Origin of the sequence: Aliiroseovarius zhejiangensis, assembly GCF_014656375.1 — a bacterium.
Taxonomy (GTDB): Bacteria; Pseudomonadota; Alphaproteobacteria; order Rhodobacterales; family Rhodobacteraceae; genus Aliiroseovarius; species Aliiroseovarius zhejiangensis.
On record NZ_BNCH01000004.1, the window covers coordinates 114521 to 172191 of the forward strand.

Consider the following 57671-nt stretch of genomic DNA (forward strand, 5'->3'; position numbering starts at 1 on the left):
GACCGAATAGCCGCCCGAGGTCAGGCGACCCACCTTGGTATCCCCGTCATACAGCGCCTCGCGGCCCCACGGGTCGGCGTCGTCCGGCCCGTCGATCAGAAGCGTGACGCATTTCGACCGGATACCGGTTTCCAACATTGCCTCTTTGCCGTGGAAGTCCTTTTCAAGGTCGATGAAGCGCGGCAGGTCGGCCTCTTGCGGGGTGGCATCGCGGCCAAGTTCCGTGCCGAAGGCGCGATAGGATTTTTCCTGCCTAAGCCAGTTTTGCGCCCGCGCGCCCACCAGTTTCATGCCGTGCTTTTCGCCCGCCAGCATCAACAGATCCCACAGGTAGTTCTGCATCTCGATCGGGTGATGAAGCTCCCACCCCAATTCACCTGTATAGGCCACGCGGATCGCGTTCACCGGGCACATGCCCAGCTCGATCTGGCGCGCAGACAGCCACGGGAACCGTTTGTTCGACAGCGCGGTGGCGGGATCGGCATCCTTGATCACCTCGTTCAACACATCGCGCGACTTGGGACCGGCGATGGCGAACACGCCCCATTGGGTGGTGACGTCCTGAATTTCGATGTATCCGAATTCCTCCATCATATCCTCGGCGGCCTTGCGCAGGAAATCGGCGTCATATTCCGTCCAGGCACCCGCCGACACGAGGTAATATTCGTGCTCTTTCATCCGCACGATGGTGTATTCGGTGCGCGTGGTGCCCGCATCCGTCAGCGCATAGGTCAGGTTGATGCGACCAACCTTTGGCAGCTTGTTGCAGGTGAACCAGTCCAGAAACGCAGTCGCGCCCGGCCCTTTGATCACGTGTTTGGTGAAGGCGGTGGCGTCGATCAGGCCGACCCCTTCGCGGATCGCCTTTGCTTCGTCCACCGCGTATTGCCACCAGCCGCCCCGGCGGAAGCTGCGGGCGTCGTGGTCGAAGCTCTCGGGCGCATCCAGCGGGCCATAGTAGTTCGGGCGTTCCCACCCGTTCACCCAGCCGAACTGCGCGCCTTTTTCCTTCTGCCGGTCATAGGCGGGCGAGGTGCGCAGGGGCCGACAGGCCGGGCGCTCTTCGTCGGGGTGGTGCAGGATATAGACATGCTCATAGCATTCTTCGTTCTTGCGCGCGGCAAACTCGGTCGTCATCCAGCTTTGCGAATAACGTTTCGGGTCCAGCGACGCCATGTCGATCTCGGCCTCGCCATCGACCATCATCTGGGCAAGGTAGTAGCCGGTGCCGCCTGCCGCCGTGATGCCGAAACTGAACCCTTCCGCCAGCCACATGTTGCGCAGGCCGGGGGCCGGGCCGACCAGCGGGTTGCCATCGGGCGTGTAGCAGATCGGGCCGTTGAAATCGTCCTTCAGGCCGCTGTCGGCGCAGGACGGCACGCGTTCCGCCATCGCCATGTATTGATCCGCGATCCGGTCCAGATCAAGCGGGAACAGGTCCGCGCGGAAACTGTCTGGCACACCGTATTCAAACCGTGCCGGTGCGCCGTGTTCATAAATGCCAAGGATCCAGCCGCCACGTTCTTCGCGGGCATAGGATTCATTGTCGGCGTCGCGCACAACCGGGTGCTCCGGGTTGCCGGCTGCGCGCCATTTGACCAGCTCGGGGTCCTGATCCATTACGATAAACGTGTGCTCGACCGGGATGGCGGGCATCTTGATGCCCAGCATCCTGGCGGTGCGCTGTGCGTGGTTGCCCGATGCGGTCACGACATGTTCGGCGGTGATCACCACCTGTTCGTCCGACGCCACAAGGTTGCCGCCCTTTTCCACCATCTTGGTGCAGGTCACGTCCCAATGGGTGCCGTTCCAGTGAAACGCGTCCGCCTGCATCTTGCGCACGATCTCGACCCCACGTTGGCGCGCGCCCTTGGCCATCGCCTGCGTAACGTCGGCCGGGTTAATATATCCGTCGGTATTGTGATACAGCGCGCCCTTCAGGTCCGAGGTTTCGATCAGCGGCCAGCGGGCCTTGATCTCGTCCGGGGTCAGCCATTCATAGGGTATGCCCACCGTTTCGGCGGTCGAGGCATAGAGCATGAACTCGTCCATACGCTCCTGCGTCTGCGCCATGCGCAGGTTGCCCACCACGGCGAAACCGGCGTTCAGACCGGTTTCTTCCTCCAGAGTCTTGTAGAACTTGACGGAATAATCGTGGATATGGGTCGTCGCGTAGGACATGTTGAACAGGGGCAGAAGCCCCGCCGCATGCCAGGTCGAGCCCGACGTCAGCTCGTCGCGTTCCAGCAACATCACATCGTCCCAACCCGCCTTGGCAAGGTGATAGGCGATCGAGGTGCCAACAGCACCACCGCCGACGACAAGGGCTTTGACTTGGGTTTTCATGGGGCGACTCCCTTCGGGCATATGCGTTGCATCATACATGGCGCACGGTCAGCAAACGTGCCAAGCCAGCCCGACCTTTGCCTGCGGAAAAACGACATCGGGGCCGTATTCAGCGCCCCAGCGCCTCGCCCAGCCGGGTAACGGGCAATACGGGGCCGATCAGCGCCGCCAGTTCGGCGCGGCGCGGGTTGGTCGGGTCGAACAGCGTCATGCACATGTAATCCTCGACCATCGCGGCCTGTGCTTCGAACCCATAGGACAGATAGGCGCCAGTCTCGCGCCCCGGCCAGTAATAGGGATCCCCCTTGCGCAGGCTTTCTGCGCCTGACCGGCCCGGCGTGTATCCGGTGCGATCACGGTTCTGCCACTGCCAGACATGCACCAGCTCGTGCATCATCAGAAGAGCGTGCGGCATGGGCAGGCTGTTGGGCCAGCCTTCGAACATATCGTCGCGATACAGGTCGCGTTTCAGAAAGACCTGATTCCATAGAACCAGCCCTGCCGGGAACTCGATCCTGCGCACAGGCTGGGGCACGCGGTCGCAGATGCCCTTGGGCAGCTTGCGCGCGTCCTGTCTGGGGGCGTCGGCTGGTATCGGATCAGGTTTCGGCAATGGCAACACGCCAATCCCGGCCCGCACCCGCACCTTGTCGGTGTCCAGACTGTCGCCGAACACCAGTTGCGACATCTCGACCTCGGTGTCCGACAAGGGACGCGCGCAGGCGGTCAGCGCCACCAACAGCCCCACCCCCAGGATCAGACGTGCGATCATGTTATACCCGTGAACCTAAAGCATCCCCGGCACGACCTGATCGGGCGGGCGGTGGCCATCGGCGAACGTCTTGATGTTGATCAACACCTTCTCGCCCATCTCAATCCGCCCCTCGACCGTGGCCGACCCCATATGCGGCAGCGCCACCACGTTGGGCAGGTCGCGCAGGCGTGGATTGATCTCGTTCCCATGCTCGTAAACATCCAGCCCGGCCCCCGCGATCTCGCCCGCGCGCAGCATCCGGGTCAGGGCGTTTTCGTCAATCACCTCGCCGCGCGATGTGTTCACGATCACCGCCTCGGGCTTCATCAGCTTCAGACGGCGCGCATTCATCAGGTGGAAGGTCGATGGCGTGTGCGGGCAGTTGATCGACAGCACGTCCATCCGCGCCACCATCTGGTCAAGGCTCTCCCAATAGGTGGCTTCCAACTGCTCCTCGATCTTCGGGTGCACACGCTTGCGGTTGTGGTAATGCACCTGCATTCCGAACGCCCGCGCACGGGCCGCGACCGCCTGACCGATCCGGCCCATGCCCAGAATGCCCACGCGCCGCCCCTGAATGCGGTGGCCCAGCATCGCGGTGGGCGACCAGCCCGGCCATTCGCCCGTCGCCATCAAACGAATCCCTTCCGGGAACCGCCGGGTGACGGCCAGGATCAGCGCAATCGCCATGTCTGCGGTGTCATCGGCCGAAACCCCGGCGGTGTTCGAGACCAGGATACCACGCTGCCGCGCCGATCCCACGTCGATATGATCAACCCCGGCACCGTAATTGGCGATCAGACGCAGCCTGTCACCCGCGCCCGCCAGCATGTTCGCGTCGATCTGGTCGTTGATCGTCGGGACCAGCACATCGCAGCGCGTCATCGCGTCGGCCAGTTCGGATCGGGTCATCGGCGTGTCATCATCCCGAAGCTCGACATCGAAAAGTTCTTTCATCCGGGTCTCGACGACCTCGGGCAACCGTCGCGTGACAACAACACTCAGACGTTCAGCGGCCATGCCTGCCCTCCCTTTGGCTTTTCTTTTGCGCGTCTCAATGACAAAGTGACAAGGAACGAGGCAAGGTACAAGCACCGCCGGAATGCAAACGAAAGAAAATTGCGCGGGCGTCGGTGTGACACAGGAAATGAGGGCGGAAATGCGGTGTTCCAGCAGGCTGGCAGTGGTGGCGATCGCCATTATTGCAGTGCTTTTTACGCACCTTCCCACGGCACAGGCCGAACAGGCTGCGCAAAAGCGCGGCTCTGTCACCAATCTGCCGATTCCCCGCTTCGTTTCGCTGAAAACCTCGGAAGGGAACGTGCGGCGTGGTCCGTCCCTGCGCCATCGCATCGACTGGGTGTTCAAACACCCCGGTATGCCGTTGGAAATCATCGGGGAATTTGGGCATTGGCGACAGGTGCGTGACCGTGACGGCGTCGGCGGATGGGTGCATTATTCGCTTCTGTCGGGGGTGCGCACGGCGATTGTCGATTTCGACCTCAGCCCGCTTTACAACCGCGCCGATACAGAAAGCCAGATCGACGCCTATCTTGAGGCCGGCGTCATCGCGCGGCTTGACAGTTGCGGGCTTGACTGGTGCCGGGTCAAGGCTGACGGCATCCGCGGCTGGACGCTGAAATCGAACCTCTGGGGTGTCCGCCCCAACGAAGTGATCGACTGACCGGCCCGACCACCCTTGCGCCCAACATGACCGCTGGGTAAGCCGGGAACATGACGGACGAGCGCATCAGACTGAACCTTTCCGCTGGCATAGCGTCGGCCCTGGTGGCGGTGACCCTGGTGGCGCTGAAGCTGTGGGCACTGGGACAGACGCAGTCACTGTCGGTGGCCGCGTCGCTGGCCGACAGCGCAATGGATCTGATGGTATCCCTGGGGGCACTGGCGGCGATCTGGTACGCCGCACGGCCCGCCGATGATGACCACGCCTTCGGACATTCCGCGGCCGAGGATCTGGCCGCCCTGGGGCAGAGCCTGTTCATCATGGCTTCGGCCGGGGTGATCACATGGGCGGCCATCGCCCGGATGCTGTCGGGTGAACCTGCCCCGATCATGGCCCATCAGCGCGGCATTGCTGTCATGGTCATATCGATTGTCCTGACCGCCGCGTTGGTCCTGTGGCAAAGGCGGGTGGCGGCGCGCACCGGGTCAGCGGTCGTCAAGGCCGACAGCCTGCATTACCTGGGGGACCTGATCCCGAACATCGGCGCGATCCTGTCGCTTTGGGCAGCCGCGCTGTTCGGGATGGAGGTGATTGACAGCGTCGTCGCCATCGGGGCTGCGATCATGTTGGTTGTCGGGGCGCTGCGCATTTTCAAGACCGCGTGGGACGGGTTGATGGACCATGCCGCAGACCCGGACCTTGTGGCCGGGGTCGAGGAGATCGCCCGCACCCACCCCGGCGTACACGGTTTTCACGACCTCAAAACCCGGCGATCGGGTTCGATTACCTTCGTGAACATGCATATCGAGCTGGACGGCACGCAAAGCCTGAATGACGCCCACGCGATCGGCGCCAGCCTGCGCCGGGCGATCCTGCATGCCTATCCCGACACGGATGTTATGATCCACAAGGACCCGGTCGGGGTGACACCGCACCCCGACGATCCGTCACGCCGGGACGCTTAACCTCAGGCGGTGGCCAGACCCCGCCCGTTCAGCAATGCATCGACACCGGGCAGCCGCCCGCGGAACGCGGTGTAAAGGTCTTCGGCGTCGACCGATCCGCCTTTCGACAGGATGTGGTCCTCAAGCTTTCTGGCCATTGCGGGGTCAAACGCATCACCGGTTTCCTTGAACGCCTCGAACGCATCGGCATCCATCACCTCGGACCACATGTAGCTGTAGTAGCCGGATGAGTAGCCGTCGCCCGCAAAGACATGCGCGAAATGGGGTGTGGCATGTCGCATCCTGATCGCAGGTGGCATCCCGATCCGCTCCAGCGTCGCCTCTTGCGCCGCCATCGCATCGTCTGGCGCGGCACCATCGTGGAAATCAAGATCCACCAGCGCCGAGGACAGAAACTCGACCGTCTGAAAGCCCATGTCATGGGTCGAAGCTGCCAACAGGCGCTGCAACAACGCCTTCGGCATCGGTTCGCCGGTCTTGGCGTGCGTGGCAAACTTGCCCAACACCTCGGGCACTTCCAACCAGTGTTCGTAAAGCTGGCTGGGCAGTTCCACGAAATCGCGCGCCACCGATGTGCCCGAGATCGACGGATAGGTCACGTTCGACAGCATCTGGTGCAGCGCATGCCCAAATTCGTGAAACAACGTGCGGGCGTCATCCCAGGACAAAAGCGCGGACTGGCCCGGTTCGGGTTTGGCGAAGTTGCAGACATTCACAACCACTGGCCGAATGTCACCCGCCAGCTTTTGTTGGCTGCGGATCGCCGAGCACCATGCACCCGACCGTTTCGATCCACGCGCGAAGTAATCGCCGATGAACACCGCCAGGTGCTTTCCGTTCCGCGTGACCTCCCACGCGCGGGCGTCGGGGTGATAAAGCGGCACGTCAAGCGCGGCAAAGTTCAACCCGAACAGGCGGTGGGCGGTGTCAAACGCGGCGTCGATCATCCGGTCGAGTTGCAGGTAGGGCTTGATCTCGGCCTCGTCCAGATCATGTTCGGCCTCGCGCCGCCGTTCCGCGTAATAGTGCCAATCCCATGGCTCAAGATCGCCGTTGTGACCGTCAGCATGCAGCATTTCTGTCATTTTGGCGGCATCTGCTTCGGCGGCTTTACGGGCCGGTTCCCAGATCTGCATCAGCAGGTCGCGCACCCGGTCAGGATGGCCGGCCATCTCGGTTTCCAGCTTGAACTGCGCGAAACTGTCATAACCCAGTAGCCGCGCGCGTTCTTCGCGCAAAGCCAGTGTTTCGGTGGCAATCGCACGGTTGTCGGTGTCGCCGCCATTCGCCCCACGCGCGGTATAGGCCAGATAAGCCGCCCTGCGCAGGTCGCGCCGTGGCGAATGCTGCAAGAATGGCGTGATGACAGACCGCGATAGTGTGATCGCAGGGCCATCGCATCCTTTGTCGGCTCCGGCCGCACGGGCGGCGTTGATGACGAAATCGGGCAGGCCTTGCAGATCATCCTCGTCCAGCGGCAGGAACCAGGACCGTTCATCGGCCAGCAGGTTCTGGGTGAACCTGGTCCCGAGGCTTGCCAGCTTCTCTTGCACGTCTTTCAGCCGGTCGCGATCGGCCCCTTGCAATCTGGCCCCCGAACGTACGAAACGGCGGCGCGTCAGCATCAGCACGCGGGCTTGTTCATCCGTCAGATCCAGCGTGTCGCGGGCTTGCCACAATGCCTCGACGCGCGCGAACAGGGTCTCGTTCATCATGACTTCGGAAGAAAACGCGGCCAATCGAGGGGAAAACTTGCGTTGCAACGCTTCCCGCGCCGGCGTGCTGTCAGCACCTGCGACGTTGTAGAACACGCCCAGCACCCGATCCAGCGCGGCATCGGACAGTTCCAACGCCTCGATCGTGTTGGCGAAGGTTGGGGCGGCTTTGGCGTCGGTGATCGCGGCGATCGCGGCGCGTGTCTGATCCAGCGCGGCATCGAACGCAGGTTCGAAATCCGCATCCTGGATGTCATCGAAGGGTGGCAGGTTGAACGGGGTGTCCCAGCGGGCCAGAAGCGGATTGGTCATCGGCAAGTCTCCTTTGCAGGGAAGCTATGCTTCACGATGCAGGATTACCACCCGTCCCGGCAGCCTTTCGCCTGTTCAGTCCTGATCAAGATCGCGACGGAAGGTGTCGCAGTCCAGATCGCCGATCTGCGCGGTGCCGGTGCGGATGAACCCCACCTTTTCCAACACCCGTTTTGACGCGATATTGTCGCGCAGCACCCGCGCCTCAAGCGCCCAGATACCCCGGTCGCAGGCCTCTTGGCAGATCAGGGCAACGGCGCGCGTGGCGATGCCCTGCCCGCAATGGGCCTGCCCGATTCGATAGCCCAGTTGCGCGACCCCATTTTCCAAAGCCGTCACATTCACCCGGCCGACAATCCGACCACCGATTTTCAGCAGGAACATCATCTCGCCTGCCTCCACCTGCTCGCGGATCAGGTCGGTCAGGGTGTCGAGCTTCCAATAGATATCCGGCCTTGGCCCGACCTGTGTTTCAAACCAGTCGCGGTTCTTGCGCTCGAACGCAAACAGGCCCGGCGCGTCACCAACGCCAAGCGGGGCGAGTTCCAGATCAGCCACAGCAGGGGCACCCGTCGCGTTTGGCGGTGCGAATGACCCGCGTTTCGGCATACATCGCGTCATAGATCAGCATTCGCCCGCGCAAGCCCTCGCCCGCGCCGGTGATCTCTTTGATCGCTTCGGTCGCCATGATCGCGCCGATGATGCCGGGCAAGGGCCCGACCACGCCCGCCTCGGCGCAGTTGGGGGCAAGCCCCGGTGCCGGGGCCTCGGGAAAAATGCATTGATAACAAGGCGCACCATGGGCCGGGTCGAAAGTGGAAACCTGCCCTTCCCACTGGCTGAGCGCCCCACCAATCATCGGGATGCCAAGTTTTGCCGCCACCCGGTTGACCAGATAACGGGTTTCGAAATTGTCCGTGCCTTCCAGAACGAGGTCGTAATCGCGCATCAGGTCCTCTGCGACCTCATCCGTCAGACGGCGTTGGTATGGCCGCACGTTGATCGCGGGGTTCTGTGCCTTCATTGCGGCTTCGGCGGAAAAGACCTTGGGCACGCCGATATCGGCATCCCGGTGGATGACCTGCCGTTGCAGATTGGAATTGTCGACCACATCGTCGTCGATCACGCCGATGGTGCCCACACCTGCCGCCGCCAGATACAAGAGCACGGGCGAGCCAAGCCCACCTGCCCCCACCACAAGGACACGCGCGTTTTTCAGCGCCACCTGCCCCGGGCCTCCGATTTCGCGCAGCACGATGTGACGGGCGTATCGGTTCAGTTCGGTATCCGTGAACGGGCCGTCTTGCGTCTTTGCCACTGGCACGCTTGGCGCGCGGGCTTTCAGCCACGCCAGCCCGCGCCCGTAAAGCGCGCCCAGCGCGATCACCGCAAACAGCACAGCCCACGAGGTGAAGTTGCCGCCCAGCGCCTGACGTATGCCCCCGCCTTCCGGCAGCACAAGATGGCTGAGCAGAACCACAAGCGCCAGAAGCGCGGTCAACTGCCAGCGGCGCGCAACGGACAAGCCGCCAAAACTGCCGCCCACCCAGATCACTGCCACCCAGATAAGAACCCAGATCACCTTTGCCCCCGATCATCCACGCCCGGTCGAACCGAACCCGCCCGCGCCGCGCGTCGTGTCGGACAGGTTGTCGGCCAGGGCATAGTTCGCCTGCACCACCGGGGCAATCACCGCCTGCGCAATGCGATCTCCGTGACCAATGACAAATGGCGCATCCCCAAGATTGATCAGGATCACCCCCAACGGGCCGCGATAATCACTGTCTATCGTACCGGGCGCGTTGGCCAGTGTTACACCATACTTCGCCGCCAGACCCGAGCGGGGGCGGATCTGCATCTCGAACCCGTCCGGGATCTCGACCCGCAGTCCGGTGGGCACGATGCGCCGTTCCATCGGGGCAAGGGCCCATCCGGTGGCGCGGTCCTGCTCTGGCAGGTTGGCACGCAGGTCGGCCCCGGCCGATCCCGAAGTCTCATAGCAGGGCAAGGCAATGGCCGGGTCGGCATCGGCTTCCCGCAGCACATGGATGGTCGGCATCACGCGTTCCCCCCAAGTGCATCGGCGATCCGCGCGGCCAGTTGGCGGGCCACGTCGTCCTTGCCCATGCGCGGCCACGTCTCAGCCTCATCCTCAGAAATCAACGTCACTGCGTTTTCGCTGCCGCCCATGATGCCGGTTTCCGGGCTGACATCATTGGCGACGATCCAGTCACAGCCCTTGCGGTCCCGTTTGGAGGTGGCGTGGTCGACCACGTCATGGGTTTCGGCGGCGAAGCCGACAACAAGGGCGGGGCGGCCTTTCTTCATCTGGCTCACGGTGGCCAGGATGTCTGGGTTTTCGGCGAACTCCAACACCGGCAAGCTGCCCTTCTGATCTTTCTTGATTTTCTTGTCCGATGCGGACGCCACCCGCCAATCCGCCACCGCGGCGGCAAACACCGCAGCATCCGCGGGCAATGCGGCCTGAACGGCGTCCAGCATTTGCTGCGCCGTCTGCACCCTGAACACCGTCACCCCGCCGGGGGGCGGCACGTCAGCAGGACCGGTGACAAACGTCACATTCGCCCCAAGGGCCGACAAGGCGCGCGCCAGAGCTGTGCCCTGTGCGCCTGACGAACGGTTGGCGATATAGCGCACCGGGTCAATCGGTTCATGGGTGGGGCCGGATGTGACAAGCACATGCTTGCCCCTCAACGGGCCGTCCATCAGGGCGGCTTCAACGGCGGCCACGATGTCCAGCGGTTCTGACATCCGGCCGGCGCCAAACTCTCCACACGCCATGGCCCCGTCGGTCGGCCCGACAAAAAGCACACCATCCTCTTTCAGCGTGGCGACGTTGCGCTGGTTTGCCGGATGCTCCCACATCCGCACATTCATCGCGGGGGCCACCAGAACGCGCTTGTCCGTCGCCATCAAAAGGGTCGAGGCCAGATCATTGGCCAACCCGCCCGCCATCTTGCCCAGAAGATCGGCAGTCGCCGGGGCCACGACCACCAGATCGGCGGCGCGGCTGAGTTCGATATGGCCCATCTCGGCCTCGTCCGTCAGATCAAAGAGGTCGGTATAGACCTTCTGCGCCGCCAGACCGGACGCCGACAGGGGCGTCACGAATTCCTGCCCCGCACGGGTCAGAACGGGCGTCACCTCGGCCCCGCGTTCGCGCAGACGTCGGATCAGATCCAGCGCCTTGAAGGCCGCGATGCCGCCGCCGATGATCAGAAGGATGTGTTTGCCAGCCAGCATGGACGCCCCCGGTTTTGGTTCTTCAAACAGTTACGGGACCAGGGCGGATGGATCAATGGGCAGGACGATACACGGTCACTTGAAAGTGTCGCACGGGTCGGGGCGATCTACGACGGGGGCGTCATACACAAGGTCAAACCCGCCTTCTGGAACCTGCCCGTCCTCGGCCTGGCCGATGCTTTTGACCACAAGTGTGGGGCGCGCCTGCCGCAGCATGGCGGGCACCCCCCAATCCTTGCGGGCATGTCCATTGCCGGTGATGATGACCACCGGCTTTCCTGTGGAGTCGAGCGCATCCAGCGCCGCCTTGGCCAGCGTGGCATCGCGCAGGCGCTGCACCTCGATCATGCCGCCCAATGCGACGCGCGGCATCGCCTCGCAATGGGCGAAGAACTGAAGCTCGATCCGTTGGTCGTGCTGATCCCCAGGCAGAGGTTGGTCCAACCCAAACAGTGCCGGATCCCCGTCAAAATGTGCCGCCACGCCGTCAGTGTAACTCGCCCGCGCCACCTCACGCGACACGGCAGCCCCATAGATCGCGGCATCCGAGGCGGTGAAGATCGGCAGATACATCTCGAAATCGGGCCAGCCGGCCTTTTCCCACGCGGAGCCAAAACCCGCCATGTCCCGGGTCATGTCGGCCACCTGATCAGGTGTCAGCATCTCAAGCACAAGGGCTTTGGGCTGCAAGGCCGCGACAATCTGTGCCTGGACCGCATGATGGGCGGGATTGTCGTGGGTTTCCCCGATCACCACCACATCCGCCGTCGCAAGCCCTGCCAGATCATCGGCACTGGGGTCGCGCTCAAGGGCATACGCGATGGACGGGATCACAAGCGTGACAAGGGCAGCGACAAGTCTCATGCCCCAAGGCTATGTCCGGCGACCCGGTGCCTCAAGTGCTTTCGGCTTGGCGGACCCTGTGTCGCAGTGCTAGGCAAACGCCATGGTGCTTTCGCTTCCTCCTCTGACGCTCGTTCTGGGCGGTGCGGCTTCCGGCAAATCGGACTATGCCGAACGGCTGGTCGCAGCGACCGGGCGTCCGATGCTTTATGTTGCCACCGCGCAGGCCCATGATGGCGAGATGTCCGCCAAGATCGCGCGCCATCAGGCGCGACGCGGTGCGGGCTGGCGCACGGTCGAAGCCCCGCTTGATGCCACCCCCGCCCTGACCACCGCTGACAGCGCCGAGGTCGTCCTGTTCGACTGCGCGACCATGTGGCTGTCCAACCATCTGCTTTCTGGCGCATATCTGCCAGATGCCGAGGCCGGGCTGATCGCCGCGCTGTCCAACTGCACCGCGCCGGTCGTCATCGTGTCAAACGAGGTTGGTGCAGGCATCGTGCCGGACAATGCGCTTGCCCGTCAGTTTCGCCAGGCGCAGGGCGAGTTGAACCAACGCCTTGCACAGCGAGCCGATCTGGTTGTGACGGTGATGGCAGGTCTGCCGATGACCCTGAAAGGCCAACTGCCGGACGACGCCTCATGAACACGCCGGTCAGTTGGTGGTGGGTGCGGCATGGACCGACCCACGCAAAAAGCATGGTGGGCTGGCGCGACCTGCCCGCAGACTTGTCGGACACCGCTGCGCTGTCGCGCCTGTCCGATGCGCTTCCGGAACCTGCGGCCCTCGTCTCGTCGGACCTGTCGCGCGCTGTGGCAACGGCAGATGCTTTGGCAAACCGGCGCCTGCGCCTGCCCCACCAGCGTGACCTGCGCGAGTTCAACTTTGGCGATTGGGACGGGCTGCACTGGAACGAGGTTGCCACCCGCGACCCGGACCTGTCGCGTGCTTTCTGGGAAGATCCCGGCCCACATCAAGCCCCGAACGGAGAAAGCTGGCACCAGCTTGCAACGCGGGTTTCTGCGACAGTTGACCGTGTGACATCCGACGGTCATCGCCATGTGATTGCCGTGGCGCATTTCGGGGTGATCCTGACCCAGATCGCTCGGGCGGGAAACATGACGCCCTATGCGGCGCTGGGACACAGGATCGACAATCTGTCAGTGACGCGGCTGGATTGGGATGGTCGGCTCTGGTCCGTCCATTCAATCAACCACCGGCCCTGACAACCGACGGCGACGCTCGGTTTGCCGGCTTTGGTTAACCATTCAGTAACCACGACCGGCTAGGCTTTCAGGGACACAAAACGGGATCGGTGATGGTTGCGCGGATAAACACGGTCGCATTCGAAGGCATTCGCGCCCGGCTGGTCGAGGTGCAATGCGCCCTGTCACCCGGATTGCCGGGTTTCTCGATCGTCGGCCTGCCCGACAAGGCGGTTTCCGAGGCACGTGAGCGCGTGCGTGCGGCGCTGTCCTCCATGTCCGTTGCCTTGCCGCCGCGCAAGATCGTCATCAACCTGTCCCCCGCCGACATCCCCAAGGAAGGTTCGCATTTCGACCTGCCGATTGCCATGGCCCTGATGGCTGAAGCCGGGATTCTTGCACATGAAGACATTGCGGACGTGGTTGCGTTGGGTGAACTGGCGCTGGACGGCACATTGCTGCCCGTGACCGGCGCACTGCCCGCGGCACTCGCCGCTGCCGAAAAGGACATGTCGATGTTTTGCCCCCGGGATTGCGGGGCCGAAGCGGCATGGATCGGGGCCACCAAGGTGCACGCCGCCCCTTCGCTTGCTGCGGTCTTGCAGCATTTCACCGGGCAGGCCCCGCTGAACGTGGCCGAACCCGGCAAGGTCACATCCGAAACGACCACCAAAGACCTGCGCGATGTCAAAGGACAGGAACGCGCCAAACGCGCCCTGGAAATTGCGGCAGCCGGGCGCCATCACCTGTTGCTGGTCGGGCCGCCCGGATCCGGCAAATCCATGTTGGCGGCTCGGTTGCCCGGCATTTTGCCACCCATGTCCCCTGCCGAGGCGCTTGAAACCTCGATGATCCATTCCGTCTCTGGCTTGTTGGATGGGGGTGGTATTTCGCAGTCACGCCCCTTCCGCGCCCCGCATCACACGGCCTCGATGGCGGCAATCGTGGGTGGAGGGCGCGGTGCAAAACCGGGCGAGATCAGCTTGGCCCATAACGGTGTTCTGTTCATGGATGAATTTCCCGAGTTCAGCCGACAGGTGCTTGAAACCCTGCGTCAACCGCTGGAAACAGGCGATGTGACTGTGGCGCGGGCGAACGCGCATGTACGCTATCCCAGCCGGTTTCTGCTGATCGCTGCGGCCAACCCGTGCAAATGCGGGCACCTGACCGATCCCGGCAGGGCTTGCAACCGTGCGCCCCTATGTGGCGAGGATTACATGCAACGTATCTCTGGCCCGCTATTGGATCGGTTTGACATGCGGGTCGAGGTGCCGCCGGTCACCTTCCAGGATCTGGATCTGCCCGCCAATGGCGAGCTCTCTGACACCGTGGCCCAGCGTGTGACCCAGGCCCGCGCCATTCAGGCCGACCGTTACGCCGGGCTCAGCGATGTCACCACGAATGCGGATATTGAAGGAAAGACCCTGACCGAACATGCCAGCCCGGATCAGGACGGGCGCGAGACACTGCTGAAAGCGTCCGAACGGTTCGGATTGTCCGCGCGCGGGTATCACCGCGTATTACGGGTCGCGCGCACCATTGCAGATCTGGCCGAAGAACCGCAGGTCACCCGCAAGCATGTGGCCGAGGCGCTGAGCTTTCGTCTTGTGTCCCACCGCGAAACTGTTGGGTGATAAACTCGGCCACGCGCCGCAACGCCTGGCGGGCTTCGGGCACCCATCCATCAAGAATCACCCAAACATGCGGCGCATCGGGCCATTCATCAAGGATGACTTGACCGCCCGCCGCGCGCAGACGCTCGGCCATACGCAGGCTTTCGTCGCGCAGGATCTCGGTCGTAGAGAACTGGAGGAATGCAGGCGGAGGTGACCGGAAGCGATGCAGAATGGGCGAGGCGCCTTCGTCCTCGGCCGCTTGTCCTCTCAAATAATGTTCAACGATGACGTCGCGTCGCTCGGAAGGTAAGACCGGGTCTTTGGACTGATTGTCCCGGAATGATGGCGAGGTGAAGCGCAAGTCAATCACCGGTGAAAACGCAAAGACAGCGCGTGGCGCAGGCAGTTGTCCTTCAATCCGGGCCAGAACGGAAAAAACCAGCCCGCCACCGGCACTGTCGCCCCCGATGATGATGTTTCGCGGGTCATAGCTTGCGTCCAGCAAAGCCGCGTAGGCTGCCACGCAATCATCCAGACCTGCCGGAAACGGATATTCGGGCGCCTTGCGATAATCCGGCGCGCACACCCGTGTACCGGTCAGCCATGACAGACGCGCCAGCATCTTGCGATGGGTGCGGGGCGATCCCGCGACAAACCCGCCGCCATGCAGATACAGGATCACCCGGTCGGAAGGGGCTGGCCGCGTGGCGGGACGGGTCTCGACCCAAAGGACATCGAGGGTATTCGCAAGCGTCGCGTCCCGATACCACGCCAATGGGGGCGCACGAAGGATCCAGTCGCTTGCATGTTCGAACTCGCGCCGGGCGCGCGGTATGTCGTGAATATGGCGCAGCCGGGATTTGACAATCAAGCGCCCGCAAAACCGGGCCGTTGCAAGTTGCCAGCTCACATGCGACGCGCCTCGATCGCCTGCCAGATCTTTTCGGCGACGTTCACGCCGTCGAACCTCTCCAACTCCTGAATACCAGTGGGCGAGGTCACGTTGATCTCGGTCAGATAATCGCCAATCACGTCGATGCCGACAAAAATCTGGCCCTTTTCACGCAGAAGCGGCCCGATGGCGTTGCAGATTTCGCGGTCACGTGCCGTCAGGCCGACCTGTTCGGGGCGGCCACCCACATGCATGTTGGATCGGGTCTCGCCCGCAGCGGGCACCCGGTTGATCGCGCCGACCGGCTCGCCGTCGACCAGAATGATGCGTTTGTCGCCATTTGACACGTCAGGCAGGAATTTCTGCGCAATCAGCGGCTCGCGGTTGATGCCCGCGAACAGTTCGTGCAACGAGGCAAGGTTGCGGTCGTTCACGTCCAGCCGGAACACACCGGCCCCTCCGTTTCCATAAAGCGGTTTCAGAATGATGTCGCCATGCGCATCCTTGAAGGATTTCAGCGTGGCGAAATCGCGCGCGATCATTGTGGGGGGCGTCAGGTCCGGAAATTCCAGCACCAAGAGCTTTTCGGGATAATTTCGCACCCAGAACGGATCGTTCACAACCATCGTGGCCGGATGGATCATGTCCAGGATATGCGTCGTGGTGATATACCCCATGTCGAAAGGCGGATCCTGCCGCAGCCAGACAACATCAAAATCCCTGAGATCGACAATGGTGCGATCACCCAGCGAAAAATGATTGCCCGCCTCGCGCCGCACGGTCAGGGGCCAGCCCTGCGCAGAGACCGTGCCTTCCCGATAGCTCAGATGATCCGGTGTGTAGTAGAACAGCGAATGCCCGCGCGCCTGTGCCTCTTCCGCGATCCGAAAGGTGCTGTCCGCATCAATGTTGATGTGGTCGATGGGATCCATCTGGATGGCGACTTTCAGCGACATGGCACACTCCTGCTTTGGTTTCCTCTACATGGGACAGCCGGGCAGAATGCGCAATGGGCTTCAATAAGCCAAAGCGTTCTCGATGATATCGGTGGCGCCCTGCGCGTTCACCAGAGCCACGTCAAAGCGACAAGGCGTCATCTGCCCCTTCGGCTCGCGTTCAAGGTATTCGCAGGCGGTGGCATGGATGCGCTCCAACTGCGCCCGGTTGATCCGCTGGGCTGCGCGCATGAAATCACGAGATTTCTTGACTTCGACAAACACCACCGTGTCGCCATCGCGCGCGATCAGATCAACTTCGCCATAGGTGCCACGCCAGCGGCGCGCTTCGACAAGTTGGCCCCGGCGGTCATAGTCGCGCGCCACCGTATCTTCGGCAGCCTGTCCTGAAAGATAAGAAACCAGCCCGCTCATCTTTTCGTCCCAAGCTCAAGTGCGGCCTGATAAACCTTACGTCGCGGCAGGCCCAGCGCCTGCGACACCGCATTGACCGCGTCTTTCATCGACATATCCTGCATGGCTTTGATCAACATATCCTCCATCGCACCTGCGTCCTGAACATCGCCTGGACGATCCAGCACAAAAACCACTTCGCCCTTGATCGGTGTGTCCGCCAACTGCTGCGCAAGGTCCGAAACAGTTCCGCGTTTAACCTCTTCGAATTTCTTGGTCAGTTCGCGACAGATCGCGGCCTGACGGTGATCCGCCCCAGAGGAACACAATTCAGCTAACAATTTCTGAACACGTTTGGCGCTTTCAAAAAACACAAGCGTTGCCGGCAGCGGAAGCAATTCGGAAAGCCATGTTGCCCGCGCACCTTTGGCGGCGGGCGGGAAGCCGGCAAACAGGAACCTGTCGGTGGGCAGGCCCGACAGGCTGAGCGCGGCCAGGGTCGCAGACGCACCGGGCAGCGCGGTCACATATTGGCCGTTTTCGGCCAGATCCCGCGCCAGCGCAAAACCCGGATCGGCGATCAGGGGGCTGCCGGCTTCGCTGGCATAGGCAACCGATTTGCCCGCTGCGATCAGCTTGCCGATGCCCGCCCGCGCGGCCTCTCCCGAATGATCGTGATACGGGATCATCTTCCGTCCGTTCAGGGCGATGCCGTGAATATCCATCAGCTTGCGCGTGGTTCGCGTGTCTTCTGCGGCAATCACATCCGCCGAAGCCAGAACGTCCAGCGCCCTGAGCGTGATGTCGCGTGCATTTCCGATCGGCGTCGCCACAAGATAGAGGCCCGGATCAAGCTGGGTGTTTTGGGGTTTCACACTGGACCTGCCGATTGTTGCGTCTATGATATGTCCGTCTGCATCGGCCGTTCGGTGCCGTGTCTGGAAAAGGATTGTCGTATGTTCTCTGTTTTCGTCCGCACCCGCAAGGCGATCGGTCTGCTGTTTGCCATTTTGGGACTCACCGCGCTTGCCGCCTGTGGCGTTCAGGGCCCCCAAGTCGGACAGAACATCAACCCCGGAAAACCTGTCCCTGTGGCGCTCCTGGTGCCCGGTGGGTCGGGGTCGGCGAATGACGCGAACCTTGCCGTTTCGCTTGAGAATGCGGCCCGTATGGCGATGGCGGAGCTGTCGGGGGTCGAGATCGACCTGCGCGTCTACAACACCGGCGGCAGCCCGAATCAAGCGGCCGCCATGGCCACCAAGGCGGTGAATGATGGCGCCAAGATCATCCTTGGCCCGGTCTTCGCACAAAGCGCAAACGCGGCAGGCGTTGCGGTGGCGCGGCGCAATGTCAACGTGCTGAGCTTCTCGAACAACACCGGTATTGCGGGCGGCAATGTCTTCGTGTTGGGCAACACGTTCGAAAACGTCGCAAACCGACTGGTGCGTTACGCCGCGCGCAACGGCAAGGGGCGCATCATGATCCTGCACGGCAACGATCAGGCCGAGGTTCAGGGAAGCCAGGCCATTCAGGCGGCGATCTCGAACTCCGGTGCGACACTGGCCGGAACCGCATCGTTCGAGCTGTCGCAGAACGGCATCATCAACGCGATCCCAACGATCAGTTCCAAGGTCAAAAGCTTGGGCGCGCAGTCGGTGTTCTTCACGTCGGGCACCTCGGGCGCGCTGCCGTTCCTGGCCGGTCTTCTGCCTGAAAACGGCGTCAGCCCTGCCACCACCCAGTTCATCGGCCTGCAACGCTGGGACATCCCGTCAAACGCGCTGGCCCTGCCCGGCGTTCAGGGCGGGTGGTTCGCCCTGCCCGATCCCGGATTGTCCAGCCGTTTCGCCAGCCGCTATCAGGCGCGCTACGGGGCATCGCCCCACCCGATTGCGGGGCTTGCCTATGATGGCATTGCCGCGATTGGCGCGCTTGCGAAATCCGGTCGCGCAAACGCCCTGACCTCGACCGCGCTGACCCAGTCGCAAGGGTTCGTGGGCGTCAACGGCATCTTCCGTCTGCGCCCCAACGGCACCAACGAACGCGGTCTGGCCGTCGCGCAAATTCAGAACAATCAGGTCGTCGTGATCGACCCTGCGCCCAGAAGTTTCGGCGGTGCCGGGTTCTGAGCCGGATCGGGACGCCTTCGCCCCGGTCCCCGATCTGATCTGCCCTCCGCAAGACATCATTGATGGCGATGCGTTGTGGGCAGACCTGCAACCAGAGTTCGACGACGCCCCGGACGCGGCGGCCGTGCGCGCCGCCACCGTGACCCGGTTGCGAAGTGCCATGAAAACCGGGCGCGAAGCCATCGCAAATGCCTTGGCCGAACACCCGCGCACGGCCTATCCCGCGATTGCGTCCTATGCCTATCTGACGGATGGTATTGTCACGCTGATCTATCGGGTGGCGGTCGAGCGGTTGCACCCTTTGGCAAATCCCACCGCATCCGAACGGATCGCGCTGCTTGCCGTGGGGGGCTATGGCCGGGGCGAAATGGCGCCCCAATCCGATGTCGACCTGCTGTTCCTGACGCCGTACAAGATCACGCCCTGGGCAGAAAGTGTCATTGAAAGCATGCTTTACATGCTGTGGGACCTGCGGCTGAAGGTGGGCCACGCCTCGCGCACGATCGACGATTGCCTGCGTCTGGGCGAAGAGGATTTCACCATCCGCACCGCCCTTCTGGAACAGCGTCACGTCTGCGGCGATGCCGACCTGGCCCGGCAACTGGATGACGAGTTGTGGAACAAGCTGTTCAAGCACACGCTGGCGGAGTTCATCGAAGCCAAGCTGGCCGAACGCGACACGCGGCACGAAAAGCAGGGTGATCAGCGGTTCATGGTCGAACCCAATGTCAAGGAGGGCAAGGGCGGATTGCGTGACCTTCAAACGCTGTTCTGGGTCGCCAAATATCAGCATCGTGTCAGAGAACCCCGGGACCTTGTGTCAAAAGGGGTGTTCACCGAGGACGAGTTCGACACCTTTCGTGACGCCGAGGAATTCCTGTGGGCGGTTCGCTGTCAGTTGCACCTCGTCACCAATCGTCCGGCGGATCAGTTGACCTTCGACCTTCAGGTCGAAGTGGCCGACCGGCTGGGGTTCAAGGATACCGAAGCGCGGCGCGGGGTCGAGCATTTCATGCAGGCCTATTTTCGCCATGCCACCCAGGTCGGGGATCTGACCCGCATCGTACTGAGCGCGCTTGAGGCCGAACAGTTGAAAGAAGCCCCGACCCTGCTGCGCCTGTTCAAGCGCCGCAAGCGGCTGAAACCGGGATACCGCGAGAAACACGGCCGCCTGGACGTGGTCAGCGAAACCGATTTCCTGTCCGACAAGCTGAACCTGCTGCGCCTGTTCGAAGAGGGCTTGCGCACGGGCATGCTGATCCACCCCGACGTGATGCGCCTGGTTTCTGCCAATCTGGACCTGATCGACGACGATATGCGCAACAACAAGGAAGCCAACCGGATCTTCCTTGATCTTCTGCTCAAACACGGCAACCCGGAGCGTGCGTTGCGCCGGATGAACGAAGTGGGCGTGCTGGCCGCTTTCATCCCCGAATTTGAACCGATCAAGGCGATGATGCAGTTCAATATGTATCATTCCTATACGGTGGACGAGCACACGATTCAGGTGATTTCGAATTTCGCCCAGATCGAGCGGCGCGAACTGGGCGACGAGCTGCCGATATCGACCGAGATCCTGAAGCGGGGGATCAATCGTAAGGTTCTGATGGTGGCCATGCTCTTGCACGACATCGGCAAGGGCCAGCCGCAGGACCATTCCATCCTCGGGGCGCAGATCGCCCGCAGGGTTGCCCCCCGGCTGGGCTTGAATGCCAAGGACAGCGCGACCGTGGAATGGCTGGTCCGCTATCATCTTCTGATGTCAGACATGGCGCAAAAACGCGACATCGCCGATCCGCGCACCGTCCGTGATTTCGCCAAGGCGGTAAAAACGATGCGGCGGCTGGAGCTTCTGACGGTGCTGACGGTTTGCGACATTCGCGGTGTCGGACCGAACACCTGGAACAACTGGAAGGCCACGCTGATCCGCACGCTTTACAACCAGACGCAGCGCGCGCTGGAAGACGGGATGGAAGATCTGAACCGCGCCACCCGAGGCGCCGAAGCCAAACGCGCGTTGCGTCAGGAACTGTCTGATTGGTCCGCCAAAGACCTGCGTGCAGAAACATCCCGCCACTATGACAGCTATTGGCAAGGGCTGCATGTCACCGCGCACAAGGTCTTTGCCAACCTGTTGCGCGACATTAAGGATGACGAGGTGCGGATCGACATCTATGAAGATGAAGAACGTGACGTGACACGCGTTTATTTCGCGCTGGCCGATCACCCCGGCATCTTTTCGCGGATCGCAGGTGCGCTGACGGCGGTGCGGGCCAATATCGTGGATGCGCGGACCTATACATCGAAAGACGGGTATGCGACGGCGTGTTTCTGGGTGCAGGACGCCGATGGCCACCCCTTTGACGTGGACCGCAAGGAACGCATCGAAAAGATGCTCCATCGGCTCTTGAAAGGCGAGGTGATTGCGACCGAAGCCAATGCCAACAGCGAGAAGCTGAAAAAGCGCGAGCGGGTGTTCAAGGTGCCCACCCATATTACCTTCGACAATGAAGGGTCCGAGATCTATACGATCATCGAGGTCGACACGCGCGACCGCCCCGGCCTGCTGCATGACCTGACCCGGACACTGGCCAATGCAAATATCTATATCGCCTCGGCGGTGATTGCGACCTATGGCGAACAGGTGGTGGACTCGTTCTATGTCAAGGATATGTTCGGACTGAAGATCATGGCCGAACACAAGAAACTGCAACTCGAAGCCAAACTGCGGCAGGCAATCGAGCAAACGGCCGAAAGGGCAACGGCATAATGGCATCCAGACTGGCGCGTGGCTTCATGACTGTGGGGGGCTGGACCATGGCCAGCCGCATTCTCGGCTTCGTGCGGGATATCATGATCGGGGCCTTCCTGGGATCGTCTGCTGTGGCCGAGGCTTTTCTGATCGCCTTTTCGCTTCCCAACATGTTCCGCCGCTTCTTTGCCGAAGGCACGTTGAACGTGGCGTTCGTGCCCATGTTTGCCAAGAAGCACGAAGGCGGCGAAGGCGCGATGGAGTTCGCACGTGACGCGATGTCGGGGCTGGCGTTCATTCTGGTGATCTTCACCATCATCGCGCAAATATTCATGCCCGCGCTTGTCTATGCCATGGCATCGGGTTTTGCCGAAGACGACCGCTTCGATCTGGCCGTGACCTATGGGCGCATTGCGTTTCCCTATATCCTGTTCATCTCGATTGCCGCGCTTTTGTCGGGCGTGCTGAACGCCACCGGGCGCTTCATGGCGGCGGCGGCGGCGCCCGTGCTTCTGAACGTGATCTTCATTACGGCCATGTTCGTGGCCGACAGCCTTGGCATGAACATCGGTGACGCGCTGGCATGGACGGTTCCGGTCGCCGGGATGGCGCAGGTGGCGCTGGTCTGGGTCGCGGCCAGCCGCGCGGGCTATCGCCTGCTGCCGCGCAGGCCGCATATGACACCCGAACTGAAGCGCCTGTTCATCATCGCAGCCCCTGCCGCCCTGGCCGGAGGGGTGACGCAGATCAACCTTCTGGTGGGCCGTCAGGTCGCCAGCTTCTTCGATGGGGCGGTGGCATGGCTTTACTATGCCGACCGTCTGTATCAACTGCCGCTGGGCGTTGTCGGCATCGCCATCGGCATCGTGCTCTTGCCTGAATTGTCGCGCAACCTGCGGTCAGGTGACAATCTGGCCGGGCGCAATGCATTGAGCCGCGCGGGCGAGCTGTCGCTGGCACTGACCTTCCCGGCAGCCGTCGCCCTGATGGTGGTGCCCACGCAACTGGTCGAAGTGCTGTTTCAACGCGGCGCGTTCTCGGCGGATGACACGGCGTCGACCGCGCTTGCCACGGCGATCTATGGCGCGGGCCTGCCCGCCTTCGTGCTGCAAAAGGTGCTGGCCTCGGTCTATTTCGCGCGTGAAAACACCCGCACACCGTTCCATTTCGCGATTGTCGGGATGATCGTCAACCTCGTGGTCGCCGTCGGGCTGAGTTACTGGATCGGCTTCATCGCCGCCGCCATCGGCACCACGGTGGCAGGCTGGGCGATCACCGGGCTGACCTGGATCGGGGCTGCCCGCATGGGCGAAGATACACGCTTTGACACCCGGTTCTGGCGCCGCTTCTGGCGGCTGGCCGCTGCCAGTTGGGCGATGGGTGCCCTGCTGTGGGTCATGGTGTTGATCATGGGGCCGATGTTCGGCATCCCCGGTCTCAAGATTGTGGCGCTTGTGGTTCTGGTCGTCAGCGGCATCGTCGCCTATGGGCTGCTAGGCCAGTGGTTCGGCGCCTTCCGCCTGTCCGAGATCAAGGCCGCGTTCCGAAGGGGGTAAGACCCCTAACGCGCGCGCAGCCGCGCCAGCACCCGCGACCAGCCACCGGGGCTGACCAGAAACGACAGCCCGAAGCCTGCGGCAAAGCCCGCAATCTCGGACACCCAGTTCAACCCGGCCCCGAACAGCAACCCAAAGATCAGCTGCAAAAGCATCAGGAAGGCGATGATGCGAAAGGCCGAAAGCTGATTGCCGCCTGTTGCGGCCAGATTGGTCCATAGCAGGAACGTATAGGCCCCGATCAGACCATAGACAGCCGGAAAGCCACCGAACAGGATCACCGGCGTATCCCACACCACCCAATAGGCCAAAGCCCCCGCGATCGACGCCCCGAAATAGACCACCAGAAAGGCAAGGGGCGAAAACACCTCGCCCACCATCTTGCCAAGGGCCAACAGAAACACGAGCACGAACAGAAGATGGGTAAAGCTCAGATGCAGGAACGGATAGGTAAAGAACCGGGCCAGATCGCGCAGGGGGAAGCTGCTGGTCCCGATCATCTTGGCAAACAGCGGTTCATAGAACCCCCATTCCTCGATCATCGAAATGCGCCATCCCGCGGCTTGCGGCCCACCGACGAAGCCGCGACTGCCTGCTGCGAACACAAGCTCGATCCCCACCAGAAACACCGCCAGCGCGATCACCACCGGCGGCAGCGGGTTTACAGGGCTTTCTTCGCGGTAACTGCTCATATCGCGCTCTCCTTCGCCACTTCTGTGCGGGCCTTTCTTGACGGCCTTTGCCCACATGGGTAAGCGACGGGGGATCAGAAATCCAGACGGAGTGACAACATGACCAAGCACACGCCGCGCGTCTTTTCGGGCGTCAAGCCATCCGGCGGGCTGCAATTGGGCAACTACCTTGGTGCCATCAAACGATTTGTGGACATGCAAGGGCAGGATTACGAGGCAGTTTACTGCGTCGTTGATCTGCACGCGATCACCGTCTGGCAAGACCCCAAAGAGCTGAAAGATGCCACCCGCGAGGTCACGGCGGGCTATCTGGCCGCCGGGATTGATCCGTCTAAGTCTGTGTTGTTCAACCAGAGCCAAGTGCCCGCTCATACCGAGTTGGCATGGCTGTTCAACTGTGTTGCGCGTGTGGGCTGGATGAACCGCATGACACAGTTCAAGGACAAGGCGGGCAAGAACGCCGAGAAGGTCTCGCTGGGGCTTTATGCATATCCGGCGCTGATGGCGGCTGACATTCTGCTGTATCATGCCACGCACGTGCCGGTCGGCGAAGACCAGAAGCAGCATGTCGAACTGACGCGCGACATCGCCGCCAAGTTCAACCATGACTATGGGGCCGAAGACTTCTTCCCCCTGCCTGAACCGATCATCGAAGGTCCGGCGACTCGGGTGATGAACCTGCGCGACGGGTCCAAGAAGATGTCCAAGTCCGGCGAAAGCGACATGGAACGCATCAACATGACCGATGATGCCGACACCATTGCCAAGAAGTTCAAGAAGGCACGCACCGACCCCGACCCGCTGCCCGACACGCTTGAGGGCCTTAAAGGTCGGCCCGAGGCGCGCAATCTTGTGGATATCTATGCGGGTCTTTCTGAAACCTCGCCCGACGCGGTGATTTCCGAGTTTGCAGGTGCCGGTTGGGGCACGTTCAAGCCCGCGCTGGCAGATCTTGCCGTCGCGAAACTGGGTCCGATCTCCGAGGAGATGGCCCGGTTGATGAACGACAAGGCCGAGATTGACCGCGTATTGGCACAGGGCGCCGAACGTGCCGAAGCGATTGCGCTGCCGATCCTTGACCGAACCTATGACATCATGGGGTTCCTGCGGTCCCGTCGGGGCTGAGGCGGGCACAGACACCGCATCTACGAACGGCAAAGGGCGCGGTATGATCCGCGCCCTTTGGCGTTCCAGGCGTTCTGCGCTAGGCTGGCAATCAACAGACAGAAGGAGCGCGCCATGAAACGGAAGGAATACTCGGGTCAGGACATCACCGTCGGCTTCGATCTTGGGCGATGCATTCATTCGCGAAACTGTTTCCTGCAACTGCCCCAGGTGTTTGACCCCAACCAGCGCCCCTGGGTGCAACCAGAGCAGGCCACGGTTGAGGACGTCGCCGCCGTGGTCCGCGCCTGTCCCTCGGGCGCGTTGACCTATCGGCGCAAGGACGGCCGGAACGAACAGCCGCCACAGATCAACAAAGTGGCCGTTCTTGAAAACGGACCATTGGTCATGGCCGGTGATCTGTCGGTTGAGGGTGGCGAAACGCAGACCCGCGTGGCCCTGTGCCGTTGCGGGCTGTCGAAAAACAAGCCCTATTGTGACAACAGCCATGTGGATGCAGGTTTCGTCACGACCGGCGAGCCCGCACCCAAAGTCCCACCGTCAAAAGACGCGCAAGAGGGCGCCGTGAAGGTCCAACGCCAGCCAGACGGTCCCCTGAAGGTTGATGGGAATATCGAGTTGTGCACCGGCACAGGCAAACGCATTGCAAAGCTGGGCATGGCCTATCTGTGTCGCTGTGGCCAGTCGAAGAACAAGCCGTTTTGTGACGGCAGCCACAAAGATGCCGGGTTCAAAGACTCGCCAGAGTGACGGTTCCGCGTCGGCGCGCGGGGCTTGTATTGTTATAACATTACAATATCTGTCCCTGCATGACACAAATGCCAACCATCAGGCAAAAGGCCCTGCCCGAGGACATGCGCCTTTTGCTTCGGGACTATCCACGCGAGGCGTGGCCGGATCACCCGAATTTCGCCGCCTCCATCCATAACTGGATGGGCGCACATGTCATGTTCGGACAATTGGCGGAACTCATCCGTCTGAACACCGAAGCGTATCTTGAAAAACAGATCGACCCGGACGACCACGCCCGTCGCCTGTCGCATTACGGAAACCTGCTGGTGCGCAACCTGCATGGGCATCATCATTGGGAAGATCGCCGCTTTTTCCCGGAATTGTCAGCCGCGGACGGAAGATTCGATTCTGGATTGCAGACGCTTGAATCCGATCACCTCGTGCTAGACGACCTTCTGGATCGCTTCACGCGCCAGGCCAATCGTGTGGTAACATTGGCCCAGATGGACGAACCGCAAGCGCGTGAGGAAGCCAACCGGGTGCACGAAATGACGACCGTGCTGGAGGGGTTTCTGACACGCCATCTGACGGATGAAGAGGATCTGGTCGTGCCGATCCTGCTGCACCACAAGATGCGCGGTTGATCCGGGTGCCTGCGCCAATGCGCGTGGGCACCTCAAACGGGAGGACCGACATGTTCACGACCGAAACCCTGGTTTTTCTGCAAGACCTGAAAGCCAACAACACGCAGGACTGGTTCGCCAAAAACAAGGCGCGTTATGAAACCCACATCAAGACCGCGGCGAAAGCATTCAGTGACGACCTTGCCCCGCGTCTGGCCGCGCGCTACGGCACGGATGTCACCGCCAAGATCTTTCGCATCCACCGCGACCTCAGGTTTTCCAAGGACAAGACTCCTTATAACACGCATGTGCATATCGGCTTTGGCGACGCAGCGACCGGGGCGGCCTGGATGTTTGGCCTGCAACCGGATGATCTGGTCATCGGATACGGCTTGTTCACCTTCGACAAGCCGCACCTGACCCGTTGGCGCGAGGCCGTACAGGGGCGGCCGGGCGATCAGTTGATCAACCTGATGGAAACAGCGCGCCAATCGGGGCTGCGCCTGTCGGAACCCGAGTTGAAGCGCGTCCCTTCCCCCTATCCGGCGGACCATCGCAACGCCACTTTGCTGCGGCGAAAAAGCATCGCGATCTGGCGGGACGACCTGCCGTTGGAGCACGCGCTGGGGGACGACGCCGGGGCTGATTTAGCCCACGCGATGCGCGTTTTCGACCCGATCCGAGACTGGATGATCGACCATCTTCCCGCCTGAATGGCCCGGCGCTTCAGCGGTCGATGCCCAACTTGCGGCACAGCGTTTCCAGCGTCGCACGCTCAGTGGTCGACCACTCAGCCTTGCGTGACTTGAACAGTGTGGCCTGACTTTTGTGCACCGGCCCGCCAGCCAGAATTTTCAGATGATTGGCGCGCAGGGTTTCTCCGGTCGACGTGATGTCGGCCACCGCCTCTGCGGTTTCGTTCTTTACCGTGCCCTCGGTCGCGCCCTGACTGTCCACCAACTGGTAATCGGCCACGCCGTGATCGCGCAGGTGATCGCGGATCAGGCGGTGATACTTGGTGGCGATGCGCAGCCGGAACCCATGTTTCGCCCGGAAGGCGGCGGCGACGGCATCCAGATCATCCAACGTGTTCACATCGACCCAGCATTTCGGCACCGCGATGATCAGGTCGGCATGGCCAAATCCCATCGGCGCAAGCTCAGTCACCTTCTCGCTCCACGCGCCCAGTTTTTCACGCACAAGGTCCGACCCGGTAACGCCAAGATGAATGCGCCCAGCGGCCAGTTCACGCGGGATTTCCCCGGCGGACAGAAGCACCAGTTCCACCCCGTCGATCCCATCGACCGCGGCAGCATATTCTCGATCCGATCCCGTCCGCGACAGCGCAATCCCAGCCGCACCGAACCAGTCAAAGGTTTTTTCCATCAACCGCCCCTTGGACGGAACACCCAGCTTCACGGTCATTGCCCCGCCTCGCCTGTCAGTTCCAGCGTCAGTTCCGGGCGGATCACTCCCCCCACTGCGGGAATGTCGCGCCGGTCGCCGTTCTGGTTGCCCAGAACGCGGGTCAGCGCATCATAGCGCCCGCCGGTCGCAACGGGAGGCAGGTCCGGCCGCGTTTCGGAATAGAAGCCGAACACGAACCCGTCATAATATTCCATCGAGGTGCGGCCATAGCTGCCCTCGAAATCAAGCCGCGCCACATCGACACCACGCCGCTCCAACGCCTCGGCACGCGCTTCAAGCCGGTCGACCGCTGCGGCAATCGCGGGCATGTCCACGGCGATGTCACGCAGATGTTCCAACACGTTCGCCGTCGTCTCACGCAGCCCCAGAAGGTCGTCAAGCAGTTCAACCTCCTGCGCTGAAATCGGGGCGGCGGCAGCGTCCTCGTGCAGGGCGGCCACACGTTCGGCAATCTCGGAGGGAGAGCGCAGCCCGATATGGGGCGTATCAGCATCGAACGGATCATCCGCCACCAACAACTGAGCCCGCCCGTCTGGCAGGGGCGCGCGCCCGGCAAACCGGTCAATAAGCGCGCGGAACCGGCGTGGGCGCCAGATGTGACGCAGAAGGGCTGACTTGCGACGCTCGGTGGTGCGCAACCCACGCACGGCGGCCAGCAACAGCCCCATGTCCCCGGTGGCAGCGCGCAGGTTCAGGGGGGCGAGCACCTCTTTCAACAACGCAAACACCTCGGCATCCGCCTCGATGGGGGCTGCACGGTCAAAAACCTCGTATCCCACCTGGAAATACTCCGACGCGCGGTGCCGGGTTTCATCCTGCGCGCGAAACACCTCGCCCATATAGGCATAGCGTGCGGGTTCGGCCCCCTCAGCCATATGCATCTGCACCACCGGCACCGTAAAATCCGGGCGCAACATCATCTCGCCCAGATCCGGGTCATGGGTCACGAACGCACGGGCGCGGATATCCTCGCCATACAGGTCCAGAAGCGTTTCGGCGGGTTGCAGGATATCGGCCTCGACCACGCAGGCGCCGTGTCCCTCGAAGAAGGTCAGAAACCGCGTGGCCTCATCCCGGACGCGTGCCTTGTCAGCCATCATAGCCCTCGACGATCTCGCGCACTTTTGCGACCATCTCCGACCGGTCGCATTCAAACTGGCTGGGGCGTTCTTTCCATTCCTCAAGCGTGGCGTTTTCGGCGATCTTAGCCCCAAGGATCAGATCCTTGATTTGCACTTTTCCTGCCTCGAACTCGTCAGACCCCGCAATAATCGCTACGGGCGATCCGCGCTTGTCTGCATATTTCAACTGGTTGCCGAAATTCTTCGGATTGCCCAGATAGACCTCGGCCCGGATGCCCGCACCGCGCAACTCACCGACCATCGCCTGGTACTCCGCCAGCCGCGCCTTGTCCATGACGGTCACAACGACGGGGCCAACCTGTTTGCCCCCCATCCGCCCCTTGGCGCGCAGGGCAGCCAGCAGACGATCCACCCCGATGGATACACCCGTTGCCGGCACCGCCTGTCCGGTGAACCGCTTGACCAGATCGTCATAGCGACCGCCCCCCGCGACCGAGCCGAACTGACGCGGACGCCCTTTTTCGTCAAGGATTTCGAAGGTCAGCTCTGCCTCAAAGACAGGACCGGTGTAATAGCCAAGCCCGCGCACGACCGAAGGGTCGATCTCGATGCGGTCGGGGCCATAGCCTTGGGCGGCGAGCAGCGTCGCAATCTCTTCCAACTCGGTCACGCCTTCCGCGCCGATGGCACTGTCGCCCACAGCGGCACGCAGGTTTGTCAGCGTTCGATCGGCTGTCTCGCCTTTTGAGGTCAGGAAGGCCAGCACCGGTTCGGCCTGCTCATTCGACAACCCAACCCCGTCAATATAGGCACCTGACGCATCCAGCCGCCCCTTGCCCAGAAGCGCGCGCACTCCGGCTTCACCGACCTTGTCGAATTTGTCGATGGTGCGCAAAACGGCGTCCCGAACAGGGCCCTCGTCAACGCCCATCACCTCCAACACTCCGTTCAAAACCTTCCGGTTGTTCACCCGCACCACGTAATCACCACGCGGAATGCCGACGGTTTCCAGCGTGTCGGCCAGCATCGCGCAAATCTCGGCATCCGCCGCCATGCTCGCCGTTCCCACCGTATCCGCGTCACACTGATAAAACTGGCGAAACCGCCCCGGCCCCGGCTTTTCGTTCCGCCAGACCGGCCCCATCGCATAGCGACGATAAGGCGTCGGCAGATCGTTGCGGTGCTCGGCATAAACACGGGCCAGCGGCGCGGTCAGGTCATAGCGCAGCGCCAGCCAGCTTTCGTCCTCGTCCTGCCAGGCGAACACGCCCTCGTTTGGGCGATCCACATCGGGCAAGAACTTGCCCAGCGCCTCTACCGTTTCCACCGCCGAGCTTTCCAGCGCGTCAAACCCATAGCGATGATAGACCGCCGCGATCTGGTCGAGCATCACTTTCCGCTCGTCCACCTCGGCGCCGAAATAATCGCGAAACCCCTTGGGCGTTGCGGCCTTGGGGCGGGGCTGTTTCTTCTGCTTGGCCATGGCTGGTCCCGGTTCAGATACGTGTCGCGGGCGGTCTATCGGATGGGCGCGTCGGGGGCAAGGAAAGCCTGCCGCGGGGACAGCCGGAAAAAACCGCTGGGCCTGGGCGCGCGACCGCGCTATCACGCCCGCATGACCCAAGACCGCCTGACCCAACTTGAAGAAACCGTCGCCCACCTGACCCGCCAGGTCGAGGAACTGAACGAGGTTGTGGCCCGGCAGGACACGGAGCTGTCAAAACTGACCCACCGGGTGCGCATGTTGATGGAGCGCGAGGCAGAGCGGGAACAGGCCAATTCCGGTGGTGTGATCCTGGGCGATGAGCGGCCGCCCCACTACTGACGCGCCAGCTTCTTCTGGCCAAAAATATCCTCGGGTGAATGCGCGCTAGCGCAGAGGGGCAACGCCCCTTACACCTCTTCCACGTCCACCACGCCGGGCAGCGACTTCAATGCGCCCTTGATTTGCGGGTTCAGCGGAAATGACTGGCCCAGTGTCATTTCGACCTCGCCGGGCAGCGACGGGTCCATCAAGCAGACAGAAACCTCCCCCGGTCGCACATTCCGCGCTTTTTCCACCGCGTCGTTCAAAAGGGTCGCGACTTGGGACAGGGCGTCAGCCTGATCCAAATACAGCTTCAGCGCCATGCCACCCGCGTCGGCAATCACCGCATCCAGGGGCGCAACCGACCGGCCGCGCGGGTCGAACTGGCCTTCCTCGAAGCGGCCTTCCAACTGCATGACCACCTGCATGGTTTCGTCAAAGACCTTGCGGCAGGCTTCAAAGTCATCGGCGAACAGCAGGATGCCCGACACCTGTTCGGTCGGATCGTCAATGTTCAGGCGAAAGAACTGGTTGCCACGGGCGGATTTGCGCGCCTGCAACCCGCTGACATTCACCGCCACTTTGCCAACCGCGGCGCCAGAGCGTTCCGCCTTGTCGCGCAGCTCGCGCAGGGTCATGATCCCCTTGCGTTTCAACGCCGGCAGATAGTCGTCCAGCGGGTGGCCGGACAGGTAAAACCCGATCGCCTTGTGCTCCTCGGCCAGCCGTTCGTTGGGCAGCCAGTCGCCCACCGGGGACAGGCGCGGTTCGGGCAGATCGTCGCCCGCCTCGCCAAACAGCGACACCTGATTAGAGGCCCGCTGCTCATGGATTGCGGCAGAATAGCTGACCAGCGCATCAAGGCTGTCGAACACGCGACGGCGGTTGGGGTCCAATTCATCGAACGCGCCTGCGCGCGCCAGCATTTCCATCGGGCGTTTGCCGACACGTTTCAGATCAACGCGGCGTGCAAAATCGAACAGCGTCGCGAACGGCTTGTCGACTCCGTCGACCTTACGCCCATCGACCACCAGCTTCATCGCCTCGATCCCAACGTTTTTCAGTGCCCCCAGCCCATAGACCACGCGGCCCTGATCGACGCTGAACGTCTCGAGCGATCGGTTGACGCAGGGCGGCACGATCTCGATCTCCATACCCCGCCGCACTTCGTGGGCATAGACGGACAGCTTGTCGGTCAGGTGAATATCGCAGTTCATCACGCCGGCCATGAACTCGACCGGGTGGTTCGCCTTGAGCCACGCAGTCTGATAGCTGACCACCGCATAGGCGGCGGCGTGCGATTTGTTGAAGCCGTAATTGGCAAATTTTTCCAGAAGGTCGAAAACTTCCGAGGCTTTCTTCTTGTCGACCCCGTTCTCTGCCGCGCCCTTTTCAAATTTCGGGCGTTCGGCGTCCATCGCCTCTTTGATCTTCTTACCCATTGCCCGGCGCAGAAGGTCCGCTCCGCCAAGCGAATAGCCCGCCATGACCTGCGCGATCTGCATCACCTGTTCCTGATAAACGATGATGCCCTGCGTTTCCTCAAGAATGTGGTCAATCAGGGGGTGCACGCTTTCAATCTCGCGCAGCCCGTTCTTGACCTCGCAATAAGTCGGGATGTTCTCCATCGGGCCGGGGCGATACAGGGCCACCAGAGCTACGATATCCTCGATGCAGGTCGGTTTCATACGCCGAAGCGCGTCCATCATGCCGCTGCTTTCCACCTGGAATACAGCGACCGTCTTGGCTGCAGCATAGAGCTTGTAGGTCGCTTCATCGTCCAGCGGGATGGTGTTGATCTCGTTCTCGGTCCCTTCGGGCGGATCATATAGCGTTTCACCATTCGGACCCGTATGGATATCGCGCCCCTGTCCCCGGATCAGATCCACGGCATTCTGGATTACGGTCAGCGTTTTCAGGCCCAGAAAGTCGAACTTCACAAGACCGGCCTGCTCTACCCATTTCATATTGAACTGGGTCGCTGGCATGTCCGACTTGGGATCCTGATACAGCGGCACCAGCTCGTCCAGCGGTCGGTCACCGATCACAACCCCCGCCGCGTGGGTCGAGGCATTGCGCAACAGCCCTTCGACCTGCTGGCCATAGGTCAGCAACCGGTCGACCACCTCTTCTGCGCGCGCTTCTTCGCGCAGGCGCGGTTCGTCTGCCAATGCTTTTTCGATCGAGACAGGTTTGACACCTTCGACCGGGATCAGTTTGGACAGGCGGTCCACCTGTCCATATGGCATTTGCAGAACGCGCCCCACATCGCGCACGGCCGCCTTGGACAGAAGCGCACCGAAGGTGATGATCTGGCCGACCTTGTCGCGGCCGTATTTCTCTTGCACATAGCGGATCACCTCTTCCCGGCGATCCATGCAAAAGTCGATGTCAAAGTCAGGCATCGACACACGTTCGGGGTTCAGGAACCGTTCGAACAGAAGGGAATATCGCAAGGGGTCAAGGTCGGTGATGGTCAGCGCATAGGCCACCAGACTGCCCGCACCCGACCCACGACCCGGCCCGACCGGAATCTCGTGATCCTTGGCCCATTTGATGAAATCAGCCACGATCAGGAAATAGCCGGGGAAGCCCATGCCCTCGATGATATCCAGTTCGAAGTCCAGCCGTTTCTGGTATTCTTCGACGCTGACCGCGTGGGGGATCACGGCAAGACGGGCCTGCAAGCCCTCGTTAGCCTGACGGCGCAATTCCTGCACCTCGTCATCGGCAAATTTCGGCAGAATCGGATCGCGGCGATAGGCCATGAAGGCACAGCGGCGGGCAATCTCGACCGTGTTATCAATAGCCTCGGGCAGATCGGCGAACAGCGTGATCATTTCCTCGGGGCTTTTGAAGTAATGCTGCGGCGTCAGACGACGGCGCCCTTCTTGCTGGTCAACATAGGCGCCTTCCTTGATGCAGATCAGCGCGTCATGGGCCTCGTACAGCTTTTGCTGCGGAAAATAGGCATCATTGGTCGCCACCAGCGGAATGCCCATCTGATAGGCCATCTCGACAAAGCCCTGCTCGGTCGCGCGTTCGGCCTGCGTGGTCTGGCCGCTGTCGCCGGGATGGCGTTGCAGTTCAACATAAAGCCGGTCGCCATAACAGGCGTGGAGGCGTTGCATCAGGGCCTCAGCCTTCGCACGCTGGCCGGATTGCAGGAACTGCCCCACCGGCCCCAGCGCTCCGCCCGTCAGGCAGATCAAGCCGTCCGGGTAGCGTTCCAGTTCATCAAGTTTCACCTGCGGCAGCTCACCGCCCTTGTCGATGTAAAGGCAGGAATTGAGCTTCATCAGGTTCTCATACCCGCGCTCGGACTGTGCCAGCAGCACGACCGGCGCGGCAGGGCGAGGTTTTTCGCCGGGGGCGGGCGTGTCGAAAGCCACGTCGACCTGACAGCCGATGATTGGTTGCACCCCCTGCCCGGCCGCAGTGACGGAAAACTCCAGCGCCGCGAACATGTTGTTGGTGTCGGTGATCGCCACCGCAGGCATGCCTGCCGCCGCGCACAGGCCCGGCAGCTTCTTGACCGGAATCGCGCCTTCCAGCAGCGAATACTCCGTATGAACGCGCAGGTGAATGAATCGGGGTTGGTTCGTCATGTTGCCAAACTAGACGACCGCCCGGCGGGGGGAAAGCGCAGAAAGGATCACGCGGTGGGGTGCAGAATTTCGATCCGGTTGCCGAAGGGATCTGCGGTATAGAAACGTTTGAAACCCGCAAGGTTCTGATCCCATTCCACCGGGTACTTCGCATCGCCCAACCGCCGCGCCAAGGCGTCAAGTTCATCGCACAGAAAGGCGGGATGGGCTTTGCGCGCCGGCGTAAACGGCGTTTCCACACCCAGATGGACGCGCACGTCGCCTTGCCGAAACCAGACCCCGCCGCGTGCCGCCAACGCCTTGGGTTTCGGTTCCGTTGCAAAGCCCAGAAGGTCTGAATAAAAGCCGATGGCTTGCGCTTCCTGCCCGTGTGGCATGGCCAGCTGAACGTGATGAAGTTGAGTAATCATTTGCGCTCCAATATTGGCATACATTTGCATACATATTGCCCATTCCCAAATCAAATCAAATCGCTGCATCCTTGCTGCGCCTGCGAAGAAGGAAATTCTTGCCAGAAGGGCGATTCTCGGCTTTGTTTGATAGACAGAAAAATAAACCCCGCCTGTTTTCTACGCCGCATCGAGGGCAGGCAAACCGGGGCCACAACAGGGTAACGCGGCAGGACGCATCTCATGGATATCGCCTTTCTTCTGAACGGAGAGAGTGTGACGCTGCATGACGTGGACCCCACACGGACCACGCTGGATTGGCTGCGCGACTCCCAGGGATTGACCGGCACCAAGGAAGGCTGCAACGAAGGCGATTGTGGGGCGTGCACGATCATGGTCGCCGACAGCGACGGGGCGAAAGCGGTCAATGCCTGCATCCTGTTTCTAGGCCAGTTGAACGGCAAATCCCTGACCACGATCGAGGGGTTGGCGCAGGGCGACCAGTTGCACCCGGTCCAGGATGCGATGGTCGAGAAACACGGATCGCAATGCGGTTTTTGCACACCCGGCATCACAATGTCCCTGGCCGCGGCCCATCTGAATGACGATCGGAACCATGATGACGTGCTGGCGGGCAATTTGTGCCGTTGCACGGGCTATGCTCCGATCATCCGCGCTGCAGAGGACGCAGCGCAGACACCCGTGCCCGAGGGGTTCGACCCGACCCCCGGCAGCTTGCCCGAAGCCGCCGACCACGCCGATATCGCGCGGCCGGAAACATCGGAGGCCTTGGCCCATGCTTTGATGACCTCTCCCCATGCCACGCTGATTGCCGGGGCGACGGATGTCGGGTTGTGGGCCACCAAGGCGCTGCGCGATCTGAACCCGGTCATCTTCCTGAACGGGGTGAAGGATCTGAAAGATGTGAAAATTGGCGATAAGGACATTCGCATCGGCGCCGGCGTCACGCTGGAGTTTTTGCGCAAGGTCATCGCCCCGCTCCACCCGCATTTCGCCGAGATGCTGCGCCGGTTCGCATCGGTCCAGGTGCGCAATGTGGCCACGATCGGCGGCAATATCGCCAACGGATCCCCCATTGGGGACACACCGCCCGCGCTGATCGCGCTTGATGCCACGCTTCATCTGCGACGCGGAAATGATCGTCGTGCGATCCCGTTGGAACAGTTTTTCATCGACTATGGCAAGCAGGACCGCCAACCGGGCGAGTTTGTCGAAGCGGTTTCGTTCCCGCGCCAACCGGACCGGCTGCGCGTTTACAAACTGTCAAAACGGTTCGATCAGGATATCTCGGCTGTTCTCGGGGCGTTCAACCTCTCGGTGCAGGACGGGGCGATCACCGATGCGCGCATCGTCTTTGGCGGCATGGCGGGCATTCCGAAACGGGCATCCCATGTCGAAACCGCATTGATTGGAAAGGATTGGTCCGAGGCGACAGTTCGCGCCGCCCTGCCTGCGTTTGAAAAAGACTTTACACCAATGTCCGATATGCGGGCATCGGCAAGCTATCGCATGCGAACCGCGCAGAACATGCTGCTGCGCTATTGGCACGAGGATCAGGGCCACTCCACATCGGTGCTTGAGGTGCAGTCATGAGCGTCGGTCGCCCCCTGCCCCATGATGCGGCCCGCCTGCACGTGACTGGCCAGGCGCGTTATGTCGATGACATCCCAACGCCCGCAAACTGCCTGCATCTGGCCTTTGGGCTCAGCGATACGGCGCGCGGCGTGATCACCCATGCCGATTTGTCAGATGTGCGCCAGTCGCCGGGCGTAGTGGATGTGCTGACCGCCATCGACCTGCCCCATGCCAACGATGTCTCGCCCTCTGTTCACGATGAACCCTTGCTGGCGCAGGGCGAAGTTTTCTATCACGGCCAGCCGATATTCCTCGTGGTCGCTACGACGCATCTTGCCGCCCGCAAAGCCGCCCGGAAAGCCAAGATCACCATTGACCCGCGCCCCGCGATCCTGACCATCGACGAGGCGATGGAGGCAGACAGCCGGTTCGAAGGTGGCCCTGTGATCTGGTCGCGCGGCAATGCTGCGGACGCCATAGAAACCGCACCGCACACGCTTTCCGGCTCGTTCGAGATGGGCGGGCAGGAGCATTTCTATCTGGAAGGTCAGGCCGCACTGGCGATCCCGCAGGAAGCGGGTGACATGCTGGTGCACAGCTCGACCCAGCACCCCACGGAAATTCAGCACAAGGTGGCCGAGGCGCTTGGCGTGCCGATGCACGGCATCCGGGTTGAGACCCGCCGGATGGGCGGCGGGTTTGGCGGCAAGGAAAGCCAGGGCAATGCGCTTGCGGTGGCCTGTGCCGTGGCCGCCCTGCGGACCGGGCGACCTTGCAAGATGCGCTATGACCGCGACGACGACATGGTGATCACCGGCAAACGGCACGATTTCCGCATCACCTATCGCGCGGGCGTCGATGACGAAGGCCGCGTACTGGGGCTGGAGGTCACGCAGCTTGCCCGCTGTGGCTGGTCGCAAGACCTGTCCTTGCCGGTGGCTGACCGGGCAATGTTACATGCCGACAACGCCTATCACTTGCCTGCCGTCAAAATCGAAAGTCATCGCCTGAAAACCAATACGGCGTCGGCAACCGCCTTTCGCGGCTTCGGCGGCCCACAAGGTGTTCTGGGGATCGAGCGCATTCTGGATCACATCGCCGCGGCGCGCGGACTGGACCCGGTTCAGGTACGGCGGGCCAATTTCTACCGCGACGGGCAGACCACGCATTACGGCCAGACGATCGAGGGCTTTCACGTCCCGGCCATGACCGACGCCCTGTTGGCGCGCGCGGATTACGCTGCGCGGCGGGCCGGTGTCGACAGGTTCAACGCCGAAAACCCGGTTCTGAAAAAGGGCCTTGCCTATTCGCCGGTCAAGTTCGGGATCAGTTTTACCCTGACCCATCTGAATCAGGCGGGCGCCTTGGTGCATGTCTATGCCGATGGGTCGATCCGCATGAACCATGGCGGCACCGAAATGGGGCAAGGGCTGTTCCTGAAGGTCGCGCAGGTCGCCGCCCGCAGCTTCGGCGTGCCGATCGAGGCGGTCAGGATCACCGCGACCGACACCGCGAAAGTGCCCAATACATCCGCCACCGCGGCGTCGTCAGGGTCGGACCTGAACGGGATGGCGGTACAGGAAGCGTGCCTGACCATACGTGATCGTATGGCCGAGCATATCGCCGGGCTTTGGCAATGTGGCACAAAAGACATCTCGTTCGAGGATGGTATGCTGCACGGCCCGAATGGCAAGACCATCAGCTTTGCCGACGCTGCCGCCTCGGCCTATGAGGCGCGGGTCAGCCTGTCGGCCACGGGCTTTTACAAGACGCCAGGCATCAACTGGGATCGGGCCAAGGGCCAAGGCCGTCCTTTCCTCTATTTTGCCCATGGCGTCGCGCTGACCGAGGTGATCATAGACACGCTGACCGGTGAAAACCGTATCCTGCGCACCGACATCCTGCATGACGCGGGCAGCAGCCTGAACCCCGCGATTGACATCGGGCAGGTCGAAGGCGGCTATGTGCAGGGGGCGGGTTGGCTGACCACGGAAGAGCTGGTGTGGGATGATAAAGGACGGCTGCGCACCCATGCGCCGTCGACCTACAAGATCCCGGCCTGTTCCGACCGGCCGCGCGTGTTCAATGTCGATCTGTGGGACCAGCCCAACCTTGAGAATACGGTGTTCCGCTCTAAGGCGGTGGGTGAACCCCCCTTGATGCTTGGCATTTCCGCGTGGCTTGCGCTGGCAGATGCGGTGTCGGCCTGTGGCGACGGCTATCACGACCTGAACGCCCCGGCGACCGCCGAGGAAATTCTGGACGCCATCGAACGGGTGCGCGCTGGATGAGCTTTGACCTGACCCAACTGGCAGACACCATCGCCCGATACGGCCCCCTCGCCCGCGTGGTCGTTGCAGACACCGCCGGTTCAACCCCACGCGAAGTGGGGGCATCCATGCTGGTCTGGCGGGACGGGCAAAGCGGCACAATCGGTGGGGGGGAGCTGGAGTATCGCGCCACCATCGCCGCGCGGTCGTTGTTGGCCAGTGGCGAACGCGCTGCGCTGAAACGTGTGCCGCTTGGTCCCGACCTGGGCCAATGCTGCGGCGGGGCGGTCACTCTGTTGACCGAGTGTTTCGCGGCGGATGACCTTGCAGGTCTGGCGCGGGACCATATCGTTGCGCGACCGGTCGCGCCATCGGACGCCACACCCTTGGCGGTGGAACGCGTGCTGGACCAGGCGCGGTCGAAAGGGTTGCGCCCAGCCCCACAACTTTTGCATGGCTGGATGATCGAACCCGTGTCCCGGCCAGATACACCCGTCTGGATCTATGGCGCCGGGCATGTCGGGCGGGCGCTGGTCGATGTTTTGTCCCCGCTGCCCAATCTTGCCATCACCTGGATCGACATAGCGGTCGATCGGTTTCCGGCATGTGTCCCTGCGAATGTCTCGACTTTGCCGACACCCCATCCCGCGCGGGCGGTGGGGTTGGCCCCGCAGAACGCACATCATCTTGTCCTGACCTACAGCCACAGCCTTGATCTGGACCTGTGCCATTCGATCTTGTCGCGACCCTTTGCCAGCGCCGGGCTGATCGGGTCGGCGACCAAATGGGCCCGGTTCAGCAAGCGGTTGGCCGGTCTTGGCCACGATGTCGTAAAGATCAACAGTATTCGCTGCCCGATCGGAGATCCGGGCCTTGGAAAGACCCCACACGCCATTGCAATCGGGGTTGCCGCCGCGCTACTTGGCAGCGTGGCCGAGAACGAAAAAAACAACAGGGGAATGCACGGTGACAGGGGATACGCGCCACCAAAACGCGCTGTTGACACTTGAGGGGATGACGAAAGCCTATCCGGGTGTCGTGGCCAATGATCAGGTTTCGTTTTCGATCCTGCCGGGCGAGGTGCATGCCTTGCTGGGGGAAAACGGGGCGGGGAAATCGACACTGGTCAAGATGATCTATGGCCTGGTCAAACCGGATGCAGGGCAGATGACGCTGCGCGGCGAAAGCTTTGCGCCGGTCAACCCGGCGGCGGCACGCAGTTCCGGAGTCACGATGGTTTTTCAGCATTTCAGCCTGTTCGACGCGCTGTCGGTGGCCGAAAACATCTCGCTCGGCATGGACAATCCGCCTGACCGGCGCGTGTTGTCGGCCCGCATCCGCGAGGTGAGCCAGGCCTATGGCCTGCCGCTTGATCCGCATCGCGTGGTGGGCGATCTGTCGGCGGGCGAACGTCAGCGGGTCGAGATCATTCGCTGTCTGCTGCAAGACCCGAAGCTGTTGATCATGGATGAACCGACCTCGGTTCTGACTCCGCAAGAGGTTGATATTCTTTTCAAAACCTTGCGCAAGCTGACCGCCGAAGGCACCGCGATCCTGTATATCTCGCACAAGCTGGAAGAAATCCGGACCTTGTGCGAACACGCCACTGTCCTGCGTCTTGGCAAAGTGGTCGACACCTGCGACCCGCGCGAGAAATCGGCCCGCCAACTGGCCGAGATGATGGTGGGGGATACGCTGCACGTGCCCTCCCGCGAGGCCGCAGACCCCGGCCCCGTCGCCCTGTCGATGACAGATGTCTCGATGAAATCACCATCCGAATTCGGCACCGACCTGCGCAACATCTCGCTTGAGGTGCGCAAAGGCGAGGTTCTGGGCATCGGCGGTGTGGCGGGCAATGGGCAAGATGAATTGCTGGCTGTTCTGTCAGGTGAAGGCCGCGCCCAGACGGGTGCGATCACGCTAGGGGGTGACGATATCACCTTGCTCCACCCCAATGCCCGCCGGGCGCGCGGCCTGTTAACGGCGCCGGAAGAACGGCTGGGCCATTCAGCCGCGCCGGATATGAGCTTGACGGAGAACGCGCTTCTGACCGGCGCCGTGCGCGAAAAACTGGTTGACCGGGGCTTCCTGAAATGGGGCAGAACCGAGGATTTCGCCCGCCGGATCATCACGGCCTTCGACGTGCGAACGCCGGGGCCGGACAATGCGGCGGGGTCGCTGTCGGGCGGCAATCTGCAGAAATTCGTGATCGGGCGCGAGGTCTTGCAACGCCCTGACGTGTTGGTCGTGAACCAGCCGACATGGGGGGTGGATGCCTCGGCCGCGGCGGCGATCCGGCAATCGCTGCTGGACCTGGCCCATCACGGTGCTGCGGTTGTGGTGATCAGTCAGGATCTTGACGAGTTGATGGAGGTCGCCGACCGCTTCACCGCCTTGAACGAGGGCCGCTTGGCCGACCCCGTCCCCACTCAGGGGCTGGATGTTGAAACGATCGGCCTGATGATGGGCGGTGTGCACGGGGAAACAGCAGCATGATACATCTGGAAAAACGCCCTCAACCGTCCAAATTCTGGGCAGGCTTCACGCCGGTTCTGGCCGTCATCGCCACGATGATCGCCGGTGGCATCATGTTCTGGATGCTGGGAAAACCGCCCCTGGAAGCCATCCGCACGATCTTCTGGGATCCGTTGTTTCACGAAACCTTCGGGCCCTATTCCCGCCCGCAGCTTCTGGTGAAGGCAGGCCCGCTGATCCTGATCGCCGTCGGGCTGAGCCTCGGGTTCCGGGCGGGCATCTGGAACATCGGCGCCGAGGGGCAATACATCATGGGTGCGATCTGCGGTGCGGCGGTCGGGCTGGCCTTCTACCCCTCTGACAGCGTGCTGATCTTTCCGGCAATGGTGCTGGCCGGTGCGCTTGGGGGCTGGGCCTGGGCGATGATCCCCGGTGTGCTGAAAGTGAAATTCGGCACAAATGAAATCCTCGTCAGCCTGATGCTTGTCTATGTGGCCGAGAACCTTTTGGCGTCCGTCAGCCAGGGGCTTTTGAAAAACCCCGAAGGCATGGGCTTTCCCGGCTCGCGCAATTTCCGCGACTTTCCTGCCGCCTATAACACCGAACTGATCAGCGGCACCGGGATGCACTGGGGGGTGGCCGCGGCCTTCGTGGCCGTCATCTTTGCCTATATCCTGCTGACCCGTCACATGCTGGGCTTTCAGGTGCGCCTGACTGGAGAGGCTCCGCGCGCAGCCCGGTTTGCGGGCGTCAACCCGACGCGTTTGATTCTGTTCTGCCTTGGTACGTCCGGCGCGCTGGCCGGGCTTGCAGGCCTGTTCGAAGTGTCCGGCCCTGCCGGGCAGGTCACGATCGACTTCAACTCGGGCTATGGGTTTACCGCGATCATCGTGGCCTTTCTGGGCCGCCTGCATCCCATCGGCATCCTGCTGGCCGGGCTTCTGATGGCGCTGACCTATATCGGGGGCGAGCTGGCGCAGTTGATGCTGGGCCTGCCTGCGGCAGCAATCCAGATGTTCCAGGGGATGCTGATGTTCTTCCTTCTGGCGATGGACGTCCTGTCGCATTACCGCATTCGCCTCAACACCCCCGCGACCGTGTAAGGAGAACGATGATGGATCTTGGTCAAATCAACCCGCTTCTTCTTCTGGCGTCCCTGATGGTGGCGGCAACGCCGATCCTTCTGGCGGCCATCGGTGAAGCGGTGGTCGAAAAGTCGGGTGTCCTGAACCTTGGCGTTGAGGGCATGATGATCACCGGCGCGGTGGTCGGCTTTGCCATCGGTGTCAATACAGGCAGCCCCGCCATCGGCTTTGTGGCCGCTGCGGCGGCGGGGGCGGCGCTGTCCATGCTGTTTGGCGTGCTGGTGCTATACCTCATGTCGAACCAGGTCGCGACTGGACTGGGATTGACCCTGTTCGGCTTGGGTCTGTCCTCGCTGATTGGCAAACCTTACGAAGGGCTGAAGGCGCCAAGCATGGCAAAATGGGACATCCCCGTGCTGGGCGATATTCCCATTCTGGGACCGATCCTGTTCCGGCACGACCCCATGGTCTATGTCAGCCTGATTATCGTCGCCGCCACCTGGTATGTGCTGACGCGGACCCGCGCGGGGCTGATCCTGCGCGGTGTCGGCGAAAACCACGACGCGGCCCATGCGCTTGGCTACAAAGTGGTGCGCGTCCGCCTGATGGCGATTGCCTTTGGTGGCGCCTGTGCCGGGCTGGGCGGGGCCTATGTCAGCCTGGTGCGAGTGCCGCAATGGGTCGAAGGGATGACCGCCGGTGCCGGCTGGATCGCCCTTGCCATCGTGGTGTTTGCCAGTTGGCGTCCGTGGCGCGTGCTGCTGGGGGCCTATCTGTTCGGCGGCATCACGGTGCTTCAGCTGAACCTGCAAGCCGCAGGCGCCGCGATACCGGTCGAGATCCTGGCGATGAGCCCCTATATCGTGACAATCCTTGTGCTTGTGGTTATCTCTTTGCGTGGCAATCATGGCGCACCGGGTTCACTTGGGCGCATCTTTCACGCGACGCATTAGGCCGGTCAGATGATCAAACCCGACATTCACGACATTCTGGACGGCCACAAGCCTTTGGGCGGTGTGAATGTCGGGCGTGTGATGGATGTGCTGATTGTTGCCTCGGCAGTTGCCATTGCGTTGGAAACCATGCCGCAACTGCCCGATCACCTGCGCCGCTTTCTGCTTGGGTTCGAGCTGTTTCTGCTGGCCGTTTTCGCCATCGAATACCTGATACGTCTTGCCACCGCCAATCGCCCCTTGCGATACGCATTCAGCTTCTGGGGCATAATTGATCTGCTGAGCATCGCCCCTGCCATCGCCCTGATGACACCGCAATGGATGGTTGTGCGCACGTTCCGCCTGTTGCGGCTGGTGCGGCTGCTGAAGCTGTTTCGCGGGTCACACGCGATGGAACGTCTGGTGGTGGCATTTCAGCAGGTGCGCGGCGAGCTTATGGTTTTCGGCGTGATTGCGGCGCTGATGCTTTATGTTTCGGCCGTGGGGATCTATATTTTTGAACACGACGCCCAGCCCGAGGTCTTCACCTCGATCCCCGACAGCCTGTGGTGGGCAGTCGCCAGCTTCACGACCGTGGGCTATGGCGATATGTTTCCGATCACGCCGGGCGGCAAGATTTTCACCACCTTTGTGCTGTTCATCGGGCTGGGGGTGATCGCCGTCCCGTCCGCCATCGTGACGGCCGCGCTTCTGGAAAGCGAAACCAACATCCAACGACGCATTCGCGAGGCCGCCGAGAACGGCGGGGACCGCGACGACGAAACTTCAGAATCTGCTCAAACCATCAAGGGAGAATGAAATGCGTGCAGTAAAAACACTTCTGGCCAGTGTGGCCGTGGCCGCCGGGCTGTCCGGCGCGGCCATGGCCGAGGACAAGACCAAGGTCGGCTTTATCTTTGTCGGCCCGATCGGTGACGGCGGCTGGACCTATGAACACAATCAGGGCCGTCTGGCCGTGGAGGAAGAGTTCGGTGACAAGGTCGAAACCATCTATCAGGAAAGTGTGCCGGAAGGGGCTGACGCCGAACGTGCGATCACCCAGATGGCGCTGGCCGGGGCTGACCTGATCTTCACCACCTCGTTCGGTTACATGGACGCGACCATTGCCGTGGCCGAGAAGTTCCCGGACGTGAAATTCGAGCACGCCACCGGCTACAAGACCGCACCCAACGTGTCCGTCTACTCGGCCCGTTTCTATGAAGGGCGCGCCGTACAGGGCCACATCGCGGGCAAGATGACCAAATCGAACATCATCGGCTATATCGCGTCCTTCCCGATCCCGGAAGTGATCCGCGGTATCAACGCGGCCTATGTCCACGCCAAGAAGGTGAACCCCGACGTTCAGTTCAAGATCGTCTGGGCCTATACGTGGTTTGACCCGGCCAAGGAAGCCGACGCGGCCAAGGCCCTGATCGAGCAAGGCGCCGACGTGATCCTGCAACACACCGACTCGACCGCCCCGCAGGCTGCCGCACAGGAGGCCGGGAACATCATCACCTTCGGTCAGGCGTCCGATATGTCGGAATACGCGCCGATGCCGCGCGTCTCGTCGATCATCGACAACTGGGCCCCTTACTATATCGCGCGGACCAAAGCCGTGATGGATGGCACCTGGGAAAGCACATCGACCTGGGATGGCATCGGGGCCGGCATGGTCGGCATTGGCGAGATCTCGGATGCGGTGCCAGCCGATGTGAAAGCCGAAGCCGAGGCTCTGCGTGACGCGCTGGGTTCAGGCGAATATCACGCGTTCACCGGGCCGCTGAACAAGCAGGACGGCAGCGCCTGGCTGGCGGAAGGCGAAACCGCGGATGACGGCACCCTGGCTGGCATGGATTTCTATGTCGAAGGGATCGAGGGCGATATCCCCTCCAGCTGACCTGACCGGCATACGCCCCATTGGACCTCGCCTTCGGGCGGGGTCTTTTTTTTGTGGCAGGCGACGGAAACGCCGCGCCCGTGCGTTTGAGAAACAGATAACAATGGAGCTTACAATGCACGTCTCGAAACCCCTTTCTGTCATTCTGCTAACTTTTCTTTCGGTTCCGGCCTTCGCCCAACAGCAGCCCGGCCTGCACTTCATCGAAAACTGGGATCTGAACGAAGACGGCGTCGTCACGGTCGAAGAAGCGCGCGAGCGGCGTGGCGATATTTTCACCACCTTCGATGCCGATGAGGACGATGTGCTGACCGCAGAAGAATACGTCATGTTCGATGAAGCCCGCGAGGCGGACATGAAGGAAAACGGGTATGCGGTGATGGGCGGTCAAGGTCAGGGCAAAGGCCAAGGCAAAGGTCAGGGTCAGGGCAAAGGTCAGGGTCAGGGCAAGCGATCCGGCATGGGGGAGCACGGCGCCGCGATGGCCATGACCCGTCAGAACGCCGATCTTGACGGTGACGGGCGCGTCACGCGCGCCGAGTTTCTGTCAGGCGTCGATCTGTGGTTTCCGACGCAGGACCGCAATGGCGATGGTGTTCTGACACAGGACGATTTCGGGCGGCGCTGATTGCATCGCCCCATGCCATGATTTCGATTGACCCGGCATTGCCGGGTCTTTCGCTTTTCACGTCCCCATGCAACTGTCCGCATCATCACTCAACTGAATCAGGATCGGTGGGGATCATGCAGGATTTTATCGTTATTGGCGGCGGGATTGCGGGCGTTTCAGCGGGCGCGCGGTTGTCCCGGTTGGGCCGCGTCACGTTGATCGAAGCTGAAGATGCCCTTGCCTATCACGCATCGGGCCGGTCTGCTGCGATGTTCGAAGAAAGCTATGGCGCGTCCAGTGTCATCGCGCTGAACCACGCCTCGCGCCCGTATCACGAAACGGCAAATGGCGGCGTGCTCAGCCCGCGCGGGTTGATGATCGTGGCCACCAAAGGGCAGGAGGATGCGCTGGCGCAGGACATCGAGACCATGAAGATGGACCCGATCACGGTGACCGAAGCACAGGCGATGGTGCCCATCCTGAATGCCGAGGCCATCCTGGGTGCGGGGTATCACGCGGACGCATGGGACATCGACACCGACCTTCTGATCCAGAACTTCGCCCGCGAGATCCGCGCGGACGGCGAGGTGATCACCGGCGCGCGCGTCGAACAGATCACGCGCCATGATGCGGGCTGGATCGTGACGACTCCAAAAGGTACTTTCTCAGCGCGCATGTTGGTCAATGCCGCCGGGGCCTGGGCCGATCAGGTGGCGGCAATGGCGGGAATCGCGCCCATCGGCATTCAGCCGTTCCGCCGGTCGATGGCACGCATTCCGTCACCGGGCGAACATGTCGTGGCAGATTGGCCAATGTTCATGGGGGCGGGCGAAAGCTGGTATGCCAAGCCGGATGCCGGTGCCCTGATCGTTTCCCCCGCCGACGCCGACCCGGTCGACCCGCAGGACGCCTGGGCCGATGACATGGTTCTGGCCGAAGGGCTGGCCCGGTATGAAGAGGTGGTCACTGAACCCGTCACGAGAATGATCGCCAACTGGGCGGGGCTGCGCAGTTTTGCACCCGACCGCAATCTGGTGATTGGTCCATCGCCGCAGGACGCGAATTTCCTGTGGTTTGCAGGGCAAGGCGGATACGGGTTCCAGACCAGCCCGGCGGCATCGCGTTTGCTGGCCGATCTCGTGTCCGGGGCTTCATCCGAACTGGACGCAGGCACCGTGGCGTCGCTTGATCCTGCGCGGTTTGGCTGATCAGCCCAGAAGCACGTTCAGGTGTTTGACCACCGACCGAGCCAACACATCCGGTTCGTATCCGCCTTCCAGCATCGAGACGATCCGCCCATCGGCGAACTCGTCTGCCACTGCCTTCAACTCGCGCGTGACCCATTCATAGTCGGCATCGGTCAGTTGAACGCTGGACATATCATCGGCGACATGCGCGTCGAACCCGGCCGAGATGAACAGAAACTCAGGTTTGAACGCCTTGAGATGCGGCAGCCAATGGGCGCTGACGGCCTCGCGAAATTCGGCGCTGCCCGCGCCTGCTGACAGGGGAATATCAACGAGATTGTCGGTTTCCTTCTCATGCCCGGTGAAGGGATAGAACGGGTGCTGAAAACTGGAACAGAACAGCACGCGGGGTTCGGTCTTGAAGATCTCTTCGGTGCCGTTGCCGTGATGCACGTCGAAATCAATGATCGCGACGCGCGACAGATCATGCGCGTCCAGCGCATGGGCCGCCGCCACCGCGATATTATTGAACAGACAAAACCCCATCGCCTTGTCACGTTCGGCATGGTGGCCCGGCGGGCGGATCATGCAAAAGACGGGGTTGGCCTCGTTCGACATCACCAGATCGACCCCCAGCACGCCCGCCCCGGCGGCCCGTTCAGCGGCGCGCAAGGTGCCCGGGCTCATCACTGTGTCGCCGTCCACCTCGACACTTTGCATCCCCTGCCCCGGTGCCAACGCATAGACGCGGTCCAGATAATCGCTGTCATGCACCCGTTCCAGCTGCGCGCGTTCGACCAGCGGCGCATCGCGGTGGCGCACGACGTAATCCATGCCTGACATGATCAACTGGTTGTTGATCGCATCCAGCCGCGCCTTGCTTTCGGGGTGCAGGGGGCCTGCATCGTGGTCTCGGCACTCTGGGTGCGATATGATGGACAGCATTCGGTCTCCTCTCCTGAACCTGCTTTGTGCCGGGCCTAAAGTTCGCGTTCGACGATCACCACATCGTGGTCATCCGGGTCGGGCCGCTGAGTGAAACCCAGATCCTTCATCAGGCGCAGCATCGGGGCATTCTTGCGCAGAACCGTGCCTTCGATCACCTTCAACCCGTGATCCTGCGCGGCCTTGAACAGCCCCTTCATCAGCTTGGTGCCCAGCCCCTGATTCTGAATGCGGTCGGACACCACGACGGCAAATTCGCAGCTTTTCCAATCGGGATTGATCACGTATCGCGCCACACCGACCTGAACCGGCGCACCGTCGATCTCGGCCATGGCGACCAGCGCCATTTCCCGGCGATAGTCGATCTGGGTGAACTGCGCGAGCAGCTCCGGGCTCAGCTCGTTCACCGACCCCATGAAACGCATCATCTTCGCCTCGTCCGACAAGTCGCGCATGAACTGCTTTTCATGCTCGGCATCTTCGGGCCGGATCGGGCGGATGGTCAGGGGCGTGCCGTCGCGCAGGAAGGTCTGGCGCGCAAGATGGCGCGGATAGGGGTGGATCGCCATGTGGTCGTAGCGGCCGTCATTGGATGGCGGTCGCGCCACGGTGATGCGCGCATCCACCGCCAGAACACCATCCGGCCCGGCAAACAACGGGTTGATGTCCAGCTCGACAATCTCGGGCAATTCGCTGACGATGATCGAGATGCGTTTCAGCACATCCACCAGCGCCGCCCGATCGACCGGATCATAGTCGCGGAAGCTGTCCAGCGCCTTTGAGACGCGTGTACGATTGATCAGGCGTTCCGACAGAACCGCGTTCAACGGCGGCAGGGCCACGGCGCTGTCTTTCATCACCTCGACCATCGTGCCACCAGCCCCGAACAGGATCGTCGGCCCGAACACCGGATCGCGGCTGGCGCCGATAACAAGCTCGCGCGCCTGCCTGAGATGTGACATCGCCTCGACCGTGACACCGGTGATTTCGGCGTCGGGTTGGGCCTTCCTGACATTGGCAATGATCTCGTGAAACGCGCGTGTCACCGATGCGGCATGTGCGACGTTGATCTTTACGCCCCCCACATCGGTCTTGTGCGACACGTCTGGGGACGAGATTTTCATTGCGACAGGAAAGCGCACGGTTTCGGCAGCGATCAGGGCGTCGTTCGCCGTCTTCGCCTCGAAGGTCAGGTTCACTGGGATGTTGAACGCGCTGAGCAATGCCTTGCTTTCGGTATCGGACAGCATGCTGCGCCCGGTGGCCAAAGCGTTTGCGATGATCATTCGCGCGCCGTTCAGATCAAGCCCTTGCTCAAAAGCCCGCGCGCGCGGCACCTCAAGCGAGAGTTGCCGGTTGCGATTGTGCTGCACGAGATACGAAAACCCCTCGACCGCCCGTTCAGGTGTCTCGAAGACGGAGATCCCCGCTTCGGACAACAGGTTGCGCCCTTCTGCGACCACGTCTTCGCCCATCCAGCAGGCAAGTACCGGTTTCCTGTTGCGCTTTGGCAGGGCCGCTTTCACGGCTTTGGCAGCGGCGGTTGCATCGGTCATGGCCTGCGGCGTCAACAGAACCAGAACGCCATCAACCTCGGGGTCGGTAATGGCGGCCTTGACGGCGGCGCCATAGGCATCGGGCGTGGCATCGCCCAGAATGTCGACGGGGTTTGCATGGCTCCAGTACGCGGGCAGCAGCTTGTCCAGCGTCTTGCGGGTGGCATCGGACAGGGGCGGCAGGCTGATATCCAGATCGCCCGCCCGGTCCGCAGCCAGCACCCCGGCCCCGCCCCCATTGGTGATGATGCAAAGCCGGTCGCCGGAGGTTTTCTTTGTGTTCGCCAAAAGCTCGGCGGCGGCGAACAGCTGCCCCAGCGTGTTGACGCGCACAGCGCCGACACGTTCCAGCGCCGCATCAAACACCTGATCCGAGCCGATCAGCGCCCCGGTATGGGTATGCGCGGCCTTGGCACCGACCGCATGTCGCCCTGATTTCAGAACGATCACCGGTTTCAGGCGCGCCGCCCGGCGCATCGCCGACATGAAGTTCGGCGCGTCCTTCACCCCTTCGACATACAGCAGAATGGCGTCGGTCTTGGGGTCATTCACCAGATAATCCAGCGTGTCCCCGATATCGACATCCAGCGAGCTGCCCAGCGACACCATGGCCGAAAACCCCGAGTGGTGTGGTCCGGCCCAATCGGCAATGGCCGAGATCAGCGCCCCCGATTGCGACACCATCGCCAACCGCCCCTTCGGCGCCTGCGACTTCAGGAACGTGGCGTTCAGCCCCAACCAGGGCCGCACCAGCCCGACGCAATTCGGACCCAGCACCCGAATGCCGGCCTTGCGCGCCTCGTGCATGACCTGGCTTTCATAAGCGCGACCCTTCTGGTCGCCGTCGCTGAACCCGGCAGACAGGATGATCGCAGCCTTCACCCCGGCCTGGGCACAATCGCGCATGATGCCCGGCACCGTGCGTGCCGGGGTGGCGATAACCGCAAGGTCAATATCCTTCGCGATATCCGAAATGGTCGGATAGCACACTGCCGCATCAATTTTCGTGTGTTTGGGATTGATCGGATAAATGGCACCGTCGAAACCGCCTGCAACCAGATTGGCATAGGCAAGCGCCCCGACCGAATGGCCAGAGGGGCTGGCCCCGAACACGGCGACGGACCGAGGGTCGAACAGAGGGCTAAGTGGGCTTTTGTCCATGATATGACATCCTACGCGCAAGGCACACCACAGGGTGGCCGACTATTCCTCCTGCCACGTTTCTGCACCTGCAAAAGCGGGCTGTCTTTGATGTGGCTCAAGACCTGCGGGCAGGACCGCCCGCATGTTCGATCCCTTTCAGGATCGGGCAGTCGGGCCGATCATCCCCCGAACAGGCGCGCACCAGTTCCGACAGCGTATCACGCATGGCCCTGAGATCCGCGATTTTCGCTTCGATTTCTTTCAGATGCTGAGCAGCAATGCGTTTCACATCGCTGCTGGCGCGGGACTGATCTTCATAAAGTGCCAACAGAGCGCGGCAATCCTCGATCGAGAAGCCAAGCGCGCGCGATCTGGCGAGGAATGTCAGCTTGTGCAACTCCTGATCAGCGAAGACGCGATAGCCGTTCGTGTCGCGACTGGGGGTGACAAGCCCGATATCCTCGTAATAGCGGATGGTCTTGGCGGGCAATCCGGTGCGTTGGGCAGCCTGGGAAATGTTCATGAGGTCTCCTCCAGCAGCGGGCGGACAAAGCGCAGGCGCAAGGCGTTGGTCAACACAAGGACCGAGGACGTCGCCATCGCCCCCGCCCCCAGCATCGGGGACAGAAGCAAGCCCCAGACTGGATAGAGCACTCCGGCGGCCACCGGGATCAGCAACACGTTATAGCCAAAGGCCCAGAACAGGTTTTGCCGGATGTTGGTCATAGTGCGGCGGCTGATCTCAAAGGCGTTGACCACACCCGACAACGCGCCGGACGACAACACGACATCTGCCGCTTCAATCGCAACATCCGTGCCGGTGCCGATGGCCAGACCCACATCGGCGCTTGCCAGCGCAGGCGCATCGTTGATCCCATCACCGACAAAAGCCACCTTGCCGACATCGTTCTGCAACGCCTCGATCGCGGCAACCTTGCCGTCGGGCAGCACCCCGGCTTCGACATGATCGATGCCCAACTGGGTGGCGATCGCCTTGGCCGTCGCCGGGTCATCCCCCGTGATCATGGCAAGTTGCTTGCCCATCGCACGCAGCGCGGCAAGTGCGGGGGCAGTATCCGGCTTGATCGGGTCAGACACACCAATCAATGCGCAAAGCTGCCTATCTATGGCGACGAAAAACACGGTTTGACCTTGCGCGCGCATCGGACCGGCGCGGTCGACCAGATCGTCCAGCGGAATGCTTTCACGCTCCATGAATTTCTGCGATCCAACCAGAAGGGGCGATCCTTCAATCTCGGCCTGCAATCCAAACCCGGTCACGGTCTGCACGTTGCTGGCTTGCAAAGGGGTAACACCACGTTCCTCGGCTCCGCGCAGGATCGCTTGCGCCAATGGGTGCTCGCTTTGTGCCTCGGCCCCGGCGACCATGGCCAGAACGGTATCTGCCTCGCGGTCCCCCACGGTTTCGAAAGCCGTCATCTCGGGCCGACCCTGTGTCAGGGTGCCGGTCTTGTCGAAGGCCACGACCTGCGCGGATTGCAGCGATTGCAACGCATCGCCCCGTCGAAACAAGGCACCCAGCTGCGCCGCCCGTCCGGTGCCCACCATGATCGAGGTGGGCGTCGCCAATCCCATCGCGCAGGGGCAGGCGATGATCAGAACCGACACGCCCGCGACTAGCGCCAGACCCAGCGCAGGATCGGGACCAAACACCAGCCAGACCAGCACGGTCAATGCCGCGATTCCCATCACAATGGGCACGAACACCGCCGTGATCCGGTCGACCAGCGCCTGAATGGGCAGGCGCGCGCCTTGCGCGTCTTCGACCATCCGCACGATCTGCGACAAAAGTGTATCCGGCCCCACCGCCGTGACCCGCGCCTTCAACGCGCCCTTCCCGTTCACGGTGCCGCCTGTCACGCTGTCGCCCTTCGCCTTGGCCACGGGTACGGGTTCGCCGGTGATCATGCTTTCGTCAACAAGGCTTTCGCCCTCGATCACCTCGCCGTCCAGCGGCACGCGTTCGCCGGGGCGGATGACGACAATTTCGCCTGTGACAACTTGCGATACGGGGCGGGTCAGGATCTTGCCATCGGCGTCTACCAACGCCTCGTTGGGGGCAAGTGCCACAAGGGCGCGAATGGCCTCTCCGGTGCGGCCCTTGGCGCGCGCCTCCATCCAGCGACCGATCAGGATCAGCACGATGATGACGGCGGCGGCTTCAAAATAGACATTCGCCGTGCCGGCCGGCAGGATGCCCGGCGCGACCACCGAAACGACCGAATAAAGATAGGCGGCAGAGGTGCCCAGCGCGACCAGTGCGTTCATCTCGGGCGCGCCGCGCAACAGCGCGGGAATGCCCTTGGCAAAGAACACGCGACCCGGCCCGGCCATGACAATCGTCGTCAGAACAAGCTGGATCCAGTGCGAGGTACCAAGGCCGATGGTGCGCGCAATCCAGTGGTGGAAGGGCGGAAAAAGATGCCCGCCCATTTCAAGGATGAACACCGGCAAGGTCAGGGCGGCGGCCAGAAGCGCCCTTTGCTTCAGAGCCTGCGCCTCGGCCTCTTTGTCGCGTGGTCCGTCGGCGGCGCCATCGTCACGCGGGCGCGACGGAAATCCTGCCTTCGTCACTTTCGCGGCCAGATCGTCCGGGGTAACGGCACCGGCCAGATAGGTCACGAACGCCCGCTCCGAGGCCAGGTTGACCCGTGCCTCCAGCACACCGGGGGTTGCAGCCAGGATCCGCTCGACCCGCCCGACGCAGGACGCGCAGGTCATCGACCCGACCTCCAGCACCGCGGTTTCGCGTCGCGCCGGATAGCCCGCACGATCCAGCGCATCGGTCAGCTTGTTGGCGCTGGCCGGGTCCGAAAACACGACACGCGCGGTTTCATTCGCCAGATTGACCGGGGCGCTTTCGACCCCATCGACAGCGGTCAGGGCGCGTTCAGCCCGCCCGACGCAGGACGCACAGGACAGGTTTTCAAGTTTCAGGGTCAGGGTATTCGCAGCCGACATGGGGCACTCCGATCTGGTTGTGCAGTTTAAATAAGGCTTCCAGTCACTGGAAGGTCAAGATGTATCACGAAATTTCTTTCCCGCGCTTGACCCGTTGAAAATTGAGCGTATGGAAAGGGAAACACCGTTGCGAAAGGGGTTTCCATGACAACATTTTACGTGCCTGACATGAGCTGTGGACATTGCAAAGCCACCATCACCGAGACCCTGACAAATGCCGGGGCCGAGGAACTGGCGTTCGACATGGAAGCCCGCACGGTCGACGTTCTTGGCCTGTCACCCGAAGTGGTGATCGAGAAACTGGACCAGATCGGTTTTCCCGCAGAGCAGAAATAGAAAACCCCGGCACGGGCCGGGGTTTCTGTGAACCGGGACGCTCCGGGTCAGATCACGTGGCAGGCCACCTGTTGCCCGTTGCCGCGATCCGTCAGCGGTGGCTTGGTCTCTGCGCAGACCTTTTCTGCCAGCGGACAACGGGTGCGGAACACGCAGCCCGATGGCGGATTCAGCGGTGACGGCAGGTCGGCATCCAGCAACATCACCTCATTCTCGGCGTGGGCTTTGGGGTCCGGAATCGGAACCGCCGAGATCAGCGCCTGCGTATAGGGATGGCCGGGCGCGCGATAAAGCTGCTCGGCCTCGCTGATTTCAACGACATTGCCCAGATACAGCACCATCACCCGGGTCGAGATGTGTTTCACCACCGACAGATCGTGCGCGATGAAGATCAGGCTCAGCCCCATTTCCTGCTGGATGTCCATCAACAGGTTGATCACCTGCGCCTGAATGGACACGTCCAGGGCCGACACGGGTTCGTCGCAGATGATCAGTTGTGGGCGCAAGATCAACGCACGCGCGATCCCGATCCGCTGGCATTGCCCACCGGAAAATTCGTGCGGATAGCGGTTGATCATGTTGGGCAGGATGCCCACCCGGTCCAGCACCTCACGCACGCGTGTTTTCACCTCGGCCTTCGAGACGTCGGGGTAATGGGTCTTGAGCGGCTCGGCCACGATCTGGCCGATGGTCATGCGCGGGTTCAGGGACGCCAGCGGGTCCTGAAAGATCATCTGCATCTCTTTGCGATGCTCGCGCATGCCCTGTTTGTTCAGCGACAGAAGATCATCCCCCAGCCACAAAACGGTGCCACCTTCGGCCGGAACCATGCGCATGATGGCACGTGCCAGCGTGGATTTTCCACAGCCGCTTTCCCCCACGATACCAAGGGTTTCACCGGGCATGAGGTCGAAGTCGACACCATCCACGGCCTTCAGTTTGTCGGGTGACGTCCAGGGCATCGCGCCCTTGGGCTTGATGTCGAACCACACTTTCAGGTCACGGACGGACAGCAGAGGCGATTGGGCGTTCATACAAGCTCCTCCAATGGTCTGATACAGGCGCGCCGACGCACTTTACGACCCGCAACCCCGTTCAGAGTCGGTCGGATCGTGGCACAATCCTTGATGGCAAACTCGCACCGGGGCGAGAATGGGCAGCCGATCGGCATGTTCATCATGTTGGGCGGGCTGCCCGGAATGGTCGCCAGGCGCGGGCTTTCAAGGTCAAGGCGCGGCACGGCTTTCAGAAGGCCCATCGTGTAAGGATGGGTGGGCATCTCAAACAGGCCCTCGGTGGTGCCGTATTCCATCTGCTGCCCGCCATACATGACCAGCGTTTCCTTGCACGAACCCGCCACGACGCCAAGGTCATGGGTGATCAGAATGATCGACATGCCGAATTCCGCTTGCAGATCTTCCAGCAGCTTCATGATCTGCGCCTGCACCGTCACGTCCAGCGCCGTGGTCGGCTCGTCCGCGATCAGGATGTCGGGCTTGCACAGAAGCGACATCGCGATCATGACCCGCTGGCGCATCCCGCCCGAAAACTCATGCGGATACATGGTGACGCGCTTCTTTGCCTCGGGGATGCGCACCGCATCCAGCAATTCGACCGACTGGCGCACGGCCTCGGATTTCGAGATGCCTTTGTGATGGGTCAGCACCTCGGCCATCTGGTCGGACACCCGCATGAACGGGTTCAGACAGGTCATCGGATCCTGAAAGATCATCGCGATCTTCTGGGCCCGGATTTTGTTCAGCCTGCTGGTCGAGATGTTCAGGATCTCTTCCCCGTCCAGCTTGACCGAGCCGGTCGCCTTACCGTTGCGGGCCAAAAGACCCATGATCGCAAAGACCGTCTGGCTTTTGCCCGACCCGCTTTCGCCCACAACGCCCAGTGTTTCACCCGCGGTCAGATCGAAACTGATCCGATCCACGGCGGTGACTGTGCCGTCAGGGGTGTCGAAGTGAACGCTCAGTTCACGAACTTCAAGTAGTGCCATGTTGCGAAACCCCTATCGGTCTTTCGGGTCCAGCGCATCGCGCAGACCGTCACCGAAGAAAAAGAAAGCAAAAAGCGAGATCAGGAAGAAGAACAGCGGGAAGCCCAGCATCCAAAGGGTGCCATAGCGCATTTGCCCTGCCCCTTCGTTGATCAGCGCGCCCCAGCTGGTCAGGGGTTCCTGCACACCCAGCCCAAGGAACGAAATGAAACTTTCGAACATGATCATCGACGGCACCAGAAGTGTGGCATAGACGATGACGACGCCCAGCAGGTTCGGCACGATGTGGCGGATGATGATCTTCGGTGTGGACACGCCGGTGGCAATCGCGGCTTCGACGAATTCCTTGTTCTTGATCGACAGGGTCTGGCCCCGCGCAATCCGCGCCATGTCCAGCCACGAGATCAGGCCGATTCCGACGAACAGCATGAAGATCGACCGCCCGAACACCACCAGAAGCAGGATCAGCACGAACATATAGGGGATCGCCATCAGGATATCGACGATCCGCATCATGATGTTGTCCAGCCGCCCACCGATGAACCCGGCAGTGGCACCATAAAGGGTGCCGACGATCACCGAAATCAGCGCGCCGACAATACCGATCATCAGCGAGATCTGCGTTCCCTGCACGACGCGCGCATAAAGGTCGCGCCCCAGCGGGTCCAGCCCGAAATAGTGCTTGGTTTCGAACGACGGCCCACCCAACGTGCGTACGTCGCCCATCAGGTTCCAGTCGATCTCTTCATTGGACCAGGGCGTCAGCATCCCGCCGAACAGCGCGAACAGCGAGACGAGGATCAGGACGATCATCGACGCAACTGCAGCCTTGTTGCGAAAGAACCGGGCCCGCGCGTCTTGCCACAGCGAGCGGCCCTTGACGACTTCGGCGGTTTCCACGTTTGTGACATGTGTCATGTGCGTGCCCCCTCAGTACCGAATCCGCGGGTCGATCCATGCGTAAAGCACGTCCACCAGCAAGTTGAACATGATGGTCAGCATCCCGACCAGAATGGTGATCCCCATGATCACCGAATAATCGCGGTTCAGCGCAGCTTGCACGAAATCCTTGCCGATGCCGCCCGTGGACAGGAACATATCCACCACGACCGACCCGGTGATCATGCCGACAAAGGCCGGCCCCAGATAGGAAATCACCGGAATCAGCGCCGGTTTCAGCGTATGACGCAGGATGATCGTGCGGTCCGGCAAGCCCTTGGCCCGCGCGGTGCGAATGAAGTTCGAGTTCATCACCTCAAGCATCGACGATCGCGTGAGTCGCGCAATCGACGCAAGGTAAGATGTCGCCAGCGCAATCACCGGCATAATCAGGTATGAGGTATAGGAGTTCGGGTCCCCCGGCCCGCCCCACCAGCCGCCACCGGGCAGCCAGCCCAGCCAGAGCGTAAAGACAAGCACAAGAATGGGCGCCATGATGAAGTTGGGCAGCGCCTGCGCCCCGATGGAAAACCCGACCGCCAGATAGTCGATCCAGGTGTTCTGTTTCAACGCGGCAACGATGCCCAGCGCACCCCCGACCAGAACCGCAAACACGAAGGTCCAGAACCCGTATGTCAGCGTCACGGGAAACCCGTCCGCGATGATCTGGTTCACCGTTCGATCCTGATAGACGAAGCTCGGTCCGAAATCGAAATGGAACAGGATGTTTTTCAGATACGTCCCGATCTGCACAAGAAACGGGTCATCAAGCCCGTATTTAGCGTTGATGTTTTCCAGCACCACCGGCGGCAGCGCGCGTTCTTTCGTGAACGGCCCACCG

At 61.9% G+C, this 57671-nt stretch carries 51 protein-coding genes (2 of these 51 running past the window's edge); 24 read left to right on the forward strand and 27 right to left on the reverse strand.

Translation table 11 applies throughout. The features are described 5' to 3' along the window. The 3 genes from IE188_RS10505 to IE188_RS10515 form a co-directional block, all read right to left on the reverse strand. Positions 1 to 2346, reverse strand: partial view of a GcvT family protein gene (locus IE188_RS10505; RefSeq protein ID WP_191286450.1) — the 5' portion only. Its footprint begins 159 nt before the window's first position; the window shows 2346 of its 2505 coding nt (coding positions 1-2346); its start codon is at positions 2344 to 2346; its stop codon lies beyond the left edge, outside the window. Between the two features lie 109 nt (positions 2347 to 2455). Continuing rightward, the gene (locus IE188_RS10510) at positions 2456 to 3118 is read right to left on the reverse strand and encodes a hypothetical protein (protein WP_191286451.1); all 663 of its coding nucleotides are present in this window, start codon (positions 3116 to 3118) and stop codon (positions 2456 to 2458) included. 15 nt (positions 3119 to 3133) lie between these two features. Beyond that, a complete protein-coding gene (locus IE188_RS10515) occupies positions 3134 to 4120 on the reverse strand; it encodes a 2-hydroxyacid dehydrogenase (RefSeq protein ID WP_191286452.1) in 987 nt (328 codons plus the stop codon). 139 nt (positions 4121 to 4259) lie between these two features. Here IE188_RS10515 and IE188_RS10520 point away from each other — a divergent pair, with 139 nt between their 5' ends. Further along, positions 4260 to 4784, forward strand: a complete 525-nt coding sequence (locus tag IE188_RS10520; protein ID WP_191286453.1) for an SH3 domain-containing protein — start codon at positions 4260 to 4262, stop codon at positions 4782 to 4784. A 50-nt stretch (positions 4785 to 4834) separates the two neighbouring features. After that, on the forward strand, positions 4835 to 5749 hold the full coding sequence (locus IE188_RS10525) for a cation diffusion facilitator family transporter (protein WP_191286454.1): 915 nt from the start codon (positions 4835 to 4837) through the stop codon (positions 5747 to 5749). A gap of 2 nt (positions 5750 to 5751) precedes the next feature. Here the strand turns inward: IE188_RS10525 and IE188_RS10530 are convergent, their stop codons facing one another. The 6 genes from IE188_RS10530 to IE188_RS10555 form a co-directional block, all read right to left on the reverse strand. Continuing rightward, the gene (locus IE188_RS10530; protein WP_191286455.1) at positions 5752 to 7776 is read right to left on the reverse strand and encodes a M3 family metallopeptidase; all 2025 of its coding nucleotides are present in this window, start codon (positions 7774 to 7776) and stop codon (positions 5752 to 5754) included. A 75-nt stretch (positions 7777 to 7851) separates the two neighbouring features. Continuing rightward, positions 7852 to 8334 carry a GNAT family N-acetyltransferase gene (locus tag IE188_RS10535; RefSeq protein WP_191286456.1) on the reverse strand — a complete coding sequence of 161 codons (483 nt, stop codon included), beginning with the start codon at positions 8332 to 8334 and terminating at the stop codon, positions 7852 to 7854. After that, entirely contained in the window at positions 8327 to 9358 is a 1032-nt protein-coding gene (locus IE188_RS10540; protein ID WP_191286457.1) for a HesA/MoeB/ThiF family protein, read from the reverse strand. The genes IE188_RS10535 and IE188_RS10540 overlap by 8 nt, the downstream gene beginning before the upstream one ends. A gap of 12 nt (positions 9359 to 9370) precedes the next feature. Next, positions 9371 to 9835 (reverse strand): dUTP diphosphatase, encoded by a 465-nt coding sequence (gene dut, locus IE188_RS10545; RefSeq protein WP_407648238.1) that lies wholly within the window; start codon positions 9833 to 9835, stop codon positions 9371 to 9373. Continuing rightward, positions 9835 to 11040, reverse strand: coding sequence for a bifunctional phosphopantothenoylcysteine decarboxylase/phosphopantothenate--cysteine ligase CoaBC (gene coaBC, locus IE188_RS10550; protein ID WP_191286459.1), 1206 nt, complete (start codon positions 11038 to 11040; stop codon positions 9835 to 9837). The genes dut and coaBC overlap by 1 nt, the downstream gene beginning before the upstream one ends. A gap of 75 nt (positions 11041 to 11115) precedes the next feature. Further along, on the reverse strand, positions 11116 to 11904 hold the full coding sequence (locus tag IE188_RS10555) for a ChaN family lipoprotein (protein ID WP_191286460.1): 789 nt from the start codon (positions 11902 to 11904) through the stop codon (positions 11116 to 11118). Positions 11905 to 11986: 82 nt separating this feature from the next. Here IE188_RS10555 and cobU point away from each other — a divergent pair, with 82 nt between their 5' ends. The 3 genes from cobU to IE188_RS10570 all read left to right on the forward strand — a co-directional run bounded on the left by cobU (position 11987) and on the right by IE188_RS10570 (position 14723). Further along, positions 11987 to 12529: a bifunctional adenosylcobinamide kinase/adenosylcobinamide-phosphate guanylyltransferase gene (gene cobU, locus IE188_RS10560; protein WP_191286461.1), complete on the forward strand. Its 543-nt coding sequence runs from the start codon at positions 11987 to 11989 to the stop codon at positions 12527 to 12529. Next, the gene (locus tag IE188_RS10565) at positions 12526 to 13110 is read left to right on the forward strand and encodes a histidine phosphatase family protein (protein WP_191286462.1); all 585 of its coding nucleotides are present in this window, start codon (positions 12526 to 12528) and stop codon (positions 13108 to 13110) included. Before cobU ends, IE188_RS10565 begins: the two co-directional genes overlap by 4 nt. 92 nt (positions 13111 to 13202) lie before the next feature. Next, positions 13203 to 14723, forward strand: coding sequence for a YifB family Mg chelatase-like AAA ATPase (locus tag IE188_RS10570; protein WP_191286463.1), 1521 nt, complete (start codon positions 13203 to 13205; stop codon positions 14721 to 14723). On the opposite strand, the gene IE188_RS10575 is transcribed toward IE188_RS10570, so the two are convergent. From IE188_RS10575 to rsmI, 4 genes are read right to left on the reverse strand one after another with little or no spacing between them, the layout of a single operon-like run. Beyond that, complete coding sequence (locus tag IE188_RS10575; protein WP_191286464.1) at positions 14656 to 15615, reverse strand: alpha/beta hydrolase; 960 nt, start codon at positions 15613 to 15615, stop codon at positions 14656 to 14658. The two genes, IE188_RS10570 and IE188_RS10575, sit on opposite strands and share 68 nt — an antisense overlap. Further along, positions 15612 to 16553 carry a glutathione synthase gene (gshB, locus tag IE188_RS10580; protein ID WP_191286465.1) on the reverse strand — a complete coding sequence of 314 codons (942 nt, stop codon included), beginning with the start codon at positions 16551 to 16553 and terminating at the stop codon, positions 15612 to 15614. Before gshB ends, IE188_RS10575 begins: the two co-directional genes overlap by 4 nt. Before the next feature lie 60 nt (positions 16554 to 16613). Next, positions 16614 to 16967: a YraN family protein gene (locus IE188_RS10585; RefSeq protein ID WP_191286466.1), complete on the reverse strand. Its 354-nt coding sequence runs from the start codon at positions 16965 to 16967 to the stop codon at positions 16614 to 16616. Then, positions 16964 to 17821, reverse strand: a complete 858-nt coding sequence (gene rsmI, locus IE188_RS10590; RefSeq protein ID WP_191286467.1) for a 16S rRNA (cytidine(1402)-2'-O)-methyltransferase — start codon at positions 17819 to 17821, stop codon at positions 16964 to 16966. The genes IE188_RS10585 and rsmI overlap by 4 nt, the downstream gene beginning before the upstream one ends. Before the next feature lie 81 nt (positions 17822 to 17902). On the opposite strand from rsmI, the gene IE188_RS10595 reads away from it, so the two are divergent. From IE188_RS10595 to murJ, 3 genes are read left to right on the forward strand one after another with little or no spacing between them, the layout of a single operon-like run. Then, positions 17903 to 19075, forward strand: a complete 1173-nt coding sequence (locus IE188_RS10595) for a penicillin-binding protein activator (protein WP_191286468.1) — start codon at positions 17903 to 17905, stop codon at positions 19073 to 19075. Next, a complete protein-coding gene (locus IE188_RS10600) occupies positions 19062 to 21845 on the forward strand; it encodes a [protein-PII] uridylyltransferase (protein WP_191286469.1) in 2784 nt (927 codons plus the stop codon). Before IE188_RS10595 ends, IE188_RS10600 begins: the two co-directional genes overlap by 14 nt. Beyond that, complete coding sequence (gene murJ, locus IE188_RS10605; protein WP_229836732.1) at positions 21845 to 23383, forward strand: murein biosynthesis integral membrane protein MurJ; 1539 nt, start codon at positions 21845 to 21847, stop codon at positions 23381 to 23383. Before IE188_RS10600 ends, murJ begins: the two co-directional genes overlap by 1 nt. Positions 23384 to 23388: 5 nt before the next feature. Here the strand turns inward: murJ and IE188_RS10610 are convergent, their stop codons facing one another. Next, complete coding sequence (locus IE188_RS10610) at positions 23389 to 24075, reverse strand: rhomboid family intramembrane serine protease (protein WP_191286470.1); 687 nt, start codon at positions 24073 to 24075, stop codon at positions 23389 to 23391. Between the two features lie 99 nt (positions 24076 to 24174). On the opposite strand from IE188_RS10610, the gene trpS reads away from it, so the two are divergent. The 4 genes from trpS (at position 24175) to IE188_RS10630 (ending at position 27268) form a co-directional block, all read left to right on the forward strand. Further along, positions 24175 to 25200 (forward strand): tryptophan--tRNA ligase, encoded by a 1026-nt coding sequence (gene trpS / locus IE188_RS10615; RefSeq protein ID WP_191286471.1) that lies wholly within the window; start codon positions 24175 to 24177, stop codon positions 25198 to 25200. Between the two features lie 114 nt (positions 25201 to 25314). Then, complete coding sequence (locus IE188_RS10620; protein WP_191286472.1) at positions 25315 to 25950, forward strand: CDGSH iron-sulfur domain-containing protein; 636 nt, start codon at positions 25315 to 25317, stop codon at positions 25948 to 25950. A gap of 68 nt (positions 25951 to 26018) precedes the next feature. Further along, complete coding sequence (locus IE188_RS10625) at positions 26019 to 26576, forward strand: hemerythrin domain-containing protein (RefSeq protein ID WP_229836734.1); 558 nt, start codon at positions 26019 to 26021, stop codon at positions 26574 to 26576. Between the two features lie 50 nt (positions 26577 to 26626). Beyond that, complete coding sequence (locus IE188_RS10630; RefSeq protein ID WP_191286473.1) at positions 26627 to 27268, forward strand: TIGR02453 family protein; 642 nt, start codon at positions 26627 to 26629, stop codon at positions 27266 to 27268. 13 nt (positions 27269 to 27281) lie between these two features. On the opposite strand, the gene hisG is transcribed toward IE188_RS10630, so the two are convergent. The 3 genes from hisG to hisS are packed head-to-tail and all read right to left on the reverse strand — an operon-like array spanning position 27282 to position 30548. Further along, positions 27282 to 27980 (reverse strand): ATP phosphoribosyltransferase, encoded by a 699-nt coding sequence (hisG, locus tag IE188_RS10635; RefSeq protein WP_191286474.1) that lies wholly within the window; start codon positions 27978 to 27980, stop codon positions 27282 to 27284. Further along, on the reverse strand, positions 27977 to 29080 hold the full coding sequence (locus tag IE188_RS10640) for an ATP phosphoribosyltransferase regulatory subunit (protein WP_191286475.1): 1104 nt from the start codon (positions 29078 to 29080) through the stop codon (positions 27977 to 27979). Before IE188_RS10640 ends, hisG begins: the two co-directional genes overlap by 4 nt. Further along, the gene (gene hisS, locus IE188_RS10645) at positions 29073 to 30548 is read right to left on the reverse strand and encodes a histidine--tRNA ligase (protein WP_191286476.1); all 1476 of its coding nucleotides are present in this window, start codon (positions 30546 to 30548) and stop codon (positions 29073 to 29075) included. Before hisS ends, IE188_RS10640 begins: the two co-directional genes overlap by 8 nt. 147 nt (positions 30549 to 30695) lie before the next feature. Here hisS and IE188_RS10650 point away from each other — a divergent pair, with 147 nt between their 5' ends. Continuing rightward, positions 30696 to 30890, forward strand: coding sequence for a SlyX family protein (locus IE188_RS10650; RefSeq protein ID WP_191286661.1), 195 nt, complete (start codon positions 30696 to 30698; stop codon positions 30888 to 30890). A 68-nt stretch (positions 30891 to 30958) separates the two neighbouring features. On the opposite strand, the gene dnaE is transcribed toward IE188_RS10650, so the two are convergent. Further along, positions 30959 to 34480 (reverse strand): DNA polymerase III subunit alpha, encoded by a 3522-nt coding sequence (dnaE, locus tag IE188_RS10655; RefSeq protein WP_191286477.1) that lies wholly within the window; start codon positions 34478 to 34480, stop codon positions 30959 to 30961. A 47-nt stretch (positions 34481 to 34527) separates the two neighbouring features. Beyond that, the gene (locus tag IE188_RS10660; protein WP_191286478.1) at positions 34528 to 34890 is read right to left on the reverse strand and encodes a VOC family protein; all 363 of its coding nucleotides are present in this window, start codon (positions 34888 to 34890) and stop codon (positions 34528 to 34530) included. Between the two features lie 222 nt (positions 34891 to 35112). Between IE188_RS10660 and xdhA the strand changes: the two genes are divergently transcribed. The 10 genes from xdhA to IE188_RS10710 all read left to right on the forward strand — a co-directional run bounded on the left by xdhA (position 35113) and on the right by IE188_RS10710 (position 46945). Then, the gene (xdhA, locus tag IE188_RS10665; RefSeq protein WP_191286479.1) at positions 35113 to 36483 is read left to right on the forward strand and encodes a xanthine dehydrogenase small subunit; all 1371 of its coding nucleotides are present in this window, start codon (positions 35113 to 35115) and stop codon (positions 36481 to 36483) included. Then, positions 36480 to 38756, forward strand: coding sequence for a xanthine dehydrogenase molybdopterin binding subunit (gene xdhB / locus IE188_RS10670; protein WP_191286480.1), 2277 nt, complete (start codon positions 36480 to 36482; stop codon positions 38754 to 38756). Before xdhA ends, xdhB begins: the two co-directional genes overlap by 4 nt. Further along, entirely contained in the window at positions 38753 to 39745 is a 993-nt protein-coding gene (gene xdhC, locus IE188_RS10675) for a xanthine dehydrogenase accessory protein XdhC (RefSeq protein WP_191286481.1), read from the forward strand. Before xdhB ends, xdhC begins: the two co-directional genes overlap by 4 nt. Positions 39746 to 39749: 4 nt before the next feature. Then, positions 39750 to 41231: an ABC transporter ATP-binding protein gene (locus IE188_RS10680; RefSeq protein ID WP_191286662.1), complete on the forward strand. Its 1482-nt coding sequence runs from the start codon at positions 39750 to 39752 to the stop codon at positions 41229 to 41231. After that, positions 41228 to 42313: an ABC transporter permease gene (locus IE188_RS10685; protein WP_191286482.1), complete on the forward strand. Its 1086-nt coding sequence runs from the start codon at positions 41228 to 41230 to the stop codon at positions 42311 to 42313. Before IE188_RS10680 ends, IE188_RS10685 begins: the two co-directional genes overlap by 4 nt. Before the next feature lie 11 nt (positions 42314 to 42324). Then, on the forward strand, positions 42325 to 43248 hold the full coding sequence (locus IE188_RS10690; RefSeq protein ID WP_191286483.1) for an ABC transporter permease: 924 nt from the start codon (positions 42325 to 42327) through the stop codon (positions 43246 to 43248). Positions 43249 to 43257: 9 nt separating this feature from the next. After that, the gene (locus IE188_RS10695) at positions 43258 to 44046 is read left to right on the forward strand and encodes an ion transporter (protein WP_191286484.1); all 789 of its coding nucleotides are present in this window, start codon (positions 43258 to 43260) and stop codon (positions 44044 to 44046) included. Position 44047: 1 nt separating this feature from the next. Further along, positions 44048 to 45127, forward strand: coding sequence for a BMP family ABC transporter substrate-binding protein (locus tag IE188_RS10700; protein ID WP_191286485.1), 1080 nt, complete (start codon positions 44048 to 44050; stop codon positions 45125 to 45127). A 103-nt stretch (positions 45128 to 45230) separates the two neighbouring features. Further along, the gene (locus IE188_RS10705; protein WP_229836735.1) at positions 45231 to 45755 is read left to right on the forward strand and encodes an EF-hand domain-containing protein; all 525 of its coding nucleotides are present in this window, start codon (positions 45231 to 45233) and stop codon (positions 45753 to 45755) included. A 116-nt stretch (positions 45756 to 45871) separates the two neighbouring features. Continuing rightward, positions 45872 to 46945 carry an NAD(P)/FAD-dependent oxidoreductase gene (locus tag IE188_RS10710; RefSeq protein ID WP_191286486.1) on the forward strand — a complete coding sequence of 358 codons (1074 nt, stop codon included), beginning with the start codon at positions 45872 to 45874 and terminating at the stop codon, positions 46943 to 46945. On the opposite strand, the gene IE188_RS10715 is transcribed toward IE188_RS10710, so the two are convergent. The 4 genes from IE188_RS10715 to IE188_RS10730 form a co-directional block, all read right to left on the reverse strand. Further along, positions 46946 to 47869: a histone deacetylase family protein gene (locus IE188_RS10715; RefSeq protein ID WP_191286487.1), complete on the reverse strand. Its 924-nt coding sequence runs from the start codon at positions 47867 to 47869 to the stop codon at positions 46946 to 46948. A gap of 35 nt (positions 47870 to 47904) precedes the next feature. Beyond that, a complete protein-coding gene (locus IE188_RS10720; RefSeq protein ID WP_191286488.1) occupies positions 47905 to 50586 on the reverse strand; it encodes a bifunctional acetate--CoA ligase family protein/GNAT family N-acetyltransferase in 2682 nt (893 codons plus the stop codon). Positions 50587 to 50683: 97 nt separating this feature from the next. Then, the gene (gene cueR, locus IE188_RS10725; RefSeq protein ID WP_191286489.1) at positions 50684 to 51091 is read right to left on the reverse strand and encodes a Cu(I)-responsive transcriptional regulator; all 408 of its coding nucleotides are present in this window, start codon (positions 51089 to 51091) and stop codon (positions 50684 to 50686) included. Continuing rightward, complete coding sequence (locus IE188_RS10730; RefSeq protein WP_191286490.1) at positions 51088 to 53550, reverse strand: heavy metal translocating P-type ATPase; 2463 nt, start codon at positions 53548 to 53550, stop codon at positions 51088 to 51090. Before IE188_RS10730 ends, cueR begins: the two co-directional genes overlap by 4 nt. Positions 53551 to 53694: 144 nt before the next feature. On the opposite strand from IE188_RS10730, the gene IE188_RS10735 reads away from it, so the two are divergent. After that, positions 53695 to 53886 (forward strand): heavy-metal-associated domain-containing protein, encoded by a 192-nt coding sequence (locus IE188_RS10735; protein WP_191286491.1) that lies wholly within the window; start codon positions 53695 to 53697, stop codon positions 53884 to 53886. Between the two features lie 47 nt (positions 53887 to 53933). On the opposite strand, the gene oppF is transcribed toward IE188_RS10735, so the two are convergent. The 4 genes in view from oppF to oppB are tightly spaced (at most 12 nt apart) and all read right to left on the reverse strand, a layout consistent with a single transcriptional unit that may run on beyond the window. Further along, positions 53934 to 54920, reverse strand: coding sequence for a murein tripeptide/oligopeptide ABC transporter ATP binding protein OppF (gene oppF / locus IE188_RS10740; protein ID WP_191286492.1), 987 nt, complete (start codon positions 54918 to 54920; stop codon positions 53934 to 53936). Next, a complete protein-coding gene (locus tag IE188_RS10745) occupies positions 54917 to 55891 on the reverse strand; it encodes an oligopeptide/dipeptide ABC transporter ATP-binding protein (RefSeq protein WP_191286493.1) in 975 nt (324 codons plus the stop codon). The genes oppF and IE188_RS10745 overlap by 4 nt, the downstream gene beginning before the upstream one ends. A 12-nt stretch (positions 55892 to 55903) precedes the next feature. After that, positions 55904 to 56809 carry an ABC transporter permease subunit gene (locus tag IE188_RS10750; protein WP_191286494.1) on the reverse strand — a complete coding sequence of 302 codons (906 nt, stop codon included), beginning with the start codon at positions 56807 to 56809 and terminating at the stop codon, positions 55904 to 55906. Between the two features lie 12 nt (positions 56810 to 56821). Further along, positions 56822 to 57671 carry the 3' portion of an oligopeptide ABC transporter permease OppB gene (gene oppB / locus IE188_RS10755; RefSeq protein ID WP_191286495.1) on the reverse strand. It continues 92 nt past the right edge of the window, so the window shows 850 of its 942 coding nt (coding positions 93-942); its start codon lies off the right edge, out of view; it ends in the stop codon at positions 56822 to 56824.

What these genes read in the sequence shown, in the direction of transcription:
- IE188_RS10510 (WP_191286451.1), bottom strand. Translation starts at nt 3,118, where the DNA reads ATGATCGCACGTCTGATCCTGGGGGTGGGGCTGTTGGTGGCGCTGACC.
- IE188_RS10515 (WP_191286452.1), bottom strand. Translation starts at nt 4,120, where the DNA reads ATGGCCGCTGAACGTCTGAGTGTTGTTGTCACGCGACGGTTGCCCGAG.
- IE188_RS10520 (WP_191286453.1), top strand. Translation starts at nt 4,260, where the DNA reads ATGCGGTGTTCCAGCAGGCTGGCAGTGGTGGCGATCGCCATTATTGCA.
- IE188_RS10525 (WP_191286454.1), top strand. Translation starts at nt 4,835, where the DNA reads ATGACGGACGAGCGCATCAGACTGAACCTTTCCGCTGGCATAGCGTCG.
- IE188_RS10530 (WP_191286455.1), bottom strand. Translation starts at nt 7,776, where the DNA reads ATGACCAATCCGCTTCTGGCCCGCTGGGACACCCCGTTCAACCTGCCA.
- dut (WP_407648238.1), bottom strand. Translation starts at nt 9,835, where the DNA reads ATGCCGACCATCCATGTGCTGCGGGAAGCCGATGCCGACCCGGCCATT.
- coaBC (WP_191286459.1), bottom strand. Translation starts at nt 11,040, where the DNA reads ATGCTGGCTGGCAAACACATCCTTCTGATCATCGGCGGCGGCATCGCG.
- IE188_RS10555 (WP_191286460.1), bottom strand. Translation starts at nt 11,904, where the DNA reads ATGAGACTTGTCGCTGCCCTTGTCACGCTTGTGATCCCGTCCATCGCG.
- cobU (WP_191286461.1), top strand. Translation starts at nt 11,987, where the DNA reads ATGGTGCTTTCGCTTCCTCCTCTGACGCTCGTTCTGGGCGGTGCGGCT.
- IE188_RS10565 (WP_191286462.1), top strand. Translation starts at nt 12,526, where the DNA reads ATGAACACGCCGGTCAGTTGGTGGTGGGTGCGGCATGGACCGACCCAC.
- IE188_RS10570 (WP_191286463.1), top strand. Translation starts at nt 13,203, where the DNA reads ATGGTTGCGCGGATAAACACGGTCGCATTCGAAGGCATTCGCGCCCGG.
- gshB (WP_191286465.1), bottom strand. Translation starts at nt 16,553, where the DNA reads ATGTCGCTGAAAGTCGCCATCCAGATGGATCCCATCGACCACATCAAC.
- IE188_RS10585 (WP_191286466.1), bottom strand. Translation starts at nt 16,967, where the DNA reads ATGAGCGGGCTGGTTTCTTATCTTTCAGGACAGGCTGCCGAAGATACG.
- IE188_RS10595 (WP_191286468.1), top strand. Translation starts at nt 17,903, where the DNA reads ATGTTCTCTGTTTTCGTCCGCACCCGCAAGGCGATCGGTCTGCTGTTT.
- murJ (WP_229836732.1), top strand. Translation starts at nt 21,845, where the DNA reads ATGGCATCCAGACTGGCGCGTGGCTTCATGACTGTGGGGGGCTGGACC.
- IE188_RS10610 (WP_191286470.1), bottom strand. Translation starts at nt 24,075, where the DNA reads ATGAGCAGTTACCGCGAAGAAAGCCCTGTAAACCCGCTGCCGCCGGTG.
- trpS (WP_191286471.1), top strand. Translation starts at nt 24,175, where the DNA reads ATGACCAAGCACACGCCGCGCGTCTTTTCGGGCGTCAAGCCATCCGGC.
- IE188_RS10620 (WP_191286472.1), top strand. Translation starts at nt 25,315, where the DNA reads ATGAAACGGAAGGAATACTCGGGTCAGGACATCACCGTCGGCTTCGAT.
- IE188_RS10625 (WP_229836734.1), top strand. Translation starts at nt 26,019, where the DNA reads ATGCCAACCATCAGGCAAAAGGCCCTGCCCGAGGACATGCGCCTTTTG.
- IE188_RS10630 (WP_191286473.1), top strand. Translation starts at nt 26,627, where the DNA reads ATGTTCACGACCGAAACCCTGGTTTTTCTGCAAGACCTGAAAGCCAAC.
- hisG (WP_191286474.1), bottom strand. Translation starts at nt 27,980, where the DNA reads ATGACCGTGAAGCTGGGTGTTCCGTCCAAGGGGCGGTTGATGGAAAAA.
- IE188_RS10640 (WP_191286475.1), bottom strand. Translation starts at nt 29,080, where the DNA reads ATGGCTGACAAGGCACGCGTCCGGGATGAGGCCACGCGGTTTCTGACC.
- hisS (WP_191286476.1), bottom strand. Translation starts at nt 30,548, where the DNA reads ATGGCCAAGCAGAAGAAACAGCCCCGCCCCAAGGCCGCAACGCCCAAG.
- dnaE (WP_191286477.1), bottom strand. Translation starts at nt 34,480, where the DNA reads ATGACGAACCAACCCCGATTCATTCACCTGCGCGTTCATACGGAGTAT.
- IE188_RS10660 (WP_191286478.1), bottom strand. Translation starts at nt 34,890, where the DNA reads ATGATTACTCAACTTCATCACGTTCAGCTGGCCATGCCACACGGGCAG.
- xdhA (WP_191286479.1), top strand. Translation starts at nt 35,113, where the DNA reads ATGGATATCGCCTTTCTTCTGAACGGAGAGAGTGTGACGCTGCATGAC.
- xdhB (WP_191286480.1), top strand. Translation starts at nt 36,480, where the DNA reads ATGAGCGTCGGTCGCCCCCTGCCCCATGATGCGGCCCGCCTGCACGTG.
- xdhC (WP_191286481.1), top strand. Translation starts at nt 38,753, where the DNA reads ATGAGCTTTGACCTGACCCAACTGGCAGACACCATCGCCCGATACGGC.
- IE188_RS10680 (WP_191286662.1), top strand. Translation starts at nt 39,750, where the DNA reads ATGACGAAAGCCTATCCGGGTGTCGTGGCCAATGATCAGGTTTCGTTT.
- IE188_RS10685 (WP_191286482.1), top strand. Translation starts at nt 41,228, where the DNA reads ATGATACATCTGGAAAAACGCCCTCAACCGTCCAAATTCTGGGCAGGC.
- IE188_RS10690 (WP_191286483.1), top strand. Translation starts at nt 42,325, where the DNA reads ATGGATCTTGGTCAAATCAACCCGCTTCTTCTTCTGGCGTCCCTGATG.
- IE188_RS10695 (WP_191286484.1), top strand. Translation starts at nt 43,258, where the DNA reads ATGATCAAACCCGACATTCACGACATTCTGGACGGCCACAAGCCTTTG.
- IE188_RS10700 (WP_191286485.1), top strand. Translation starts at nt 44,048, where the DNA reads ATGCGTGCAGTAAAAACACTTCTGGCCAGTGTGGCCGTGGCCGCCGGG.
- IE188_RS10705 (WP_229836735.1), top strand. Translation starts at nt 45,231, where the DNA reads ATGGAGCTTACAATGCACGTCTCGAAACCCCTTTCTGTCATTCTGCTA.
- IE188_RS10710 (WP_191286486.1), top strand. Translation starts at nt 45,872, where the DNA reads ATGCAGGATTTTATCGTTATTGGCGGCGGGATTGCGGGCGTTTCAGCG.
- IE188_RS10715 (WP_191286487.1), bottom strand. Translation starts at nt 47,869, where the DNA reads ATGCTGTCCATCATATCGCACCCAGAGTGCCGAGACCACGATGCAGGC.
- IE188_RS10720 (WP_191286488.1), bottom strand. Translation starts at nt 50,586, where the DNA reads ATGGACAAAAGCCCACTTAGCCCTCTGTTCGACCCTCGGTCCGTCGCC.
- cueR (WP_191286489.1), bottom strand. Translation starts at nt 51,091, where the DNA reads ATGAACATTTCCCAGGCTGCCCAACGCACCGGATTGCCCGCCAAGACC.
- IE188_RS10730 (WP_191286490.1), bottom strand. Translation starts at nt 53,550, where the DNA reads ATGTCGGCTGCGAATACCCTGACCCTGAAACTTGAAAACCTGTCCTGT.
- IE188_RS10735 (WP_191286491.1), top strand. Translation starts at nt 53,695, where the DNA reads ATGACAACATTTTACGTGCCTGACATGAGCTGTGGACATTGCAAAGCC.
- oppF (WP_191286492.1), bottom strand. Translation starts at nt 54,920, where the DNA reads ATGAACGCCCAATCGCCTCTGCTGTCCGTCCGTGACCTGAAAGTGTGG.
- IE188_RS10745 (WP_191286493.1), bottom strand. Translation starts at nt 55,891, where the DNA reads ATGGCACTACTTGAAGTTCGTGAACTGAGCGTTCACTTCGACACCCCT.
- IE188_RS10750 (WP_191286494.1), bottom strand. Translation starts at nt 56,809, where the DNA reads ATGACACATGTCACAAACGTGGAAACCGCCGAAGTCGTCAAGGGCCGC.